The following is a 57,671-nucleotide window of genomic DNA, read 5'->3' on the forward strand; positions in this document are numbered from 1 at the left end:
CGGGACAGGGTGGGGCTATTGTCATCCTGGCATTTGAGACGTCGTGTGATGAGACATCGTGCGCGGTTGTAACCGGCAACGGCACTGTGAGGGCGGCGTCCAATATCATCGCCTCCCAGGTCGAGCTCCACCAGAGATTTGGCGGCGTCGTCCCTGAGATCGCGTCGAGGAGCCATGTCGAAGCGATTATTCCCGTGCTCGACCGCGCCCTCGCAGGCGCCGGCATCGAGCCGCACGAGGTAAACGCCATAGCGGCGACGTTTGGGCCCGGGCTTGTGGGGAGCCTCCTGGTTGGATTATCGGCTGGCAAGGCGGCTTCTTCTGCGCTCGGTGTGCCTCTTATCGGCATCAACCACATCGAGGCGCATATATATGCCAACTTCCTGGAGCACCCGGATCTCTCCCCGCCCCTCGTGTGCCTGACTGTGTCCGGCGGCCACACAGATCTCGTGTATTTCAGAGACCACGGCGATTACGAGGTGATCGGGCGGACCCGGGATGACGCGGCCGGGGAGGCCTTTGACAAGGTAGCCCGAATGCTCGGGTTGGGATACCCTGGCGGGCCGGCCATAGATCGCCTGGCTGCATCGGGCGATCCCCGGGCCATAAACCTCCCGCGCGCGTACCTGGAGGATGAGAGCTATGATTTCAGCTTCAGCGGCATAAAAACGGCCGTCTTGAACTATGTTAATGGGCTGAGGCAGAGGGGTCGAGAGATCCCGGTCCAGGATCTCGCCGCGAGCTTTCAGGCCGCCGTGATCGAGGTGCTGGCCGAAAAGGCTATACGTGCAGCCACTGCATTTAGGGTCAGGCGCCTTGCCCTGTCCGGCGGCGTTGCGGCCAATAGGGCTTTGAGAAGGCTGCTCGAGGAGAGGTGCAGGGATGTGGGGCTCGAGCTCTATTACCCATCGATATCCCTTTGCACCGACAATGCGGCCATGGTTGGATGTGCAGGGTATTATCATTATACCAGGGGCAGGATCGGGGGGGGGCCGGTCAATGCGGTTCCCGGAATCGCCCTGGGCCGGGTGGGATCGTGACCGGATTGCTCAATTATGCGCAGGCCGCAGGCCGGGGGAGGGGCGTATTCTCAGGTTGGGGAAAGGCGCATGTGGATAGTGTGAAAAAGGAGCTGTACATGGCTAAAACCCCGAGGATGGTTGTGGATAACCCTGTGGATAATGTGGATTAAGGTTAATTCTGGGATATGAGGATATCCCCGGTATAGTTATATATGCACTGGTAATGAAGTTTATGACAAGGAGTTTATGGAAGGAAAAAGAGGATAACCTGTCGAATAATGCTAATCATGTTCCCGGCGTGAAGCAGCGGAATCGGAGGGAGAGTTTTTGAGAACGGGGGAATACGACTATCAAACTGGTGTACCCCTCGGCCTGAGGAGGCCGAGGAAAGGAAGGAGAGCCCGGAGGAGGGTCTTTGGCCTGATAGCCCTCACCCTTTGTCTTCTTCTGGCTATAGGGCTCGCTGTCGGGTGGACTATATTCTGCCGGACCGTTGATATCCCAACGGCATTTGGCATTTCGGATAGGCCGGTGAATATCCTTATGCTCGGGAATGATGTTACCTACACAGACAATGGGCGTCCTGTAGAGGCTGCCACCAGGGCCGACACCATTCTATTTTTAAGCATGAATCCAAAGCTTGGATCAGTACACATCGTCTCAATTCCGAGGGATACGCGGGTGCGCATCCCCGGGCATGGGATCGGGAAGATAAATAGCGCACATGCCATCGGCGGCCCGTCCCTGACCATGGAGACCGTTAGTGAGCTTCTCGGGCTCCCTGTGGATCGCTATGTGGAGACGGATTTCAGGGGCTTCTCAGAGCTTATCGATATGATTGGTGGGGTGATCGTGAATGTAGAAAAGGATATGCATTATGTAGATACGTGGGGCAAGTTATCAATCGACTTAAAGCAGGGTAGGCAGAAGCTGGATGGGGACAAGGCCCTCCAGTATGTGAGATTTCGTAATGACGCCCTCGGGGATATCGGGCGTGTGAGGAGACAGCAGGAGCTAGCCAGGGCTCTTGCCCAGCAGGTTCTCCAGCCATCCAACATCGCCAGGGCCCCCCAGCTGGTAGAGACCGCGATGAAATATGTAAAAACCGATATGACCTCGCGGGAGATGCTGGCTACAGGGTGGTTTGTGGGTAAAGTGGCGAGCGGCCACATAGAGACCGCTACGCTGCCGGGCAATTTCGCCCCACGTTACTGGATGCCTGATGAAGATGGTATAAGAGAGCTGGTGAAAGGCATAACTGGGGAGTAGACCCTGAATTTATTTATAGGGGAAGATATAGCTCGATGGGTTGGTAGATATAGGTAGACAGGCAGATAGATACAAGGTTATAGGATATAAGAAGGTAGATATATACAAGATTGTAGATATAAAGTGTTGGCCGAAACTGAGGTGCGGGGGAATAAGGAGGCGTGCCCTGATGAGGGTGGATGTTATTTTTCTACCGCAGGAGCTCGAGACCCGGAGCCTTGACCAGGCAGTTGCTGTCATTATTGATGTCTTGCGGGCGAGCAGCACCATTGTCACAGCTATCGCCAACGGGTGCGAGGAGTTGATCCCAACCCAGACCGTCGAGGAGGCGGTCGAGATAGCCAGGAGCTACGGCAGGGGTGATTTCCTCTTGGGGGGAGAGAGGAAGGGGAATAAGATCGAGGGGTTCGACCTTGGGAATTCTCCTGCGGAATATGTCCCTGACCGGGTAAAGGGGAAGAAAATCATTTTTACTACAACGAATGGGACAGCGGCCATAAAAGCCGCAAGGGGAGCAAGTGCAATCCTCATCGGGTCGTTTTTGAATCTCGAGGCGGTGGCGCATTACGCTCTTGGGCTTGGCAGGGACATTGTCTTCGTCTGCGCTGGCGACGGAAGGAGATTTGCCCTCGAGGACGCAGCCTGCGCCGGCATGATGTGCGACCGTGTCTGCCGTGTGGGCGATAACGTGGTCGAGTCTGACAGCTGCATTGCTGCCCGAAAGATATATGAGGGCTTCCGCGGGAAGGTGGCGGATGCCCTCGCCATGAGCGAACACGGTCGATACCTTGAAGGCATAGGATTGGGGGCTGATCTCGGGCTCTGCGCGCAGACCAACGTTCTCAACGTTGTCCCGTGCATGAGCGAGGGGCATATAGTGAGGAGGGCGCTTCAGGGGTCGTAGCGCAGGGCAAAATAGCGGGAGGGTGAGGCTGCATGGGGAAAAGATCGGGGGTAGCCATCACTCTGTGGGTTGTCATCGCCGCCCTTGTGGTCTTGTCTGCGGCCTTCCTGGCCGGGCGAGCCAGGTTTGTGAGGTTTTTTGAGGCGGCTAGGGAGAAAGAGGCGGCGGCCCGGGTTGAACATGCAATAAAGTCGACACTTGCCCTCACAAGGCTAAGGGTCACGGAGAAATTGTCATTCCCGTCATCAGATAAGCTCCTCAGCACCAGGGATGCGCGAGAGCTTGGAACGGGCCTCTATGAAAGGTCGATAGAGCTCGAGATACCACCAGCGGGCCCGGCAGGTTCAGCGACCCGGGGGATAAGGTTGCACTATAGCTCGGCCTCGGAGGATGCCAGCTTTGAGTCATACCTGGATGGGACCAGGATATTCTTCAGGGCTGGCACTATTGGTGGCCATGCCGGTGAGGCCAAGTGGGTCAAGATTGATGCCGGCGACCTGCCGCGTGTTTCAGGTGCCCTCGACGAGGCGGCGAGGGCGGAGATATCCTGGATGACGTCGGTCAGGGGCGTGGATTCGCTCTTGCCCAGAGGCATCGGAGGGGGAGCCCGCGTCGTTGCCTTACGAAGGGAAAGTGTAGATGGCGTAAGGTATATAGTAGCCGATCTGAGGACGCCGGATCTCGACGCGGAGTTCGCGAAGGGGTCGGGAAAGGGCGGTGCCCAGCCGGAGCCCATGCGCTATGAGGTGCGCGTCTGGGTTCCTGAGGCGGGGGAGGCTTATATAGCCAGGCTCGAGGAGGCTTACGTTTACAGGATGAAGGAACAGGAGACCTATGATTACGTCATAAGTTCCAAGCTTCTTGAGCCTGATGAGAGGCTTGCGATCAAGCTGCCGGAGGATGGGCTTCTGCATTGAATTATCGAGGAATTATCGAGTGAGCTTGCCGGGGACTTATTCATGAGCTTGTCCACGGGGACTTACGGGGTATATAATGTTGCTGTGGCAAAAGTGGTTGTAACTATGTTGTAATATAGTGAGAGGGCCGGAGGGATACCCTTAGAGATGCCCTTTTCCGGCTCGCAGGGGGAAGGGAAGAGGAGCTTTGGAGGGGTTAAATCCGTTGCTTGACGACCTGGAAGGGATCCTGCTTCACGAGGACGAGATAAAAAGGCGTGTAGAGGAACTGGGCGAGCAGATATCTCGCGACTATTGCGGGAAAGAGCTTGTGGTCGTGGGGATTCTAAAAGGGGCGCTTGTATTCATGGCGGACCTTGTGAGACGCCTCTCAATCCCCGTGGTCATAGATTTCGTAGCTATATCGAGCTATGGGGCGGCGACCAAATCGTCGGGGGCGGTGAGGATACTGAAGGACCTGGATGCACCCGTAGAGAACAAGCATGTTTTAATTGTGGAGGACATCATAGACACCGGCCTCACCCTGAGCTACCTGGTGGAGAATCTGAGGGCCAGGAAGCCCCTTTCTGTGAAGATTTGCACGCTCCTTGATAAGCCGGACAGGCGGGAGATCAATATAAGGCCTGACTATAACGGATTCCAGATACCTGATAAGTTTGTTGTCGGCTACGGGCTCGATTACAGCGAGAAATACAGGAACCTCCCCTCTGTTGCGGTTTTGAAGCCCAGGGTCTATCAGGGTCGCAAGGGCGGTTCGCAGGCCAGTGATAGCAACAAAACCGGTTGCTATGGCGCTGGCGGTAAGGGTTAGAAAAGCCCGGCAGGCTATCGCGCACCGGCCCGGGTTGATGGGCTGGGATGGGAAGTAGAGAAGTAGCGAAGTAGAGAAACATTGGTCAGGGAGCGGTAGGAAAGTGGAAGGGCGAGATCAGGCGGTTTTGATTCTGGATTTCGGCTCTCAATATAGCATGCTCATAGCTCGCAAGGTCAGGGAGTGCAATGTCTACTGCGAGATCGTGCGTCATGACATCTCCGCGGGCGAGGTCGCGCGGCTCGCGCCCAGGGGCATTATTCTCTCCGGCGGGCCGTCGAGCGTCTACGGGGATGGGGCACCCGGATGTGATCCTGGCATCTTCTCCCTCGGCATCCCCGTTCTCGGCATTTGCTATGGTATGCAGTTGATGGCCAGGATGCTCGGGGGCAACGTAGGACGGGCTGAGCGGCGCGAGTATGGCAAGGCCGAGCTGGCGATCGATGATGATTCCGATCTTTTTGCGGGGCTCGGCGAATCCACGACGTGCTGGATGAGCCATGGCGACTCTGTCACGGCTGTCCCGCCTGGATTCACAATTATCGCGCATACGCATAATACGCCGGTGGCGGCCATGCGGGACGGGAAGAGGCGCCTCTTTGGGATCCAGTTTCATCCCGAGGTGGCCCACACGCCAAGAGGGAAGGAAATCCTGCAGAATTTCCTCTACAGGGTATGTGGGTGTTCACCATCCTGGACTGCGGCGGCTTTTGTGGAGGAGAGCACCCGGCGCATAAGGGATCAGGTCGGCGGTGAAGGTAGGGCCGTATGCGCCCTGAGCGGCGGGGTGGACTCCTCGACCGCGGCTGTGCTCGTGCACAGGGCTATCGGCCAGAGGCTCACGTGCATCTTCGTGAATAACGGGGTGCTCCGGAAGGGCGAGCCCGAGAGGGTTCTCTCGACATTCAGGGATCACTTCAAGCTCGATGTGATCTATGTGGATGCGAGGGAGCGTTTCCTGGCTACACTGCGTGATGTGCGCGACCCCGAGGAGAAGCGCAAGAGGATAGGCCACGAGTTTATTCGCATATTTGAGGAGGAGGCCAGGAAGCTCGGGAACGTGGAGTTCCTTGTCCAGGGGACGCTTTACCCCGATGTAATTGAAAGCATGGCCTCTGATACCGGCCCTGCCGCGCGTATCAAGAGCCACCACAATGTTGGAGGCCTGCCTGAGGATATGGAGTTAAAGCTGATTGAGCCCCTGCGTTACCTCTTCAAGGACGAGGTGCGCATTGTTGCGCGCGAGCTGGGCCTGCCCGAGGAGATAGTGGGGCGTCACCCGTTCCCGGGGCCCGGGCTTGCCGTGCGCGTCATCGGGGAGGTGACCAGGGAGCGGCTTGATATCCTGCGCGAGGCCGATGCGATTGTTGAGGAGGAGATTCGCAGGGCGGGGCTTTACGATGAGCTGTGGCAGGCTTTCGCGGTATTGCCATCCATCCGGAGCGTGGGGGTGATGGGCGATGAGAGGACTTACGCCTACCCTGTGGCCCTGCGCGCGGTCACGAGCCAGGACGGCATGACGGCGGACTGGGCGAGGCTGCCGTATGATGTGCTCGAACGCATCTCTAACAGGATCATCAATGAGGTGCACGGGGTTAACCGCGTTGTGTATGATATAAGCTCGAAGCCGCCGTCGACGATCGAGTGGGAGTAAAGAGGGGGCCGGCTGGCGGGACAGAGGGCGCGACAACCCACACGTATCATGTGGTGCAGTAGGGTACCCTGTGGGGGATGTAAGCAAGTAAGTCTGCTCGCTCAGGGGGCAATTCGCTCGCAGACTTACTTACTCACCATATCTCGCGTAATGCTGATGCCATCTAATGTTCTTTTATCTTAGCATCATGAACCTGATGATGAAGAGGATCGCCAGGATATACATGGTCAGGCTTATATCCTTCGACTTGCCAGCAAGGAGCTTGATTACCACATAACCGAGCACCCCGAACACTAGGCCCTCAGCTATGCTGTAGGCCAGCGGCATCATGATTATCGTCAGGAACGCCGGTATCGCCTCCGTGAAATCCTCAAATTTGATCTTCACGACCGGCTCCATCATGAAGAGCCCGACCATGATGAGCGCAGGCGCCGTCGCCGCAGTGGGGATCAGCTTCACGAGGGGCGAGAAGAAGAGCGACAGTAAGAAGAGGACCGCAACGACCGCTGCTGTGAGCCCGGTTCGCCCGCCCTCGGCCACGCCGGACGCGCTCTCGATGTAGGTTGTTACCGTGCTTGTCCCAAATACGGCGCCGCCCACCGTGCCGATGGCGTCCGCCATGAGCGCCTGGCCGGACCTGGGGAGCTCGCCGTTCTTATCGAGGAAGCCTGCCTTGGTCGACACGCCGATAAGCGTGCCCACGGTGTCGAACATATCCACAAAGGTAAAGGTGAAGATGACTGTTAGGAGACCTATGTTCAACGCGCCCAGGATATCCATCTGCATGAATGTGGGAGCCAGGCTCGGCGGCATGCTGATAATATCCTTGATCCCGTGCGGGTAGGGCGCGAGGCCGGTGATCATCCCGACGATGCTCGTGATCAGGATGCCCAGCAGGAGGGAGCCCTTAACCCTCCTCGCAAGGAGCAGGCCCATGACCGCGAGGCCAAAGAGCGCGAGGAGGATATTGGGTGATGTGATCTTGCCCAGGGATACCATCGTAGCGTCGTTCTTGACAATGACCCCCGCCTCCTGGAGGCCGATGAAGGCTATGAAGAGCCCGATCCCAACGCCTGTTGCGAGCTTCAGCGTCATCGGGACGCTGTTGACGATCGCCTGCCGCACCTTTGTAAGGGTCAGGAGGAGGAATATCACGCCATCGATGAAGACGGCGCCGAGGGCAACCTTCCAGCTGATCCCCATGCCGAGGACCACGGTGAACGCGAAGAAGGCGTTCAGGCCCATGCCCGGGGCCATGGCAAAGGGGTAATTAGCATAAAGGGCCATAACGAATGTGCCGAGCGCCGTGCCCAGGCACGTGGCAACCATGACGGCCCCGACGTCCATCCCAGCTTTGCCCAGGATGGAAGGGTTGACAATGATGATGTAGGCCATGGTCATGAATGTTGTTACACCTGCAAGGACTTCGGTGCGGACAGTTGTCTTGTTTGCCGATAGTTTAAAGAGATTCTCGAGAAAGCCGGCATCCGCGCTGGCTGCAGCTTTGGTGGCTTGCGACATTCTCAAACCCCCTCAAAGTAAATTTTCTAAGGTTTAACCTTAGCTTCGCCGTCCATCTATATTCGACATCGGATGGTGCGGGACCTTCTCCTATAAGACAAAAAGAAGCACATGCAGATAAAATCTTCATAACGTCAGCACATCAGCAAGTTATAAACCAAACAAGGGAATAAGGGTAGTAAATGCAGTAGATCAGCAAATATGAATAGTGCAAGGGCGGGCGTCAGCCCACCGCGCTATTTACGCAGGGCCTCATGCAGGGCCTCCACCATGAAATCCATGTCCTCCTCGCTCAAGCCGGGATGCACCGGCAGGGAGAGGATGCTGGAGCAAACCCTCTCAGTCACAGGATACTCCTGGGCCGGGGCCGGCCGGGGGCCGAATCTCTCCATAAAGTACGGCTGCGCATACACCGGTACGGGATAGTGGACGGCAGTCTCAATGCCGCGCCGGCTGAGCCGGCAAGCTAGCTCGTCACGGTCGAAGCCCAGCTTTGTTTGATCAACGAGGATTACATACTGGTGGTATGAATGCCTTACATAGCTCGCCTCATACGGCGTCGTGATCCCATCAATGCCCCGGAGCGCCTCGTTGAGCCGCCGGGCATTGTCCCGCCGGCTGCGCGTGAATTCCTCGATCAGTGGGACCTGCTCCCTCCCGATGGCGGCCTGGATTTCAGTCATACGGTAATTGTACCCCAGCATAACGTGGTTATACTTACCACTCTGCCCTATATTGCGCAGCATCCGGAGCTTCTCAGCTATGGAATCCTCGTTGCACGCGATGAACCCACCTTCGCCGCTGTGGAGGTTTTTAGTGCAGTATGTGCTGAAGCAAGTGAGGTTGCCCGTGTTGCCCAGCTTCATGTCATGGTAAACAGCTCCAATGCCCTGCGCCGCATCCTCCACCACCCATAGCCCGTGCCGTCGCGCGATCTCATTGATGGCGTTCATCTCCGCCGGGTGGCCATAAAGATGGACGGTCTCGATCCCAACGGTGCGGGGGGTTATCCTCCCCTCTATGCTGGCAGGATCGATATTGTAGGTTTTCGGATCGATATCCGCGAACACGGGAATTCCACCGCAGTAAAGGATGGCATTTACGCTTGAGGCAAAGGTAAATGGGGTTGTGATGACCTCATCGCCGGGCTTGATGCCGCTGGCGACGATGGCGAGGTGCAAGGCGGCTGTCCCGCTGCTTACCGCCACCACGTGCCTGGCCCCGATGTAGCCCGCAAGCAGCCGCTCAAACTCGGCCACCACGGGGCCGCACACGAGGCGTCCTGAACGCATGACATTTAGGACGGCATCCTCGATCTTTTCGCTATAAAATGGCTTCGCAATGGGGATTCTTCTTACTGGCTGTTCTGGCTGTCGGTTTGCCGATTGGCATGACGAACTTGTTTGCAATTACATAGCTACCCCTTTCTCAGAAAAAATCAGCCTCAATTTCTGAATATACACCTTGGCGCCGCAACTGTGAAGGGGGTATAATTAATCTTGTCCAGCCAGTGCCCCGGTGTGCCCGGGCATGTAAGTATTTTCCAGTCAAGACTTGGGACAGTCAAGGCTTGGGATAGTTGAAATCTGTGATAGTTAAGACCTGAGCCGGTCAAAACCTGAGTCGAAGCAAAACTTGAGTCAAAGCTCGAGACCTTGGGGGTTGAAGATGAGATCTCTGCTTGATGACCTGAATCCGAGGCAGCGCGAGGCGGTGTGCCATACCGAAGGCCCACTCTTGATTCTTGCCGGGGCCGGGAGCGGCAAGACCAGGGTGATAACCTACAGGATAGCCTATCTGATCGGCGAGAAGGACGTCTTCCCCGGTAGCATACTCGCTGTGACTTTCACAAATAAGGCCGCGAATGAGATGCGCGAGAGGGTGGCGGGCCTCGTGGGCCCCTGGGCCCGGAGCGTCCATATAAGCACATTTCATTCATTCTGCGTCCGGGTCTTACGGTGCGACATCGACAGGCTCGGGATGACCAGGGATTTTACCATATTCGATGCATCCGACCAGCAGGCCGCGGTCAAGCAGGCCCTACATGACTTGAATATCAATGACAAGCAGTTTACGCCCGCCGGCGTCCTGGGGACCATCAGCAACGCCAAGAATGAGCTCGTAAGACCGGCCGATTTTGCCGAGGCAGCCACGGGATTCTATGAAAAGACCGTTGCCAGGATATACGGGGCTTACCAGTCTATTTTACAGAAGAACAATGCCCTCGATTTTGATGACCTCCTGATGGAGACGGTGGAGCTTTTCAGGGGGTTCCCCGAGGTGCTCGGGGGCTACCAGGAGAAGTTTAAATATATCATGGTGGATGAATACCAGGATACCAACCGGGCCCAGTACGTCATCGTCAGGCTCCTGGCCGCGAGGCACCGGAACCTGTGCGTGGTGGGCGATGAGGACCAGTCGATATATGGCTGGCGGGGCGCGGATATAAGGAATATCCTCGATTTCGAGGAGGATTACCCCGATGCCAGGGTCATCAAGCTGGAGGAGAACTACCGGTCGACCAGGGCTATCCTGGAGGCCGCGAACGAGGTTATAAAGAACAATCGGGAGAGAAAGGACAAGGCCCTCTGGACCCGGAACCCCGGGGGCGAGTTGATCAGGTGTTTCGCCGCCGCGGATCAACATGAGGAGGCCCGGTTTGTTGCGAATGAGATACTCAGGGAGCGCAGCGAGATGGGGAGGGGCTATAAGGATTTCGTCGTGCTCTACCGGATGAACGCCCAGTCCCGCGTCTTTGAGGATGTGTTCATGAGCCTCGGTATACCCTATAAGATCGTCGGGGGCCTCAGGTTTTATGAGCGCAAGGAGATAAAGGATATCATAGCCTACCTGCGCCTGATCCTGAACCCGGGCGATGGTGTATCCCTCCAGCGGGTGATAAACGTGCCCAAACGGGGGATCGGCGATATCACCATCGAGAGGCTTGCGGCGTTTGCCAGGCAGGAGGATATCGGCATGTTCGAGGCCATGCGGAGGGCCGGCGAGATAGAGGCCATACCGGAGAGGACGAGGACGCAGGTTTCCAGGTTTGCGGGTATGATCGAGGAGCTTGTTGCGAAGCGCGACGAGCTTTCCCCTACAATGCTGGTGAATGAGGTGCTCGAGAGGACCGGGTATTTGAGAGAGCTCGAGGCCGAGCGAACGGTCGAGGCGCTCGCAAGGATCGAGAACATAAAGGAGTTGCTCTCCGTGACCCGGGAATTCGAGGCGCGCCAGTCCGCATCCGGGGGGGAGGGCTCGCTCGCGGCGTTTCTGGAGGAGGTGGCGCTCATATCGGATATCGATACCCTCAAAGAGGACGAGGAAGGCGTCACCCTGATGACGCTGCATTCGGCCAAGGGCCTTGAATTCCCCGTGGTGTTTATCGCCGGGATGGAGGAGGGGCTTTTCCCGCACGCCAGGGCGCTCATGGATGACGGGGAGCTCGAGGAGGAACGGCGCCTCTGTTATGTGGGGATCACCCGCGCTATGGAACAGCTCTACCTCACCCGCGCCCGCAAGCGGATGATTTACGGAGAATCCTCGGATACGCTCCCCTCCAGGTTCCTTGCGGAGATACCCGTTGATCTGGTGGTGGACTGGCCCGGCTCGACGGGCGCGGGTGAGGGCGCGTACGCGCACGTTGATTCCGCCGGTTCTGCTAGCGCTGCTGGCTCTGCCGGTTCCGCGGATTCCATAAATCCCGTCGATCTCAACAGTCCTGCTAGTTCTGCGAGGAGCACCGATGCCCGCAGGGCCTTCCGGTCCGGGGACAAGGTGAGGCATGAGAAGCTGGGGCACGGCACGGTTGTCAGTATAGAGGGGGAGGGGGAGGACGCTATTCTGACGATAGCCTTCCCGGGGCTCGGCGTGAAGAAGTTTATGCTCGGTTACGCCCCGATTCATCACGCAGGCTGAGCCAGCCGCATGAGCTCGAGCTTTGCACCGTTATGGAGTATTTATGGGGTATTTGTGGGACGTCTGCGGGGCGTCTGTGGGGCGTCTTCAGGGTGTTTGCAGGGTGTTTGTGGGGGTGAAGGAGATGGCAGAGGGCAGGAGGCAATTGGAGCTCGATCTCCCCGGCCCCGGCGAGGAGGACGGCGCCAGGAGGCGGGTCGAGGAGCTTCGCAGGATCATTGAGCACCATAACTACCGTTACTACGTCCTGGATGATCCCGAGATATCCGATGCGGAGTTCGATGCCCTGATGAGGGAGCTCGCGGCGCTCGAGGCGCAGCACCCCGAGCTCGTGACGCCGGATTCGCCGACCCAGAGGGTTGGGGGCAAGGCCGTTGAGGGGTTCGCCCCGGTCGTCCACAGGGTGCCCATGCTGAGCCTCGCGAATGCGTATAGTTTTGAGGAGCTTCGCGCATTCGATGCCCGGGTCAGGCGGTTTCTGGGGGCAGCAGCTCACGGCCTCGAGTATGTAACGGAGCTCAAGATCGACGGCCTCGCTGTCTCGTTGCTCTATGAGGATGGGCGGTTCATCCAGGGCGCCACGCGAGGCGATGGGGAGGTCGGTGAGGATGTAACCCACAACCTCAGGACGATCAGGTCCATACCCATGAGGCTGCGGGGCGGTGAGGGGTTGACGCTCGACGTCCGCGGCGAGGTCTACATGGTGAAGCGCGAGTTTGAGAAGCTGAATGAGGAGAGGCGGCGGGCCGGGGAGCCGCTTTTCGCGAATCCGCGCAATGCCGCAGCGGGGTCGCTTCGCCAGCTGGATCCGGGCGTTACGGCTTCGAGGCCCCTCGATATATTCCTCTATGCCGTCGGCCACTCGCCGGACAGGAGGTTCGCCACTCACATGGAGGTCCTCGAGGCATTGAAACGCCTGGGCTTCAGGGTGAATTCTAACATCGAGCTCTGCCGCGATATCAATGAGGTAATAGAATATTGTGAGCGTTGGGGTGAGAGGCGCGGGGAGCTGGACTACGAGATAGACGGGATCGTCGTAAAGGTGAATTCCCTGGAATTGCAGGAGATGCTGGGCGCGACGGCGAAGAGCCCGCGCTGGGCCATAGCGTACAAGTTCCCGGCGAGGCAGGGGACGACGGTGATAAAGGATATAAGGGTCCAGGTCGGCAGGACGGGGGCGCTCACGCCTCTAGCCATCCTGGAGCCTATAGAGCTCGCGGGCTCGGTTGTGAGCCGCGCCACCCTCCATAATGAGGACATGATAAGGAGCAAGGACATACGCATAGGGGACACCGTGATCGTTCAGAAGGCCGGGGATGTGATACCCGAGGTTGTAAGGGTGGTAAAGGAGGGGCGGACCGGGAACGAGCGCGAATTTATCATGCCGTCGAGGTGCCCTGAATGCGGTTCGGACGTTGTAAGGCTCGAGGGAGAGGCCGTTGCCAGGTGCGTGGGTGTGAAGTGCCCCGCCCAGCTGAGGGAGGGGATTCTCCACTTCGCCTCGAGGGACGCAATGGACATAGAGGGGATGGGGCCCGCGATCGTGACGCAGCTTCTCGACAGGGGCCTGGTGAGGGACTTTGCCGATATCTACTACCTGGAGTTCGATGACCTTGCCGGGCTCGAGAGAATGGGGAAGAAGTCGGCGCAGAACCTCCTCGATGCTATAGAGGCTAGCAAGGATCGGGGCCTCGCGCGGGTCGTCTATGCCCTCGGTATACGGCATGTGGGCGAGAATGTCGCGCGGATGCTGGCGGAGAGATTCGGGGATATGGAGAGCCTCATGAAGGCCGGCATCGAGGAGCTCACGGCCGTTCCGGAGATTGGACCGAGGATAGCCGAGAGCGTAGTCGCATTCATGTCCGAGGAGGGGAATCGGGATGTTATCCGGCGGCTCCAGGAGGCTGGGGTGAGGATGACGGAGGACCGGGCGGGGATGGGAGGAGCCGGGGAGCCTGGCGCTGGCGGGCCTGGCCGTGGCACCGTGGATTTTCCTTTGAGCGGCAAGACCTTTGTCCTCACAGGGGGGCTCGAGCGCTTCACGCGCGACGAGGCCGAGGAGATGATCCGGCGGCTCGGCGGCAGGACGAGCGGGAGCGTTTCGCGAAAGACTGATTATGTTGTCGTGGGCAAGGACCCCGGCTCGAAATATGATCGCGCGCGGGAGCTTGGGGTCGCTATACTAGATGAAGAAGGCTTTATGAAGCTCATAGGTGGAAAATGAGGTCTCATTGAATTGGGAACCGGGGGATTGGGAATCGGGTCCTCATTGGATTGGGGATTGGGTCAGGTAGTCTAAACTGGTCAATTGAATCGGATAGAGCATAGGGCATGGTAAGGGGGTTTTATGTATGCCCATAACGAAGCAGGATGTTGAGCATGTAGCGGCGCTCGCCAGGCTCGAGCTGAGCGAGGAGGAGAAGGAATCCCTCACCGACCAGCTCGGCAAGATACTGGAGTATGCGGACAAGTTGAAGGAGCTCGATACGGAGGGTGTCCCTCCGACGGCGCATCCCCTGCCGGTCAAGAACGTTTTCAGGGAGGACAGGGTGCGCCCATCGCTGCCCGTTGACGAGGCGCTGGCCAATGCGCCCGAGCGGGAGGGCGACTTCTTCAAGGTGCCGAGGATCATGGAGGTAGATTGAGCCGGTCCGCAAGCAAGGCTGAGTTGGTCTATAAGCAAAGTTAGGCCAGCCGGTGCCCAGGGCCGCGCGCCGGGTCTTTTCGAACTGCATTTTCGGACTACAATTGAGGTGATTTTTAGAGGATTTCAGACGGGGGTCGCGAATATTATTATTGATGGAGGATTATTATTGTTACAGGATTAACTAGTTGGGATTAACTGGTTACTGATCGGGCGTCTGGTTGCGGAACCGGAGATTTATGGAGAGTTCCGTCTGGCGCGGGTTTACCAGCTTAGTTTGTGCTGGTTTTGCCCCGCTGGCGGAACTCTAATTTTTTCTTAGCACTTATAACCCTTGGGATGGGCGATGCCGGTGGCAGACACTATTCCCGGCGGACGATGCTGGTTTTAAACATCGTGTGGGGCGGACGATGCTGACATTTTAGTCGGTGATTTTCAGGCGAGGTAGCCGGCGGTTTTAAGTGAGGGCTGAAAAGGGGTTGATGAGACATGGGAACGGGGATCAGGAGCGCGGCCTGCGGGATTGCGGATATTGCCATAATAGGCGGCGGGGTGGTTGGATGCTCCATAGCGCGCGAGCTATCCAGGTATGAACTGAATGTGGTGCTTATTGAAAAGGAGGCCGAGGTGGGCTTTGGGACGAGCAAGGCCAATAGCGGCATCGTCCATGCGGGGTTTCACTCGGAGAGGGACACCCTGGAGGCCAGGCTCTGCGTTGAAGGAAACAGGTTGTTCGACGGACTCTGCGGGGAGCTCTCGGTGCCCTTTAGGCGCAATGGCTCGCTCCTCGTCACAAAGACCGCTCGGGATATAGCCGAGCTCGAGCGCCTTCGCGCGCAGGGGATATACAACGGCGTGCCGGGCCTCGAGATCCTAAGCGGCCAGCAGGTCCTAGATCTGGAGCCCGGCCTCTCGCGCGAGGTTGTAGCTGGACTCTACGCCCCGACCGCCGGGGTTGTGTCCCCCTACGAGCTGACCATGGCCCTGGCCGAGAATGCCCAGGCCAACGGGGTGCGTTTCATGACGGGCTGCGAGGTATGGGGCATGATAATTGAGGATGGCGGCAATCTGAGTTCCAATCCGAGTTTGAACCGGAATCTGGGTTTGAAGCGGCTGAGGTCCTCGCGCGGGGACATAATTGTGCGTTATGTAATCAACGCTGCGGGGTTGTTTGGCGACGATGTGGCGGCGCTCGCTGGAGGGGAGCGCCCATTCCGGATCATCCCCCGGAAGGGGGAGGAGTACATCCTCGACCGGCGGGTCGGGGCGCTGGTCACCCGGACGATATTCCCGATGCCGACGCCCAACTCCAAGGGCATACTCGTGATCCCGACCGCGGACGGGAATATCATGATCGGGCCCACCGCCGTGGAGGTGGAATCAAAGCACGATCTCGGGACGACGCGTGCCGGGTTTGATGAGATATTCAGGGCCACGCGCGACCTCGTGCCATCCATCGATTCCAGGGATATCATAGCCTCATTTGCAGGGTTGAGGGCGGCCTCGGACCGGCACTCCTTCATAATAGAGCGTTCGCCGGGCGTGAGGGGCTTCATGAACGTCTGCGGGATAGAGTCGCCCGGCCTCACGGCGTCGCCGGCCATAGCCAGGATGGTCGCCAGCATGATCGGGGAGGAAATGGCCCTGAGGCCCAAGCGTTCCTTCAATCCGGAACGGCGCCCGGCGCCGGGGTTCCGGGAGATGAGCGCTGCGGAGAGAAGGGCAGCTATAGCGAGGGATCCCGCCTACGGCCGGATCGTATGCCGGTGTGAGCTCGTATCCGAGGCCGAGGTCGTGGACACTATAAGGCGCGGGGCGCGCACCCTGGACGGGGTGAAATTCAGGACGCGGGCGGGCATGGGCAGGTGCCAGGGCGGGTTCTGCACGCCGCGGGTGATGAGTATCCTGTCCAGGGAGCTGGGGGTTCCCATGGAGAGGCTCACGAAGCGCGGGGACGAGTCCTTCCTTGTTACAAGACGATATTGAAGGCATGCGAGTAAGGAAAAGTGTCGGTAATCTCGGACTCACACTTGGGTCAGTGAATTATAGAGGGGTGCCGTGATATGAATAATATAGTTGCCAAACCGGATATCGATGTCGCGATAATCGGGGGCGGCCCCGCGGGATTGGCCGCGGCGATCGGGGCATGCAATGCCGGCGTTGATCCCGACCGAGTGCTCATCCTGGAGCGCGGCGAGCGCCTGGGGGGCATACTGCCGCAGTGCATCCACCACGGTTTCGGGCTTCACAGGTTCAAGGAGGAATTGACGGGGCCGGAGTATGCCGATCGCTTCATTAGAAAGGTGGAGCGCCTGGGGGTCAAGGTATTGCTCGACACAATGGTCATCGAGCTGGGCGCGGATCGACACATCACGGCTGTGAGCGACAGGTATGGCCTGGTCAGCCTCGTGCCGGGGGCGGTCATCCTCGCCATGGGTTGCCGCGAGCGCACCAGGGCCCAGATCCGCATACCTGGCACCAGGCCGGCCGGTATATTCACGGCCGGAACCGCCCAGAGGCTGGTGAACATCGAAGGCTACCTGCCGGGCCGGCGCGCCGTCATCGTTGGGTCCGGCGATATCGGTCTCATCATGGCGAGGCGGCTCGCCATCGAGGGGGTCGAGGTCGCGGGCGTATTCGAGATATTGCCCTATCCTGGCGGCCTCGTGCGAAACATCGTGCAATGCCTGGATGATTTCGGTATCCCGCTTTACCTCAGCCATACCGTAATCGAGATTCACGGGAAGGACCGGGTAACCGGCGTGACCGTGGCCGAGGTAGATAATGGCGGAAACCCGGTCCCGGGGAGCGAGCGGTATATCCAGTGTGACACGGTTCTTCTTTCGGTCGGCTTGATCCCCGAAAACGAGCTCTCCCGGATGGCTGGCGTGGAGATCGACCCCCTGACGGGCGGCCCAGCCGTGACGGGGGACTTTCAGACGAGCGTGAGCGGGATATTTGCATGTGGCAATGTCTTGCACGTCAACGAGCTGGTTGACGATGTAAGCGATGAGGGTGAGCGTGCCGGGCGTGAGGCAGGGCTTTATGCTATGGAGGCGACGCATGCCACGGAGGCGACACGCCCGCACTTGGGGGGCCGCCTGGAATTTGGCAGGCCGGGAATTCAGCAGGTCCAGCGCAGGCGCGTGGCTGCTAGGCTGAAGGCCAGGGCGGGGAGCGGTAGCAAGAGTAGTAGCATAGCAAGTAGCAGTAATAGCATAGCAGGTGGCATAGCGAGTAAGGCAGCGCATGGAGATTCCATGCAGGTCATATGCACCATCTGCCCCGTGGGGTGTGAGATAGAGGTCAGGAAGATGGCGACGGCGACGGCGATGCCAACGGCGATGGCAATGGCGACGGCGGCTACAGCGGGGGAGGCGGCTGGCGCGCTGGCTGGCGCTGGCGCTGACGGCGGCGGCGAGACCGAAGGCCTCGAGGTAAAAGGGAATAAATGCAAGCGAGGTGTGGCCTATGCGATGGAGGAATTTACGGCTCCGAAGCGAACCCTAACTACGACGGTGCGGGCGAAGGTTGCGGGCGGCCCCGATGTGTTCATTCCCGTCCGGACGAGCTCGCCCATCCCCAGGGACCTCCTGTTGCCTGCAGCGCGTGAGCTGGCAAGGGTCGAGGTGAGGGAGCCGCTCGAGATCGGCGATATAATCGTCGGGGATATCCTGGGCTCGGGGGTCGATGTGATTGCAACTGCCAGCCTCCATGTTGGTCCTGGTCACGATCATGATGTCGATATCGTTCCCGGCCATGCCGGTTACGATGGCATGGTTCCTGGGCATGAAGGAGCGCTGTGAAATGACATGTTCTGTGGATGAATTCATATCCCGGCTGCGGGCGAACCCTGTCATCGCCGGTGTAAAGAGCTTGAAGGATGTCGATGTGGCCATCCGCTCGGGGCTGGATGTCATATTCCTTCTGACCGGCACGATATTCGACCTCCGGGAGGCTGTGGCGCGCGCCAGAGCCGGGGGCAGGATCATATTCGGCCATGTCGACCTCATAGACGGGATCGGCAAGGATAAGGCCGGGATGCGGTTCCTCGCGGAGGAGATCGGCGTCGACGGCATCTTGACCACCCGCAATGCCCTGGTGAGGGCGGCCATGGCTGAGGGGCTCATCGCCGTGCAGCGGCTGTTCCTCCTTGACTCGGAGTCCCTCAAGACTGGGGTTAATGTGGTGCAGTCGACAAATCCCCACGCTGTTGAGGTGTTGCCCGGGCTCGTGCTGCCAGCCGTGGTTCATAGGCTCCCTGTTCGCGCCCTCCCTCCCTTCATAGGTGGCGGCCTCATCGAGACTCGCGAGGAACTTGATGCCGTCCTGGCCACCGGCGCACTGGGGGTCTCCACAAGCAAGAAAGCCCTCTGGGTGCGGGTGTGAAAGCGGCCCTGATGCTTTGATCCTGACCAGAGAAGCCTCGAGCCCTGAAGCCTGCCACTCTACCGCTCTGTCATCCTGACTCGGAGCTTGACAAGCCCGCGAGTGAGCCGTATCTTGGATATAGTATCAATATAGTGTCAAGGTATAAGTGCCAGGTGATTTTCTGATTTTCGTGCTAGATTCTGGAAAGGGGGCCGGGTTCCTTTTGACATCAAGGCCGTTGAATGAGTTGAATGAATTCACCGCTCATGCCCTGCATGATATGCTCATCAGGGGGGAAATCAGCTCACAGGAGATAGTCCAGTCGGTCTATCGCAGGATAGATGAGGTCGAGCCGGACGTGAGGGCCTTTGTCACGTTGACCCGGGATGAGGCGCTCAACCAGGCGAGAGAGGCCGATGAAAGGATCCGGAGGGGCGAGGATGTGGGGCCCCTCACCGGAATCCCCGTTGCCCTCAAAGATAACCTGTGCACGCGCGGGGTCCGGACGACATGTTCCTCGAAGATACTGAAGGATTTCATTCCGCCATATGACGCCACCGTCGTTGAGCGCCTGAGAAGGTGCGGGGCTATAGCTATAGGGAAGACTAACTTGGACGAGTTTGCCATGGGGTCCTCGACGGAGAATTCCGGGTTCTTCACGACGCGAAACCCCTGGGATCTCTCGAGGGTGCCCGGCGGCTCGAGCGGGGGAAGCGCAGCCGCCGTGGCGGCCGGTGAGACCATCGTGGCGCTGGGTTCGGATACAGGAGGCTCCATCCGGCAGCCCGCATCATACTGCGGCGTTGTCGGCCTCAAACCTACATACGGCGCCGTATCCCGGTATGGCCTTGTCGCGTTCGCGTCGTCCCTCGACCAGATCGGGCCGCTGACAAAGGACGTGAGGGATTGCGCGATCGTCATGAACGCCATCGCCGGGTATGATCCCTGCGATTCCACCTCGGTGGACAGGCAGCACCCGGATTATACGAGTTTCCTGGTGCCCGAGGTCAAGGGCTTGCGCTTCGGCATTCCAAGGGAGTATTTCGGCAAGGGGCTGGACGACGATGTCAGGGCTGCCATCGATAACGCGATAAAGACGTTTGAGGGCCTGGGCGCCATCCCTGTAGAGGTATCGCTCCCGCACTCTGAATATGCCCTTGCCGCGTACTACCTGGTGGCGCCCGCCGAGGCGAGCTCCAACCTCGCCCGCTACGACGGCGTCAAGTACGGCTACAGGGCTCAGGGCCAGCCGGACTCGGTTACCATGACCAGGCGCACGCGGCGCGAGGGATTCGGGGCAGAGGTGAAGCGCCGCGTCATGCTCGGAACTTACGCGCTGAGCTCGGGCTACTACGATGCATACTACCTGAAGGCTTTGAAGGTCCGCACGCTGCTGGTGAGGGATTTCGAGGCGGCCTTTGAAAAGTGCGATTTCATTATCTCGCCTACCTCGCCGACAGTTGCGTTTAAAATTGGAGAAAAAATGGACGACCCGCTGTCTATGTACCTGACTGACATCTACACAATCACGGCCAACCTAGTGGCCGTGCCGGGCCTTTCGATACCGTGTGGTTTTGGCAGCGATGAAATGCCCGTAGGGCTCCAGCTTCTCGGAAAACATTTTGACGAGGGCACCATCATCAGGGCGGCCTACGCCTTTGAGCAGGCAACAGGTGGTGCCGGGATTCTTGCCGGGATTCTGGCGAGGCTCAAGAGGAGACGGCCTGCGGGTGTTGACGAGGGGACCCCGGACAGTGGGATACAGGACAGTAGGATACGGGATAGAGACGAGGATAAGGTCAGGGGCGGCGTAGGAGGTGGAATTCGCCATGAATAGTGGCTTTAATAGCAGCAATAGCAGCGACAGCAGCGACACCGGCAGCGGCACGAACGTGATCGGCAGTGGCATCGGTACGGCCGTAGGATACAGTGGCAATGGAGAGTATGATGGAGAATACGGCGGAGATTATGGCGGAGGAGAGTATGGCGAATATGAAGTGGTAATCGGGCTCGAGGTCCACGCCGAGCTTCAAACAGAGTCGAAGATGTTCTGCGGGTGCAGCACAAAATTCGGCGCGGCCCCCAATTCCCATGTATGCCCCATCTGCCTGGGCATGCCCGGCGTCCTCCCGGTGATCAACCGGAAGGCCGTGGAGTTCGCCATTCGCGCGGGGCTCGCTTTGAACTGCGAGATCGCCGAGTTCAGCAAGTTTGACCGGAAGAACTATTTCTACCCCGATCTTCCTAAGAACTACCAAATATCCCAGTATGACCTCCCCCTATGCCGGAATGGCTATATTGATATTTCTAGCGAGAGGAGAATCAGGATAAGGCGCGTTCACCTCGAGGAGGAGGCGGGGAAATCCATCCATGAGGGGCAGAATATACTCGAGTCCAGCTTCTCGTTGGAGGATTACAATCGCACGGGCATCCCGCTCCTCGAGATAGTGAGCGAGCCCGATATACGATCGCCCAGGGAGGCGTATGTATATCTCAGTACGCTGAGGTCCATCCTGCAGTATATCGGCGTATCAGACTGCAAGATGGAGGAGGGGTCGCTACGCTGTGATGCAAACATTTCGGTGCGGCCTCGAGGCAGCATCCAGTACGGGGCGCAGACCGAGCTGAAGAACCTTAATTCGTTCCGCGCCGTGGAGAGGGGCCTTGAATTCGAGGCGGAGCGCCAGATAAACGCCCTGAGGCGAGGGGAGCGGGTCGTCCGGGAGACGCGGCATTGGGATGAGGCAAGGGGCGTCACCGTCCCGATGCGAAGCAAAGAGGAGGCGCATGACTACCGCTACTTCCCCGAGCCGGACCTCGTACCGATGGTCATTGGGCGCGAATGGGTCGAGCGGGTCCGCGGAGAGCTGCCCGAGCTGCCGGGCGCGCGTAAGGAGCGGTTCATCGTGGAGTACGGCCTCCCGGAGTATGATGCCGACCTCATAACGGAGTCCAGGGCCATGGCCGACTTCTTCGAGGCGTGTGCCAGGAGCTACAGGGATCCCAAGGTCGTAAGCAACTGGATAATGGGCGAGCTATCGCGTCTCATGAATGAGTCCGGCAAGGATATCAGCGAGGTGCTCATAACCCCGGAAGGCCTCGTCGAGATGCTGGAGCTCATTGATGATGGGGTCATCACCGGCAAGATCGCCAAGACCGTGTTCGAGGAGATGTTCAGGACGGGCAAGGCCGCCCGGGAGGTTGTGGAGGAGAAGGGCCTCGTGCAGATAGCCGATGAAAGCCAGCTTCTGGGCGTTATAGACCAGGTTATAGCCGAGAACCCCGGGCCCGTAGCGGATGTCGCGTCAGGCAAGGACAAGGCGATCACCTTTCTGGTCGGCCAGGTTATGCGCAAGACCCGGGGGCGGGCCAACCCCCAAGTCGCGACGAGGCTACTGCGGGAGAGGCTCCAGGGCGGAAGCGGCGACAGCAGCGCGTGATTCGCTATTCGCTGATGGAGTCTGCTATTCGCCAATATGGTGGCGGGTAATAAGAGGATACAGGCAGGCAATGGTGGATACGGGGTACAGAATGTGCGGAGAATATGAATATAGGGAGAGTGTGGATATAGATAGATGATGGATAGATAGATGATAGATTATGCACAGGTAGAGAAGGCAAGGCATGGCAGGGGGGCAGCTAAAGGGGAATGAAAAAGGCCAGGGCATGGGCTGATGCCTCATTACTCATCGTCACATTAATATGGGGCTCGGCTTTTGTCCTGGTTAAAGACATTGTCCGGACTGTGCCGCCAATAGTGCTGGTCGCGACGAGGTTTCTTGCCGCAACCGTGTTATTGGGCGCCGTCATGGCGCCGCGCCTCCGATTCATAAACAGGCGCCTTCTTGCCGCCGGTAGCCTTATAGGGGTGATCCTGTTTAGCGGGTTCATCCTACAGACCGTTGGCATTGAATATACATCGGCTTCAAAGGCCGCCTTCATAACAGCCCTTTCAGTTGTGATGGTCCCGCTCTTCGCCGCTCTCGTGTTGAAGCAGAAGCCTACGGCGTTATCTCTCATAGGGGCCGGCCTCGCCATGCTCGGCCTCGCGCTCCTGACCCTTCACCCCGGCCCGGGAGCGGGGGCCGGCGGCCATGCCGTGGGTGGGCTCCTCGTGAATGCGGGGGATATTATAATCTTCATGGGGGCTATTGCCTTTGCTCTGCACATAGTCTTTGTAGGTAGATACGCCCCCTCCCTGGATGTGCCGCTGCTCGTCCTCATCCAGATGGCTACCGTGGCGATAATAAGCTGGGCCGAGATCGCTATTGAGGCAGTCGTAGCGGCGATCATGTGGGATTCCGTACAGGGCTTGATGAGGGGCTTCGACAGGGGCCTCAACCTCCCTGACTTGCCGTGCAGGCTCGCTGGCTGGTGGGCCATGGACTTCAGGAGTGTCACCCCGAGGACCTGGGTGGCAATATTATTTCTGGGGGTTTTCGGCACAGCCCTGGCGTTTTTTATACAGAACGCCGCCCAGAGGTTCACGACTCCGACGCGCGTGGCAATTATCTTCTCCACTGAGCCTGTATTTACCGCGATTTTCGCCCGTGTCTTCTTCGGAGAGGCGCTCGGGATGAGGGGGGTGCTGGGATCTATCCTCATCCTCGCCGGGACCATTGTGGCAGAGCTGCCGGCGAGGGGGGATGGGTAGATAGACAGATGGATAGATGGTTGGACTAGATGGATAGTGGTGCTTGGCAGGAATCCAGTTTGTGATATAATTTTTTATACTAGAGTTTTCGATAACTTTAGAGGAATCCTGTAAACATTGGTGGGAGGGACGTTTCAAGGTGCGGTTAATAGACATTGTAAGGCAATCCCCGAGGCGTCTTGTCATTCCATTGATGGGCTATCCCGGTGCCCATCTCACAAACTCCACAATAAGACAAAACGAGTTCAACAGCGACCTTCACTACAGATCCGTCTACAAGTTGGTTGAGAGGTTCGACCCTGATGCCATCTTCTTCATGATGGACCTGTCCGTCGAGGCGGGGGCCCTCGGGCTCCAGGTCCGCTACCCGCTAAGCGAGTCGGCAACCGTAGAGCACCACCCTGTAAAAAGCGTCGCTGATCTCGAGCAATACCAGGTTCTCGATCCTTTATTTGACGCGCGAGTGAAATCTTATATCGAGACGATGAAGCTCATGGCGAGGAGCCTCGACCTGCCCAAAGGCGGCTACGTAATCGGCCCGTTTACCCTGGCCGGCCTCTTGATGGGCGCGGTCGAGATCGCCACGGCCACCATTACCGAGCCCGACCTGGTTTTATCGGTGGTGAACTTTGCCGAGAACATCATCGTTCGTTACGCCAAGGAGCTAATCCGGGCTGGAGCGGACATGATCGCGATACTCGAGCCCACGGCAACCTTCCTCTCGCCGAAGGCGTTTTCCAGGTTCTCGGGTGCATCAGTGAGCAGGATCGTGAGGTTCCTTGATGCCATGACTATACTACACATCTGCGGGAATACCACTCACTTGATTGAGGCCATGTGCGATACGGGGGTTCAGGGCTTGAGCCTTGATTCCGTGGTTGATTTCCCTGCAGTGGCCCCAAGGGTGAGGAGCGATGTGGTGTTGATAGGCAATATCGACCCGGTCCGGGTGATGGTGAATGAGAAGCCAGATGGGGTTAAGAAGGCGGTGAATAACCTGCTTGAGGCGATGGAGCCCTATCCCAACTTCATCCTGAGCACAGGGTGCGACCTGCCGCTCGAGACGCCGCTCGAGAACATCCAGGCGTTTATGGAGGCGGGCAAGGCCTGGCGGCTGCGGAGGGCGGATAGCGCCGCGTAGGAGGCGCTACGTGTCTAGGGAGCGCTGCGTAGAATGGGGGCTGCGTAGGATGGGATAGAAGTGCAGGCGGGCGCAGGGCTGATGATAGGTGAGCGGCGGGCTAATCGCCCGCCGCGGAAGAAGCCGGTGATACCTCAGCTGCATACCTCAATATGCGCGCCAGAATCTGTTCTCGCAGCTCCGTGATGCCATCGAAATCCATCGCCGGCGTATAGAAGGATTCCATCCGGTCGTGCTCGGTCTTTGCCTCACCAATGAAGCGGATTGCGCGGTTGAAGAGCCGCTCGAATATCTCGCGATCCTCGACCATTATCGATGAGAATCTGGTGGTTATGGACGGGGACAGGCACTCATTCATGTCGATTATAGTATCTTCAGGCGCAGGGGTGTAAGTATGCGGCTCGATCGATTTGGTCAGGGCAACTCCGAGGTCTGCGATGACGACATGCTCAACCTTCTCGGGGTTGAGTGGGCAGTGGTAGAATTCTACATCATGGCCCCGTTCTATAGCTGCGGTCGCAACCTTATAGAGGAGCGTTGATTTCCCGGTCCCGGGGTCGCCCTCGATAATGTATTTCATCTGGCAGGTGCCGACGATCGTATCCAGGTAATTCATCAGGCCGTCCGGGGTTATGGCGCTGGCGAATAAATGCCTCGCCCGGCCAACTATGGATGACGCAGGCCGGGTGCCGAAGATCTCCCTGATTATCTGCTCGGCCTTTTTATTTGCCTTTCCAAAATCCATCCCCTTGAGGTTGCATGCCTCCCAGTCGTCGTAAACCGCCTTGGCCGCCCTCAGGAACCGGTAGGCATGTTCAAAAAGCCTCGCTATATTCCCATTTGCTTCGAGAATCTCCTCCTTATGCTTGCGGATCTGGGCCTCATCCCAGTAATCGCCCAGGTGGATGATCTCGTCGACGGCACCGGGCGTACGGGGGTCATATACATGTGGAGCTGTGCCATCGATCAGTGCCACGCCGATGACCGGGATAACGACGCCATCGAGCGAGCCGTTGTCTGACGAACAGTGGTGCAACTCGACATCATATCCGCGGTCCACCATTGCTTCCGCTATCTTGCGCATAAATGTGGACTTGCCGACGCCAGGGCCTCCCTTGATGACCAGTATGCGGGTTGCGTTTGGGGTAATGATCTGGTCGTAGAAGGAATAGAACCCCTGGGGTGTATTGCCTCCAGGGAAGACCCTCTTGATGTAGCCCTTTCTTACCATAGGCTGGTGCCAACCTCCTTATCCCACATTGGAGTCCCGATTTAGAGTCCCGATGGGATAGTTCCATAATATGGCTTTGAAGTCTAGGGAGTGCATATGCCAGGCGGGCGTTAACAAAAGTTTAACATCAGGCAGTATAGTATAGTGCGCTGACTAGTTGCCTCTGATTGGTTGTTCCCGGGCTTACGGGATTCATTGGTACATGTTAAGCGTTTGGTAGATGTCAGGCGTGAGGGCCCACGCCTGCAAATGCATACTGCAGGCTGCATATTGCATATCCGCATACCGTTGGTATGGCCGGCCGGTTGCACCGCTGGTTCTACCCGGAGGCGCTTGAGGCGCTCACTGCGGGTCGAGCCCTATACTGCCGGCGTGGGCCCTGAGGTCACCCTGACCCTACCCCCTGGATGGCGCCGGGGCAGGGTTATTTGCTTCATCGCCCGGAGCCAGGAGGAATAGGAAGAAGAGTAATAGGATTAGGAGCAGGAAGAATATCAACTTATTACCCTGTTGAGCCCGGGGCATACCGTGATCCCTCCTCCAGTGCAACATCCAGCGCTGGCCCGGTTGACAGCCAGGCGGCAACAAGTCCAGGCCTTCACCCAGGAAGCCAGATATAGGTAGGCAGCCGCGAGTTAAGGCGATGGTCGATGGCTAAGGCAGCGATTGAGCAAAGTTTCCTAGAAGATCAGGAATAGGAGGAAAATGATGGCAAGTATCCATATCCACCACCAGAAGATCACACCCTTGGTTTCCATTGCCAGGCCCCCTTTACCTCAAGTATTGCCTGTGATCACTATAGTGATCACTACCATACGGTCACTACATAATATGGCCTGGTGACCCAGGAGGTTCCAGGCGTGACGCCTTTATCTTCTCATTCATAATATGTTTATGTAATAACCATAAAAAGGGGGGGCTATCTCATGTGGATGCGGGATACTCAGCAAAGCGTACCCACTGTCAGCCCTGCGTTGACCTACATTTTGGTGGGGGTGGCTGCCCTGTCAGCCTTCGATTCCTTCGTTTTGAGGCTCGGCTCGGGAAAGGAAGGCTCGGGGGGGAAACCGGAACCGGGCCAGCCAGCGGAGGCCGGTGGGTCAATTTCGGCCTCAGGGGGTGTAAAGGATTCTATAGGGGTAAAGGATTCCATAAAGGAAGAGGAACCAGGGAACGGTCCACAGGTTCCGCAGCCGGGGGCGAGCCCGGAATCGTAAGAAAGGACCGGCTCACGTCGATCCGACGAGAGCCGGTCCTTTCTTACCCGCGCACCTGATGGCATCCGGGGCGAAATCTCAAGCTTTATGGCTCCTTCGCCGTCTCGAGCGGGAAGAGGAAGAAGAAAAAGAAGAGAAAGAATATCACCAAGATGATAATCCAGAACCACCAATCAGGAGACATTGCCTTCATCTACGGGGCCTCCCTTCGTAAGCTTTTCGCCTGGTAGCTTTGTGCCCAGGTCAATACATAATATGGTGATGCTCGCTGAAGTGTGAGTTGCGTGATCTCCCGAATATAAATGGAGATAATCATTGCATCATGCCTGTGCGTGCCTGTGCGGTATGGTTTTACCGATGTTTTGAACGCTGCCGGGGCAACGTGGAAGGTACATAGAAGGTACATAAGATGGGGGGCGTGAATATACTCTAATGAACGGCCTAAAGGAGGGAGAGATAACCCTATGAGTCAGGACTTGAGCAATCTTTTCTCGGGGATTCAGAAGATGCACGAGAACGCCTCCCAGCTCCAGAAGGATCTCCAGGCGAAGACAGTTGAGGTAGTAAGCGATGGTGGGGATGTCAGGGTCGTGGTAAACGCTTGCCAGGAGGTGGTTAGCATCGAGCTGAATCCTTCGATGCTTCGTACCAGGAGCGCGGCGGATATCCAGAAGCTGCTGGTGCATACGATCAACGAGGCCTTCATGAAGTCGCGAGTACTGATAGCCAACGAGGTGGGTAAGCTCTTTATAGGGAATGAAGTAGGGAAGCTCTTCTCAGGAAGCCCGGAATAAGGCCAGGGGAACAGGGTTAGAGTCATGCAGTGAGGGGGACGGATGATGCCGGATGAGAATAACCGGAGCCTGATGGATATTCTTATGAGCCTTATGAATTCTCAAGCTCAAGGCACTCTGGATTCCGAGGTCCTGATAGGGGTCCTTGCCCTGCTCAACCTGCTGAGCATTGTGAGCTTTCTCAACACCGGGGCCCCGATGCGCAGCCAGGGCGCAGGGATAGATGCAGGTGCATGGACAGGTGCAGGGGCTGGGACTGGCCCCGCGGCTGCGGCGGTCCCCGGCTCCGTTGCTGCTGACAGTAAGCTACCGACCGACTTGAAGGCCCTGGGGGAGCTTATAGGGAATCTCGCGGGACGCGCCGGCCAGAGCCAGACACAGAGCCAGGCGCCTGATATGAGCGCTCTTATGAATATGCTTGCAAGCCAGCTCGGATCGAAGATAAATCCCAGCATGCTACCCGCGCTTATAAACCTTCTTTCCGCGTATATGAAACAAAAAGGCGCAGCAGGCTCCGGGCAGGGCCAGACGGCGGGTCAGGCGGCGCAGAAGGACCAGAAGGATTCGGGGGGAGAGGGGTAAGCGGCGATGGACAGTTCGGAACTATTGATGGCGCTCGAGATGCTCAAGAAGCTTGAGCAGGAGAGGGTTGATACGGGCCAGCTGCTGGTGACCCTGGGCCTCTTTGACTTGCTGGCAACAATGAGCATGCTCAGTGCACGTCTTGCGAAGGCTAGGGCATCCGCAGCCGCAGCGAAATCCGGAGCCACCGGGGCCGAGCAACTGTCCACGCGACGCGCACCGCAGCCGCAACTGCTGGAGATGCCGCGAGCGCGAGCAGCCGGTTATGAGCCTGAGGATGCCAGGCGTGTAAAAGAGCTGCCCCTGGATGCAGGCGGGCGCGAAGGGCGCTCGGTTGAAGGTGATGGGGTCGATGAGGGAGCGGGTGCGCTGGAGGGCACCCTGGAGAAGAAAGAGAGGCCGGCAGGCATCGGAGGGATAGCAGGCGAGGGTGACGGCGGGAAGAAGCTTGCGCGAAAGTCCCTTGACTGGCGGCGGCAATGGAAGCAGAGCGCGGGCTAACTCGATCTGGCCTATTCGATTGGTGTCAGAGAAGGCCCGGTGGATTCTTATAGATTAGTATGGAGACCAGTCTGGAGGGGGGATGCTTGATGGCCCAGGCGATGAGTTCGGAAGAACTGGCGTTGGTGTCTGCTCTAAAACCCTTCGCAACCCCGCATGGCCAGGCTCTCATTGATATGTTCCTAAGCCTGGTCGAGAAGCCTTCCGTAGCCTCAGAGCGCGGGACACTGGACGTGGCGGCGATGCGAGCCGAGGTCAACCAGCTTGTATCGCGCCAGGTAGAGAACCTGTTTGTCTTGTTTGTGCTATTCGCCCTATTATTCCTTCCACCTGGTCCGGTGGGCAAATAAATTCACAAAGGGAATGCGCCAAGGGGAAATGGAAGAATAGCAGTAGTCTGGAGTCGGCAATGATAATATTGCCGGCTCCAGTTTTTATGAATATCGGGGCGGGACGCTCGACGGATGATCCCAAGGGGCTGGCACCCCGGAGCAGGAATTGAAGTTAAGTGCGGAGGCTTCATTGATGGGAATTTGGGGTGGATTGAAGAAGTTAAGGAATAGGTTACCAGGTGGCGCGGGCAGGGGCGGGGGCAGACCGCCGGGTCAGACAGGAAAGCGGGCAGCACAGAGCGCTGTTAAGAGCGCTGCTATGTCCAGCAAGCACCAGGGGCCTCCACGGCCGCCTGAAAAGCTCACGGGAAATCTTGATAGGGACCTCCAGATGATCAAGGGCACGCTCGGCCGAAGCGATGATATCATAATACGCGTCCTGAATGTGGCGGGCCGCAAGGATGCAAGGGTTGCGGTGATCTCCGTTGACGGCATGACGGACCGGGCTGCCATGGACCGCGATATCCTCGAGTCCCTGATGTACCGCGCGCGGGATGACAAGATCGCCAATGTGCCGAAGGAGGATATCCCCAAGGCGATTATGGATTACATCCTCCAGCTCTCCGAGGTCATGGAGCTCGAGTCCGTGAAGGATATCTTCGGAGATATACTCTCAGGGAACGCGGCCCTCATATTCGACGGCTACTCGAAGGCCGTGAGCGTTAACCTCAAAGGCTGGCAGCAACGCTCCGTCCAGCAGCCCATATCCGAGCCAGCGGTGCGCGGCCCGAGGGACGGCTTCGTCGAGAATATACGCACAAATACCGCCCTGATCAGGCGGAGAATCAACGATCCCAATCTCATAATCCGCTCACTCAAGATCGGGTCGCTCAACCCTACGCATATCGCCCTGGTCTATATCGATGGGGTTGCAGACTCAAATATTGTGTCCATGCTCGAGGAGAAGATCAAGGGAATCAAGGCCGACCAGGTCTTCGGGACCGGCTCCCTGGAGGAGCTCCTTACCAAGGGCTCCATGTCGCTCTTCCCCAAGGCGCTCTCCACCGAGCGGCCTGACAGGGTGGCGGGGGGGCTCCTGCAGGGGCAGATCTCCATCGTCATCGATAATTCGCCGTTTGTCCTGGTGGTGCCGGCCGTCCTGACGACATTCTTCCAGGCATCGGATGACTACTACCACCGCTCACCGATAGCGACATATATAAGGATCATACGGCTGGTAGGCTGGGCCCTCGGCCTCTTCCTGCCAGGCCTGTATGTAGCCCTCGCGGCGGTGAACCCCGACGTGATCCCGCTTGGAATGGCCATGGCCATCTCTGCGTCGCGCGAGGGGATACCTTACCCGGCGTTTGTTGAGGTGCTGATAATGGATATCGCCATGGAGCTGCTCTCGGAGGCGAGCACCAGGCTGCCAACATACATCGGCGCGTCCGCAACGGTCGTCGGTGGCCTTATCATCGGCACCGCGGCAGCCCAGGCGAGGATCATAAGCAATATCATGATAATCGTAGTCGCCGCGACAGCTATAGGGATCTTCGTAACGCCAAATTACGAGCTTGCGCTCGCGTGGAGGATATCAAAGTTCCTTTTTACATTCTTCGCGGCCGTATTCGGTCTCTACGGGTTGAGTGCAGCCTTTATCTTCCTGCTGCTTTTTCTGGTGGCTCAAGATTCGTTTGGAGTGCCATATCTTACGCCACTTGGCCCATTTAAGCCAGCCGATTTCATCAGGGACGTGTTCATACGCGCCCCATGGTGGAGCATCATCTCACGGCGGCCTCGGACGTTTCTTGCCCAGACTGAGGAGGTCCAGGCCCGTAATCGCCCAGGGGCGGCCGGCGCACCGGAGGCGGGACGAAAAGGCAAGAGTTGAAGAATAAGGTGAGGCTCGGGGAATTGGGGACAATGTGTAATATGTAAGGAGGGTGAGGTAGAGGTGGATGGAGAGCGGCCAAGTAAAGGACAGCTGACCAGCTGGCAGGTGTTCTGGCTCTTCACTATCGCAACGACATCCACGGTGGTGTTCGTCGCCCCTTCCGATACTTACCAGATACTAGGTTACGGCGGGTGGCAGCTCATCTTGGCCAGCTTCATAATCTCTGTTGCTGCCACGTTTCTGGCTGTGAGGCTAGGGAGGCGGTTTGGAGGCAGTACATATGTGGGGTGTAGCCGCCAGGCGCTGGGCCCGGCCCTCGGTTTTGTCGCCTCAGGCCTGCTAGCCTCCTGGTACACGCTCGCGGCGGCGACCGACAGCTTTCTCCTGGCGAGGGCTATGAAGGTCTCGCTTTTGACCGAAACGCCGTCTGAAGCTATATTCGCCGTTGGCGCCCTGAGCGTTATCTACGCGGTGTGGATCGGCGTTGAGAGGTTTGCGATGTTTGCGGAGATCTCCCTTCTAGTCCTCATCCCTCTTGTAATCTTCCTGGTGGTCGCACCGCTCGGTTGGGTTGAGGTTGGGAACCTTGCGCCGGTATTCACCTTTCCCATCAAAGCGTACGGGTCCCCCGCTTTCTGGCTTGCCGCTTTCATGCTGCGGGTGCACGCCTTCCTATACATTCTCTATCCATCATTTGTTAATGAGGAAAAGGCGAAAGTCATATCCCTGGGCGCAGTAACGCTTGCGGGGACCTTTTTCGCGATCACCTTCGCGTATCCCGTTATGATCTTCGGGATGCCGGTTGCAAAGGTGCTGCTCTGGCCTTTCTGGGCTACGGTCCGGGTGGCCCGTTTCTCAGGGTTTCCCGTGGAGAAGCTCCTTTATTTCGCCACAGTGGCGTGGCAGCTCATGGGCACCATCAGCACCTCGCTCCTGGTTTACTGCGCGTCGGTATGCGTGGCCGAGATGTTTCACCTCAAGGATTACAGGGTTCCGCTTATCGCGCTCATCCCAATTATTATAATACTCGCCGTAGCTCCGAGGTCATATACGGATTTCCATTTTTATTGGGTCCGGGTCTATTATCTCCTTGGATGGATAGCCACCATAATAGTGCCCGCGATCACCCTGCTGGTGGCCGTGGTATCTGGCAAGAGGGGGAATCGCGGTGCATAGGGTAGCAGCACGCAGGGTGCGCCTCCTGGGGCTCTGCAGTCTCCTGGTCTTGCTGCTGGTCACTCTCTCGGGGTGCTGGGACGTGGTGGAGATCGATCACAGGGCGTTCGTAACAAGCCTCGGGGTTGACATGACCGATGATGGCAAGATTGAGATCATAGCACACTCACCTATCCCAAGGGGTATCGCGGGAGGCGGCACCATGGGCGGGGGTGGAGGAGGAGGGCCGGCCTTTGCGCTCTATTCGGCCAAAGGTTCGACCGTTGCTCAGGCTATAGGGGCGCTGGGGGAGACAACTGATAAGAACGTAGACCTGGGCCATCTCCGCGAGATCGTGCTCGGAGAGGGTCTTGCCCGGAGGGGGGTCGGCCAGGTGCTGGACGATATGTTTAGGACCAGTCTGGCGGATGTCACTGCCATTATCCTGGTTTCAAAGGGCAAGGCCAGGGATCTCATGGGGGTAAACCCGCCGTTGGAGATTTTCCCAGTTGTTTATGTGGAACGATATCTGTACAAGGATGGGCTTGATTTGACCACCTCAGCGAGGGTCGAACTCTGGGATGCTTATAGCATGGCCTGGAATCCAAGCAGGGAGCTCTTCCTGCCGCGTATTATCGGCGTCAAGGGCAAGCCCCCCAAGGGTGGCCAGGGCGGGGGCGGCGGCCAGGGGGGTGGAGATTGGGGTAGCAAGGGGCCCCAGAGCCCCGAGAGCCAGGATAGATTCATAATATCCGGGTTCGGCATCTTTAGGAACGATAAGCTCGTAGGCTGGCTGGAGCGAAGCGATGCAACGGCATTTATCTGGACCATGGGCCTCGGCAAGGGAGGCTATATCGTCGTCGACATATCAGACGAAATCCCCGGGAAGAAGGCTACAATAATGATGACCTATGTCAAGGTCGCGAAGAAGGTCTGGAAGGAGGGCGGTAATTACAGAATCCGTCTCACATTCAAGGTGGTTGGCAATCTCCAGGGGACGGAGGGGATTCACCTCGTAGTCAATGGCCGTCGTGGGTATGAGATCCACGAGTTGATAAAAGAGCGAACTGAGAAGAAAATTAAGCTCATGGTCGAATCCATGATTCACAAGCTTCAGAGGGAGCTCAAATCCGATGCGGTAAGTTTCGGCGAGCTGGTCCGGCGAACCTACCCGCGCGAGTGGTCGCCCAGGACATGGGATGAAATATTTCCCGGCGTCGAGGTGGATGTCAGGGTGTCGGCGCAGGTTACCGAGCTGAACGTCCTGCACTGAGCCGCTCAGCCATCTCCAGCCGTCGCGATCGCGGGGGGTACCTGGCTGGAAATGAATCAGGTCTACAGGTCTACCCGGCTTGTAATAGAGGTGTGCCACCTCGCGTATATTTTTACTGGCGGTCCAACGTCCAACCACGCCAACTATCGCCAACCATCAACGACGTAACCGCCGCATGCCCGGATGAAGGGGGAGGGACCGTGAGATTCTGGAGGTTCTTCCGGAATACCCTCGTGGCGCTTGCTATATTCTGGGCCCTCGGCTACATCAATACAATAAACACCCCTGTTGCGCAGCGGGTCAGGGGATATGTGGTTTATGCCCTCACGGCGGAGGTGGATTTCAAGGCGTCGCTGGACACCCTGCGGGACCTGGCAATGAGGTTCCTAGGATCACCAGGATCCAACGGGATCGGGCAGACGAGATAACCCGGGCAGATAGGGCGATGGTGCTCGCTAAGGCCTTCGGCGTCCGCATCATCCTGAATAATTTCTTCCTGCTGCTTCTAGTTACCTATGGCTTCCTCGGCCTCCTCCCCGAGACTATTATACTCTTCTCGCTAGTCCTCTTCCATGAGATAACCCATGTCATAGTCGCAGCCGGACTCGGGCTGAAAGTTAGGGAGATTGAGCTTCTTCCCGTGGGCGGCGTCGCCAGGTTTGAAGATTTAATTGAGCTCGACCCCGCCATCGAGGCCAGGGTGGCCGTCGCAGGCCCCGCCAATAACCTTATTCTTGCCATGATCGTGTCCATTTTAGGACGCGATGGGGAGCTCGACCCGGGCCTCGCGTCCTTCATCATCCAGGGAAACCTGGCCATGGGCATCTTCAACCTGCTGCCGGTGCTCCCCCTCGACGGCGGGAGGATTTTTCGCGCCATCCTCGTCAGGCGAATGGGCTACAAGGGTGCGACCGATTTTACTATCACCCTTGGCAGGACGCTCGCGCTTCTCATGGCCGCCGGCGGAGCGGTGGGCGCCTACCTCGGTCGCTGTAACATAATCGTGGCGGTGCTCGCGGTCTTCCTTTATCTCTCGGCCGCAAGGGAGAAAGCGACTGTGGCCTATGTAATCATGCGCCAGCTTGCCCGGAGGAAGTCGGATCTCAGGTCAAGGGGGGTGATGCCTGTTCATGACCTGGTCGCCGTGGGGGATGTGCCGCTGAAGGATATCATGAGACATTTCCTGCCCGGGAAGTACCACCGTGTTGTTGTGCTAGATGAGAGATGGGGCGCTGTGGGGACGCTTACGGAAGATGACATAATAGATGGACTGGTAGAGTATGGGATTGATGCCCCCGTCAGCACCCTGCTCAGGGTGAAGAAATAGCGGTCTAGGGGCGGTCAGGGGCATTGTATATTGGACGTTAAATGCCTATACTACTAATTAGGGTGAATGCCGCGTCCCCGCGCCACCCAATGTGCACCTTCCTGCCTGGCGGGATAGAGGTGACCCGCCCGTCAGGCCGGCGTACGATAAGGAGAGGACGTGCTATCTAAGTGCTCGACCAGGAGATGGGCGCTGGGATCCCAGAAACCGGGATTCCGGCATGCAGTAATATCGCATGTAGTAATATCTCAGGCGTCAGGATCAATGCCGCACCAGGTACCAGTGGAGCCAGTAAAGCAAGCACACCGCTTGATGCCTCAGCATTACGTGGGATCCTGAATCGTGTTGTCAGGCCGGCGCGCTACCTTGATAACGAGCTGAATGCCGTGCATAAGGACCACAGGGGCGGGTTTGTCAAGGTCCTTCTGGCGTTTCCCGATGTTTATGATATCGGCATGTCTCACCTGGGCTTGAGGATTCTCTATCACATCCTGAACAGGCGCGATGACACCCTGGCCGAGAGGGTCTTTGCTCCCTGGGTGGACATGGAGCGGGAGATGAGGGAGAGAGGACTCCCGCTCTATGCCCTGGAATCCCTTGTACCTGCCCGGGAGTTCGATATAATCGGGTTTACCCTCCAGTATGAGATGAGCTATACAAATATCCTGAATATGCTCGACCTCTCGGGCCTGCCGATCAAGGCCTCCGGGAGGCGCGACGGCGACCCGCTCATCATAGCGGGCGGGCCCTGCGCCTATAACCCCGAGCCCCTGGCCGATATATTTGACTTCTTTGTGATAGGCGAGGGGGAAGAGGTCATCGGCGAGATCATCGACGCCTACAAGGAAGGCAGGAGCAGGGGCAGGAACCGCCGCGATTTGATCCGGGCTATGGCGGATATACCCGGGGTTTATGTTCCATCCCTCTATGAGGTAACATATCATGCAAATGGAACAGTTGCAAAGGTGGAGCCCAGGGTCCGGGGTATACCACCGGTTGTGCAAAAACGCGTTGTAAAGGATCTGGACCTGGCCGCCTTCCCCGGGGAGCTCGTGGTTCCTTTCCTGGAAACCGTCCATGACCGGATCTCGCTCGAGGTGTTCAGGGGCTGCACGCGCGGGTGCCGCTTCTGCCAGGCTGGCATGATCTACAGGCCGGTGAGGGAGCGGAGCCCCGAGAGGCTGCGGGAGCTTGCAGACAGGCTGGTGGAAAGCACTGGTTACGACGAGATATCGCTCATGTCCCTGAGCACGATGGACTATTCCATGATCGCTGAGCTCCTGCGGGACCTTGACGAACGCTACCACAACCGGGGGGTGAGCGTTTCCCTCCCCTCGCTGCGCGTTGACTCGTTCTCGGTCGACCTGGCCAGGGATGCAGGCAGGGACAGGGTGCGCAAGTCGAGCATCACCTTTGCGCCGGAGGCGGGCACCCAGAGGCTGCGCGACGTGATCAATAAGGGCGTCACCGAGGAAGACCTCATCAATGCAGTAACCGCGGCATTCAGGTCCGGCTGGTCCTCAGTCAAGCTTTACTTCATGGTCGGCCTGCCCACGGAGACGGAGGAGGACCTCGACGGCATAGTAGATATCTCAAAAAAGGTCCTGTATATAGGGAGAGATGTGCTCAAGGAGCGCAGGGAGGGCCGCCCGGTGAAGGTGAGCGTGAGCGCCTCCTCGTTTGTTCCCAAGGTCCACACGCCATTCCAGTGGCATGGCCAGCCGGCGATCGAGGAACTGGAGGAGAAGCAGGACTACCTGAAGCGCAACCTGAGGGGCAGGGGGTTGTCCTTCAGCTGGCATGATGCGCGCACGAGCTTCCTCGAGGCTGTGTTTTCCCGGGGCGACAGGCGCCTGGGCGAGGTCCTGGTGCGGGCCTGGGAACTCGGGTGCAGGCTTGATGGCTGGTCCGAGGAGTTCAGGTTCGATCTGTGGCTCCAGGCCTTCCGCGAAGCCGGCCTGGACCCGGCTTTCTACGCTAACAGGGAGCGACCCTATGATGAGGTCCTCCCATGGGATCATATCAGCACAGGGGTGAGCAAGGGATTTCTTATTCGGGAGAATGAGAGGGCCAGGGCGGGCATAACGACGCCGGACTGCAGGGTGGGCCGGTGCGAGGATTGTGGCGTGTGCCCTGATCTCTGCGTTGCGCGGCGCATAGCAGGAAGGCGCATGGCAGGAACATATTAGTAAGGCGCATGGCAGGAAGGCAAAAAGAGCGGGAGGGTGAGGCCTCAGTGGGAGCGAGGGAGCGGATCAGGGCGAGGCTCGAGAAGGGGGATTCTATTCGGTATATCTCCCATCTCGATTATATCAGGGCGATCGACCGCGCCGTGAGGAGGGCGAAGATTCCTATCGCTTATTCGGAGGGCTTTCACCCGCACGCGAGGATATCCTTCGGGCCGGCCCTGGCGGTCGGCATAGCAAGCGTGGCGGAATTTGCGGATTTTGAGCTCCTGGACTGCCTGGGCGCTGGGGAGTTCCTGTCGAGGATGAATTCGGCTTTGCCTGCAGGGCTTTCGATCCTCGAATCTCGCAGTATCCCGGCGGATTGGAGGCCCCTTTCTGTGGCGATTGTGGCGGCATCTTATAGGCTGCTCCTCGGGGCAGGTAGCATCGTCGCCACGGAGCGCGGGCCTGGGGCGCTGGAGCGCGCCATCAAGGAGATTCTCGGGGCGCGCAGCTTGATCGTTCGCAGGTCGGGGGAGCGCGGCCCGGAGCGTCCGAGGCGACTGGAGCCCCTGGAGCACCTAGAGGGGTCGGTGGAGGCGGAAGGCCTGGGAGGGCCAGGAAGGCCGGGAGGGCGCGAAGTCGGAGTGAAGGAGCATGACGTTGATATACGCCCGTCCCTCCTTGGCTTGCGGGTCGCCAGGGTTGCCGGCGGCGCGGCCGGGGATAGCGGTATCACGCCGGAGGAGAGGGACGGTATCGCACCGGGCGGCGGCATCGCGCTGGATATGCTCGTGAGGATTGGGGGCGGAGGCGGGGCTGCGGCGCGGCCGGATGAGATTCTATCTGTTATAGCCATGTACGGTGGGATCGCCCGGGGGATGGAGCCGGCCTCCATCATACGCACGGGGCTTTATGTGTCTAAGGATGGGCGCCTTTTCTCGCCCATGGAATGCGAGGGTGATATGTCTTCCCCACAGGGGACTTATTGGGAGGAATGATAATGTGCATAGTGTGTCGAAGGAAATCATTGTAAACGTTGAAAACGCCGAGACTCGCGCCGCTGTGCTCGAAAACGGCAAGCTCGTGGAGATTCAGATAGAAAGGCCAAATAACCAGAGATATGTCGGGAATATATACAAGGGGCGCGTTGAGAATGTCTTACCTGGAATGCAAGCCGCCTTTGTGAATATAGGGCTCGAGCGAAACGCATTTCTCTACGTGGAGGATGCGGTATCTGTTCGCAATGGCAAGGATGCTGACCTGGAGGATCTCCCTCCCCTGCGCGGGCGGTCAATCGAGGATGTCGTGAGGGAGAACCAGGAGATAATAGTCCAGATAACCAAGGAGCCAATAGGCACGAAAGGGGCGAGAGTGGTCACGCAGGTAACCCTCCCCGGCAGGTATGTGGTATTGATGCCGACTGTTGAGTGGGTCGGGGTGTCGCGCCGTATAGAGAGCGAGGAGGAGAGGGCGCGCCTGAAACGGATAGCCCAGGCTGTCAGGCCGCGCGGGATGGGTCTGATCATCCGGACTGTCGCAGAGGGCAGGGACGAAAAGGACCTGGCCCAGGAAGTCGGGTTCCTGGTGAAACTGTGGAGGAAGATACAGGCCCGGGCTCGAAGGCTCAGGGCTCCAGTGCTCCTTCACCAGGATTACGACCTCATATACAGGTTCATACGCGATCTTTTTACAGAGGATGTCGATCACTTCGTCATAGATGACGTCGATGAGTACAACAAGGCGATAGAGCTCTTGAATCTCATCTCACCTCACCTCATTGATCGCGTTGAGCTCTTCAAGAAGAGGGAGGAGGTTTTCGATTACTACGGGATCGAGGAAGAGATCGAGAAGGCCTTGAGGCGTAAGGTATGGCTCGACTGCGGCGGCTATCTCATATTCGACCAGACTGAGGCTCTTACCAGCATCGATGTGAATACCGGGCGCTTCATCGGGAGCACTAATCTTGCTGATACAGTCCTCAAGACCAATCTCGACGCCGCGGCTGAGATAGCCCACCAGCTCAGGCTGAGGAATATAGGCGGGATAATAGTCATCGACTTTATAGATATGGAGTCCGAGAGCGACAGGCAAAAGGTCATCCAGCGTCTCGAGGATGAGCTGAAGAAGGATAAGACGAAGGCCACGGTCCTGGGATTCACCCACCTCGGGCTTGTTGAGATGACCCGCAAGAAGACGAAACAGGGCCTCATAGACCTCCTGCAGCGTTCATGCCCTTACTGCGACGGCAGGGGGCGGATTCTCTCCGAGGAGACGCTTGCGCTCAAGGTCGAGCGAGAGATAAAGAGGATCGGGCGGGAGACGGATGCGGAGGCCATGCTCATCGCCGTCCACCCATCGGTGGCCTCCCTGGTTATCGGGATCGGGGGCAGCAATCTCGCGAGGATCGAAGAAGAGACGGGGAAATCCATATTTGTGAAGGGGAGCCTGGATCTCCATACGGAGGAGATTGATGTAATCGCCTTGGGGACGCGGGGTGAGATAGAGCGGAAGGCGCTTCCTGTGAGCGCCGGCGACGTGATCGATGTGGAGGTGGAGGAGCCGCATGCCACCAATGCCAACGACGGCATAGCCCGCATTGAGGGGTATATAATAGACATAGATGGCGGTGGCAAGATGGTTGGTAAGCGCATAAGGGTTGAGATTACGAAGGTCTTCAGGACTTACGCCAGGGCGCGGCTTTGCGCCACGGAGCCGGCGACACCGTCAGCGTCGCAAGCATCGCAAGCGCCGCAGGCGTCGCCGGCGTCTTGACAGCCCGGGGATGCCTGTGTTAAAATATGGAGCGTGCAGGCGGCCCGCGAGCTTCAATCTCCCGGGGCCTGCCTGCTTGCCGCACGGTGAGGGCTCCACTTCGAGAGAAACGCACCAATATGTGCGTGCCCTTCTCCGGCGAGTCTGAGATTCAGGGGGCACCCTATCATGTATGCAGTAATCGAGACGGGTGGAAAGCAGTACAGAGTCCAGGAGGGCGATATCATCAGGGTAGAAAAGCTCGACGCCCCTGTCGGCGAGTCAATTGAGCTGGATAAAGTCCTCCTTGTAAGCGATCAGGGCGACAATGGCGAGGCGAGGGTTATGGTCGGAAAGCCGGTCCTTGAAAACGCGAAGGTCGCCGCCAGGGTCCTGGATCACGGCCGGGCAAAGAAGATCCTGGTATTCAAGTATAAGGCGAAGAAGAACTATCGCAGGCGCTATGGACACAGGCAGCCTTTTACGGAGCTGCGCATCGAGAAGATCGAGGGCCCGGCCTGATGGTAACTGGGTAGATCCAGCTGGCTAGATCGAGAGGAACCAGAAGCCGATCAAGAGGAACCAGAAGCCATAGAAGCCATGACAAAGCGCACAGAAATCCTGTAATAAGGCGAAGAAATCATAGAATCAGAGGGAATTCATCGAATTCATCAAGGATAAGGTGGTGACATCCATGGCTCATAAAAAGGGAGTGGGAAGCTCCAGGAACGGGCGAGATAGCCGGTCGAAGCGCCTTGGGGTAAAGAGGTATGGCGGCCAGTTTGTAACGGCCGGGAGCATACTGGTGCGCCAGCGCGGCACGAAGATCCAGCCAGGAATGAATGTCGGGCTCGGCAAGGACGATACCTTGTTTTCCAGGATAGATGGCTACGTCAGATTTGAGAGAAGCGGCAGGGACTCAAAAAAGGTGAGTGTCTACCCCAGCGAAACGGTTGTTGCGTGATTTCGCGATCTCTCCTGCCCCCGGACATCACCCTGGCGGGCATTGCATTACCCGGACACCAGCGCACCAACAGTCCCCTCGATCCCCCGTTCGCGATGGGTCTGCGGCGGCGGTCGCGGGGATGTTTTTATATTGAGGCATACTATAGCCTATAGTCTGTAGCCTATAGCCGCATACTATAGCAGAATACTATAGCCGTATACCTATACCGTATGGCCGGAGTGGTATGATTATGTTTATCGATACCGCTAAGATCTATGTCAAGGCGGGCGATGGCGGCCCGGGGTGCGTGAGTTTCAGGCGTGAGAAGCATGTTCCGCGAGGTGGACCTGACGGTGGCGATGGAGGTGCCGGGGGAGATGTTATCCTCCTTGTCGACCCGGGGCTCGCGACGTTGATGGACTTCAAATATAAGCGCCATTACAAGGCAGAGCGGGGCCAGCGCGGGATGGGGTCCAGGATGAGCGGCCGGGATGGAGACGATCTTGTCATTAAGATCCCGCCGGGCACGGTTATCCGGGATGCCGGGACGGGCGAGGTGCTGGCCGACCTCGTCGCAGCGGGCGATAGCGCCGTCGTGGCCCGGGGAGGGCGCGGCGGGAGGGGCAATGCCAGGTTTGTCACGTCTACCCGCAGAGCTCCTAGGATGGCCGAGGAAGGGGAGCCGGGCGAGGAGAGATGGTTCTTCTTGGAGTTGAAGCTCCTTGCCGATGTAGGCCTTGTTGGATTGCCGAATGCCGGGAAGTCCACCATCATTTCCAGGATCTCCGCCGCCAGGCCCAAGATAGCTGATTACCCCTTTACAACGCTCGTGCCCAATCTCGGTGTCGTGGCGCTTGAGGATGGGAGAAGCTTTGTCGTCGCGGATATGCCCGGACTGATCAGCGGCGCGCATAAAGGGGCGGGCCTCGGACATGAGTTCTTGCGGCATGTTGAGCGCACCAGGGTCCTCGCTCATGTGCTTGACCTTTCGTGCCCATCCGGTCGCGACCCGGTAGAGGATTTCAATGTTGTAAATAACGAGCTCGTGCTGCACGACCCCGAGCTGCTCAAGCGGCCGATGGTGGTCGTGGGAAACAAGCTTGATATGCCCGGGGCGGCCGAAGCCTTTGAGAGAGTGAGGGGGTATTGTACCGGCAGGGGATTTGAGGTTTACGGGGTTTCAGCTCTCACGGGGGAGGGCTTGAGGGACTTTCTTTACGGTGTGGCCAGGCTGCTGGAGGCCGGACGCCAGGAGCCGGATGAAGGGAAGCCAGTTGATGCGACGGGTAATAAGATTGAAGAGGTGATGCGGGGTAAATGAGTGGTGGGGGAGAAGACAAGGGGAAGGGAGATACGAGCGTCGGCATCATGGGGGGCACATTTGATCCGATCCACTACGGGCACCTTGTGACGGCTGAGGCTGCCAGGTGCGAATTCAAGCTTGATGTGGTCGTCTTCGTCCCATCCGGCCAGCCGCCGCACAAGAAGGGGTATGAGGTTTCCTTGCCGAGGGATAGGTATATCATGACCTCGCTCGCTGTGGCGACAAACCCCTATTTCGAGGTCTCATCGATTGAGATCGAACGGGAAGGGCCTTCGTATACGATCGATACGGTGCGGGCCTTCAGGGGGAAATATGGGGAGGATGCCAGGCTTTTCTTCATCACCGGGGCCGATGCCACCCTCGAGATACTTACCTGGAAGGATGCGAATGAGCTTCTCAAACTCTGTAGCTTTATAGCTGCCACCAGGCCCGGCTATGGGTTATCCAGGATACAGGCAGGGGTGCGCGAGCTCCAAAGCCGGTCCCCCAACAGGGTTTATACACTTGAGGTGCCGGCTCTGGCCATCTCGTCGACGGATATAAGGAGGCGGGTGAAGGAGGGTCGCCCCATCCGCTATCTCCTCCCAGAGAGTGTAGAAAACTATATCATGAAGATGAGGTTGTATAAAAGGGTGTAAATGCTGGGAATGAAGCCAAAGTTGCCCTTTTTTGAACTTTCAATATACCAGTTATTATGATATAATTACTATGCGATTATAATTATGAGTATTGCGCTAGGCGCGGGAGAGTTATATTATTGGAGAGTTATATGGAGAATAGAAGCCCGGTGTCTTACATAAACTAGCATTACCCGGGTGACGACTCTACATATACATAAATGTATCAATACCTCACAGCCGTGCCGGGTCTTATCTTATGTTAGGAAATATCATGGCCAGAGCTATAATGGCCGGGCTAGGTTATACGGCTTTTGTGTTATACGCTCTTGTAAGGTCTGCGTTTCCTTGGATTCCGTGGTTCTACTGCGTTGCGTCCTGTTCAAGTCGGGGATACCCACACTGTTCACTTCCTGACCTGCAGTTCGAACCGGATAATGTGCGGAAGAGCCAGGATTCGAGGTTCCCGCCAGGACCTCGAATTTTCATTCTTTGGCTGAGAAAGGGGGGGAGCCAGTGACAAAGACTCTTTATGTTGGCAATCTACCATGGAAGGTTACCGATGACGACTTGGCAAGGGCCTTTTCCGCCCACGCCGAGGTTATCAACAGCAGGGTGATCGTCGACAGGGAGACGGGACGCTCCAGGGGATTTGGGTTTGTCGAAGTTGATGACCTGGATGCCGAGAAGGTCATCCGGGAGATGAACGGGTCTCAGATCGACGGCAGGACGATAGTTGTCAACGAGGCGAGACCGCGCCAGGCCAGGATTTAACAACCCGGTTCTGGATGGGTCCTGGCGAGGGCTTCGCGTTATGACAGGTGATAGAGGGCAACCTCCCTTACTTGCCGGGGGCGCACCCCGCTGGGGTTGACGGTTGGCTGGGACATCTTGGGGGCCCCGGGGCGGGGAGGCCCGGGCTGGCCGGTAATGGTAATGGGAGGTTGTCATCCCTTTAAAAGATGTGAGAGGTGTGCCTGGTTGCTTTCGGAAGATGAGATAAAACGGCGCCTCGAGAAGATGATATCGAGGCGCAGGTTGATACATTGCCTTGGTGTCCAGACTACAGCGGTTAAACTTGCGAGGCTCCACGGGTCCGACAGGCAAAAGGCCAGTATTGCCGGGCTGGTGCATGATTGTGCCCGGGACTTATCTCATGATACCCTTATTGAAATGGTTGAGAGATTTCGTATAGTTGCAGATGAGATCGAGCTTGGAGAGCCGGCTCTGCTGCATGCGCCGGTGGGCGCAGAACTGGCGAGGGTGGAGTTTGGCATCGATGACGAGGAAATCCTGAGTGCGATCCGGCTTCATACCACGGGGGATAGTGGGATGTCCTTGCTGGATAAGATAATCTACCTTGCGGACTATATCGAGCCCGGGCGCTCATACGCAGGCGCCGGAAAGCTCAGGCGTCTTGCCATGGAGGATTTTGGCCGGGCCCTTATTGTGGCTACTAACCAGACGATCGCGTATGTCATCCGGAGGGGGGGTCTTATTCATCCTCGCACTGTAGATGCCCGCAATTTCTTCATAACCGAAATGAGGGGCAGGGCCGGGGAGCTGACCAGTATTTTCGAATGATCTTATAGGTGGGTAACCCGGATGGCTCCGGTGATTAATATAGCTAATTCATCTAATACATCAGGTAATAGTAATAGGTGGTGATAAGTCGGATGGGGAAAGACCCCTTACAGGTTGCCAGTCTGGCTGCCATGGCCGCAAACGATAAGAAGGCATACAACCCCGTTATCCTCGACGTCCAGGGGTTGACCCAGGTGGCAGACTACTTCGTTATAGTGAGCGGCACGTCCTCTGTTCACCTCAATGCCATAGCCGAAGCTATAGTTGAGGAGCTCGAAGAGAGCGGCGCTAGATTGCTGCACAGGGAGGGTTTAGCCGAGGCCGGGTGGATTTTGCTCGACTACGGCCACACCGTCGTCCATGTTTTTCGTCAAGAAGAGAGGGAATTCTACGACCTCGAGCGACTGTGGAGAGGGGCAAAGGCGGTAGGCCTGGATACATGACGCAATCTCGGCTGGCGTGGCTTGACGTACATTCTATATGGACGTAAAATGGTGATAGCAGATTTGGTATTTGATAGTAAATAAAGATGCTTTAAGTAAAGGCGCTTTGAGCTTTTGGGTCTCTTGGGAGGCAGGTTTATTTATGTCTTTAACAAGACGCCGGAAGGAGTTTCTCCTAGAGGTAAAGAAGGTCTATGATGAAACCCGCGAACCTGTCCACTATGCTATGCTTGCCAGGGCCCTCGGTGTCAGCAAGTGGACAGCCTACGATATGTTGAAGGAGCTCGAGAAACAGGGTTACGTTAGGGCAGAATACGTAGTCAACTCCTATGAGCGGGCCCCCGGCCGGTCGATGGTGGTTTTTGTTCCAACGAAAAAGGCCCGGATTTTTGTGGAGACGAATTCAACGCCTGATGCCGGCAAGCTTGATGATGATTGGGGTCATATAAAAGAAACCGTCTTGAGGCTCCTGGATGACCTCCGCAGGTCAGGACCTGCGAAGGCTATAGATAGATTGGGCGAGGATCTGGCGAAGATGGAGCTAGATCTGCCCCTGATGTTTTGCGCGCACATCATCGGCATGCTTGTTGTATGCATCAAGGTTGTGAGCGTAGGCGATGTCGGCACTGTAGCCAAACTCTTATCCATGGCCCAGGAGCCCGAGCTCGGGTTGAGCTTGCTTGCTGGCACGGTCCTCGGGATAACCGCATTGAAGGCAACAGGTAACCTCGATCTGGCAAGGCGCTTGAGCCCGTACCTTGGGAGGTATCAGAGGTACGTCTCCCAGATCAGCTCCGAGGAACGCAAGCTCTTGCTTGATTTCGCCAGGGAGGCGCTTGGTGCTAGTTAGTCTTGCAGCAGTGATAGCGTTGAGTAGTTAATGATGCTGATAATGCTGGCAGTGAAGATAGCTCATAGTATTCACAATAATAATGACTGAAATAATGACTGATAAAAGGAGGTGCCTTATGTGGACGACCCCGTCAATAAGGTTTTGAATCTAGGTATCGGAGTTTGCCTTGCGGCAAAAGAGGCCTGTGAGAAGCTGGTAGACGATCTGATGAAGCACGGGGATAGCTCTTGCGCCGGTGCCAAGCGTATCGTGGATGACCTCATAAGAAAGGGGGAGGAAGGGCGAAGAGATATTCGGAAGGCGGTGTTCAACGGCGTCGACCGGCTGGCCGACATGGCAGGCCTGGCCACAAAGAAGGATATTGAACAGCTCGAGCGGAAACTCAATGCCACGCGAGAGGGAGCGTAAGGCTATTGCACTTCTACCTTCTCAGGAGCGCGAGACATCTTGGCCGGGCGAGGCAGATAGCCAACGTCCTTGTGAAACACGGCTTTGGCTTTGTGGTGGACCGGCTGGGTGGGGTGGTCATCTTCTCTATCCCTAGAAGGGCTCTCAGGCGAAAGGCCCTCGAGAGGGAAGGAGGAGCGGGAGGCCCCGGCGCTGGCGAAAAGGCCGGGTGGGAGAGGGTAAGGCTCGTTGCCGAGGATCTCGGTCCCACGTTCATCAAGCTCGGCCAGCTTCTCAGCACGCGACCCGATGTGGTCCCCAGGAGCCTCGTGACCGAGCTGATGAAACTGCAGGACGAGGTTTCACCTATCAGCTATGCTGAAATCGCTACCGTGATCGCAAGCGAGCTCGGGTCAAAGGTTGAAGACCTGTTTACGTTCTTTGACCCGGAACCAATAGCAGCCGCCTCCATAGGCCAGGTTCACAGGGCCATTTTGACGACCGGCGAGGAGGTCGCCATCAAGGTCCAGAGGCCGGGCATTGAGAGAACAGTGCAGTTGGACCTGGAGATATTAGAGGACATCGCCCAGCTGGCTGAGGGGCGTTTCGCGTGGGCCGAATTGTACAAGCCCTCTATCATTGTGAGGGAATTTGCTGATACGCTTCGAAGGGAGCTGGATTACACCACCGAGGCACATAACGCTGACGTGTTCGCACGAAACTTCGCCAATGACCCGTCTGTTCGCATCCCGAGGGTTTTCTGGGAGTTTACGAGCCGGAGAGTGCTCACCCTCGAGTATATACGCGGAATCAAGGTCAACGACCTGCAGGGGATCGATGTAAGGGGCTGGGATAGGCGTAAAATAGCCGAGAATCTGGCACGGTCCATGTTTAAGCAGATCATCATTGATGGGTTCTTTCATGCGGATCCTCACCCCGGAAATATCACCGTGGTCGGCGATGGGACGCTTGCATTCGTGGACTTCGGCATGGTTGGGCGCCTCGACGAGGAGACCAGGGATAAGGCGATTAACTTCTTGCTCGCTATCGTTGGCCGGAGGGCTTCAGACGTTGTCAGGGCTATGCTTGACCTCGGCGCCGTCAGCCCCGGCATCGACGTGAAGCAGCTCGAGCTGGAAATCCAGGATATCCTGCAGAAGTATTATGATACGCCGCTCAATAAGATCAACGTCGGAGAGGTTATTGAATCCACTATGGATTTAGCCTTCAGGTACAGGATCAGGATGCCGAGCAATCTCGCCCTCCTGGTGAAATGCCTTGTGACCCTTGAAGGGATCGTCGACCAGCTCGACCCCTCTGTATCGCCGATGGAGATAGCCGAGCCCCTGGGGAGGCAGCTCCTCCGCGAGAAGTATGCGCCCGAGGCGCTCGCGAAATCCTTTGTCCGTGGTCTCGTGGGTTATCTCGGTGACCTTAGGATATTGCCGGAGAAAATCATTAGCGTGCTTAGTTTGATGCAAGAAGGAGAATTGAAGCTAAAGCACGAATACAGGGAATTGGAACGAGCTATATCGAAGTTGACCAGTGCTTTCAACCGCTTGTCCTTCAGCATAGTAGTTGCCGGGATCCTGGTCGGTTCGGCGCTGGTCGCCCAGCGGTCGACGGGTACAGGTTCGATCATCGGCAAGCTCCCCCTGGCCGAGCTGGGGCTGGGGATTGCCGCAGCACTGGGTATGTGGCTTCTTATTTCAATAATCCGTTCTGGACGACTCTAGAGGGGAATATATCTATTTTGAAACGTGGATTTGCCATGAACTTATCTCCCCGCGAAATTGGTTTATATCCGTGCCTATGAGAAGTTGAAATAAATAAATAGAATAATCTTTTGGGTCTTTTGGGGCATCATGCCCGGTAAAGAGCCCTCATGCTGGAGGTGAGGGAAGTAGAGAGGCTCATCGAGTTAGCTCTGGTGAAACCTGAACGTCGGCCTTTTGTCTTCTATATTTCACGTTATTTCATGTTTCGCTTATGATTCGCCCAGGATGAAAGAAGACCGGGAGGGAGACTTGAATGGGTACATACAACCTCATGAAGAAGTATCTTGCAACGCAGATTATGGAGCAGATGCTGAACCTCATTGCTCATAACCCTGAGAAGAATCTTGTTACGTTGTTTCGCATAGGCGAGAAGATCGCCTTTACCGATAGCTACAGGAGACAGGCAGCGGGCATCAGAAGGGTCCTCGAGAACCCGTCCCACCCGACCACCCAGATGGTTGTCAGGGCGCTGCGAGAGATGCACCCCAACTGCCGGAACAAGGGCATTGTCAACTTCTTTATAAATGCCTTGCTCCTGGGGCAGAAGGAACGAATGGACTTCCAAGCCAGGGAGAACGTGCACGTCCCATTCCTGGTGGTCATCAGCCCGACGATGAGATGCAACCTGCGCTGCATCGGATGCTATGCAGGAAACTATGAAAAGCAGGAGGGCCTGGATTTCGAGACGATAGACCGCATAATCACCGAGGCCAAGAAGATGGGCATCCACTTCATCACAGTAAGCGGCGGGGAGCCCTTCATTAGAGAGGACCTCTTTGATATATACAAGAAACATGATGACGTTGTATTCATGATCTACACGAATGGGACACTGATAGATAAAGCGGTTGCCAAGAAGATAGTAGAGCTTGGCAATGTGACTCCAGCCATAAGCGTCGAGGGGTTCGAGGCGGAGACGGATGCGCGTAGGGGGAAGGGCGTTTTCGCTCGCATCATGGAGGCTATGGACAACCTGAGGTCCGAGGGGGCCGTCTTCGCGTTCTCGGTGACGGCGACGCGCAACAACATTGACACGATAACGAGCGATGAATTCATGGATATGCTCATATCGAAGGGAGCGGTCTATGGTTGGTACTTCACGTTCGTGCCGGTGGGCAAGGATGCGGATCCCGAGCTCATGCCAACCCCTGAGCAGCGCAACAGGCTCAGGGAGAGGGTCAATTATTTCCGGACCTATAAACCAGTATTTGTGGCCGACTTCTGGAATGACGGGCCGTTTGTCGGTGGGTGCATCGCCGGCGGCAGGTCATACCTCCATATCAACTCGAATGGGGATATAGAACCCTGCGTATTCACGCATTTCGCCGTGGACAACATCAAGGACAAGACGCTCCTTGACGCGCTAAGGTCGCCGTTCTTTGCGGCGATTCAAAAGAGGCAGCCCTTCAACAAGAATCACCTCCGCCCGTGCATGATCATTGACAACCCGCACATATTGAGGGAGGTTGTGCGGGAGACCGGGGCGCACCCGACGCACGAGGGGGCAGACACGGTGGTGACGAAGCTGGCGGATGCCCTCGACAACTACGCCGAGGCTTACGGGCGGGTGGCCGACCCCGTGTGGGCGGCGGAATACCCCGAGGGCCGGGAACAGGCGCGTGCGGCCCAGCAGGCGCTGCAGGCGAGCGCTGGTAAGTAGAAGGCGGCAGGGTGGCCAAGAGATGGTAAAGCGGCGAAGCGGCGAAGCGGCGAATAAATGAGTTGACATCGACCTATTAATCTTCTATAATAGACATCGTGATGGCGAAAGCCTCATATAGCAGACAAAAAAAGACTGTCAGGGTTGGGGACGTAGCTCAGTTGGGAGAGCGCTTGAATGGCATTCAAGAGGTCGTGGGTTCGACTCCCATCGTCTCCACCATTTTTTCTTTCTCCTTTAACTAACTTCTTTATAGTTCACTTAACCGACGTTCCTCCCCCTTACTGCGGAAAATTAATTTAGTCGGAAAAGCTATAAACACCATAGCACTCGGGCCTCTCCTCTGATGAAACCCTCGTAAGAATTCATCATCCGTGCCTCCGAATGGATCATTCCGATGGGTAATAAAGGCCTTCGCACCCTATGAACCCCTAATAAGCGTTGGATCGAACTCTTCTGCAGCCGCGCTGGCATCTGGTCTACACGCAAATTCCTTCGCCTGTATCTCCTTAGCTGCTATGGTCAGATTCTCTTGTAGCTGTTCAATCTCACAGGAGACCCCAGAAAATGTCCCCCTACACCCCTGAGGGGTGCGAAATGTACGCTGTGAAATGAAAACCCCGGGTCGCTCCGGGGTCTGCACTTGTTTATGGTGCAATATCAAGATAGGTACTGGTCGAGGTCTTCCAGCTTCTCGATCTCGAATATGTTCTCGGCGATCGTTTCAAGGGTGAGCACATCCTGAGATTTGATTTTCTCAAGGTATTCGGGTGGGAGTTTTTTGAATTTCCTACGGAGTTGCCGCAAGGTCATCTCAGAAAGGGCTTCCCTTTTACCTTTCTCTATACCTTTCTCTATACCTTTCTCTATGCCTTTCTCTATGCCTTCTTGAATGCATTCCTCTCTGATTAACTGATATCCCGTAGACTGCTTGATATCAAACATGTTTCCGACCTCCCTGAAGATTTTCTGGATAATTGTCCTCCCAAATGCGAGACCCGCGAATATCTCCGCCCGTACAAGGGTTTCCTGCCTTTCTTGAAGGCTCATAAGAGGGCTATTTACGATATCGTTTACGCATTCCCTCAAAAACCTGTCGGGTTCTTTTTTGCGGCTTTCCCTCTCGGCAAGAGGTAAAAGCGCATATAATTCAGGTATTCCTGATGCCTTAAGGGAATTTCGCGTTAATGAACCGATATCCAGTAATTTGTACTGATAATCGAGCCTGCCGAGTTCACCCCTGTGATATGACAAGCTGTTCTTCATGCGGGGTGGGGAAGACCCAAGGTAGAGTAAAACCTGATACGGGAAATCCCCGTATAAGTCACATATTTCGGTCGCATAACGTAGCATTCTTAAATGCATCTTCGAGTCATCCGTTGTCTGGAACTCTATGTGGCAAATAACCGGCCCTGTTACTGTTGACCCCCTTACCACCAGGTCAGATGACCTTGCTTCAAGGCGTTTGAATTCTACATTAAGGGGTTCGGCATCCTCTAAGGCTATGCCGCTGAAATATTCTATTAATGCCTCCTCGCTGCCTGAGAATAAATCCTTGATGGTTACATCGTATTTCTGTCCTGTCTGCTCCGGCAAATTAAACCCTCCCGACCTGGTTCTAGTTTTAGTCTACCACATTTATGCAGAAGTCTCAATCTGCTCCGAATGGCCTGAAGCATTGAAAGTAGCTGGGAAAAGACGCGGGGGCGGTGCACGGAGGTGAGATGAAGACAGTGATCGGGGCGGTCGGGTAGTCTTTTTTCGCCATGGCGGGGGGCTGGAGTTGTTCTGATGGCTATGAGAGATAGCTAGGGCGGTTCTGAGGGGGAAGGAGAATAGACCTGCCGAAGCGGGATTGCATTGTGCAATCTTGCAGTCAAGTAACTATCATGGAGGCCGTTGACTTTTCCCACTAGCTACCAGATATTCTGGCTGGCAATGGTTATAACGGAACTATTTACATGTAGACTGCGCCTATAAACTCTACCTATCATAAGACAAGATAAGCCATATCTCCATAAAAACCTCTATTCTAGGAGTGGATATCTGGTGATCGGACTGCGGAGTATCACGATGTCAGCATATGAGAAACTGCTTACTACCTTCGGTATAGTCAAGAAGGATAGCTTGTTCTATGCCTTCAGGGAGCTCATCCTCCCTCTTGTAAAAGACGGGGATTTTAGCTCATTCTATAACCTGAACAAGGGCCGCGATAGTGTATCTCCGGCGCTTCTCAGCCTTGCTCTGATTCTGCAAAGGATTCTGGGCTATTCTGACCGGGAGATGGCCCGCGCGATCAGGGTAGACCTCGAGGTCAATGGAGATATGGCTTATCTTGTCTTATGATAGGTAGAGTTTATAGGCGCAGTCTACATGTAAATAGTTCCGTTATAACCATTGCCAGCCAGAATATCTGGTAGCTAGTGGGAAAAGTCAACGGCCTCAAGTACATGGCACTTACATTATACTACAGAATTTTGAAAAATACCTACCCTTTAAGCCCTGAAACCCGCAATATTAAGGGGTCGCCACCCTGGGATTTGCCTCAAAACTGTTCAAAACCAGCCCAAGGGAAACGGTGAGGGGGATTAGATTAGCCCGAGCGATGAAAAATTACAATTCTCCCCGGTGAAAAAGTGCATTTTCTGCCGGTGAAAAATAGCATTTTCTGGGCGGTGATTAATTACATTTCCCGAGCGGCGTTGACAGTGGCTGCCAGTATCTTGACCAACCTTAGATTTGTTGAGGTTATCTACGTATGCACTGCATCTACTATAAAGCAGGGTAAGCTGTTCTGCGATCACAGAAAACGGCCTATGTCAGGCGGCGCAAGCAGGAAATTCTTCGATTTACAGATTTCCGCGCCCCTGCTCTAGAGGGTCCACTCGGCATTCTGGATTAATGAAGGGTTTATATACAATCTAGCGAACCGGACCATGATATGCCCAGCAAGACGAGTAAGACTAAGTGGTATAGGCTGACCGGGAGATCACGGTTTTCGAGTTCACAGGTAGGATATGCAAGCTCTACTCGAGGACCAATGGGCACATAGACAATAACGACGGGTGACCGCATCCTTTAGTTTGTATAACAAGGAGTATCAGGAATCGACAAACGTATTGATATAGCAAGAGTCATATAGGATAATGTAGGTGGAGCAGGGAACAGATTCGGAGGCGAACGCAATGCGCGTAGCAGCATACCTGCGGGTGAGCACGGAGGAGCAGGCGAAGGGCTTCGGCCTTGAGGAGCAGCGGGACAAGCTTTTGGCCTACTGCCAGTTTCGGGGCTGGACTAAAGTAACGTGGTATGAAGACCCGGGATATTCAGGAGGCGACACGGATCGGCCTGGCTTAACCGCTTTGTTGGAAGCTGTCAGAGCGGGAGCAGTGGACGCAGTCCTCACCTACAAGGCTGACCGCCTTTCCCGCAAGCTTAAAGACCTTCTGGTGCTGATAGAAGACGAACTGACCCCCCGCGGTGTTGCTTTCGTGAGTGCGACCGAGGACTTCAACACCAGCACGGCCAGCGGCAAGGCTTTTCTTTCCATGCTGGGCACCTTCGCCGAGTTCGAGCGAAACACGATTCGCGAGCGCACTATGGGGGGAATGAAACAGAAGGCGCGGCAAGGCGGTTACGCGGTCGGGGAGCCACCGCTAGGGTACAGGGCAAGAGAGGGGCATTTGGAGGTAGACCCGACGCAGGCGTAGATTGTGGCGAAAATCTTTGCCATGAGGGAGGCCGGGGCGACCCTGGAAGAAATAGCGGCTGAGCTGAACAAAGAAGGCGTGCCCACCAAACGGGGAGGAAGGTGGTATGCTGCTACAGTCCGGTATATCCTTCAGAACCCGAAATACCGGGGGATCCTGCGGCAAAGCTTTCAAGGCGAAACATTTGAGGCAGAGTCCCCGGCCCTGCGGATAGCCTGAGGGGGGAGACACATGAAGAAGAAGGCGCTGTCGCCCGAAGAGGTCGCCGAGCTTTTGGGAGTGAGTCGGACGACCATATACAGGGAAATGAGCCGGGGGAGGCTATCGAGCATGAAGGTCGGAGCGCGCAGGCTTATCATGCTGCCTGATCTGGAAGCCTACCTGGGGAAGGAACGGGCCAGAGTATTGGTCAGCGATGACGCTTTAGATTAATAGATTGAAGGCGGGAGCCTGGAGGATCTCCTACAAGACCCCGCCTTCAACCGCGCCGTCAAACTCTCTTTGCCAGCCTCCGAAGAGGGGGATGAATTCCAAAAAAGAGGAGGTGAAGGAGAAGCTCTACGCAGAGACAGGGGGTCAGCCTGGGCTGGTCAATGAGGTATGCAAGCCCCTGGTCGAGCGCTTCAACTGGGTCGACGGGGTGATCGACTATAAGGAAGACCCCGAATCCCACCAACTCTACGTCAGATTTGCCTGCCCCATCTATTAGAGGAAGTTATATGCCTACTTTAGGCCTGACCTCGGCCCGGAGCAGAAAAACTACCTCTTGTGAATCCATTGAGAAGGAATTCTACAATAGATGTCGAAATAATAACTTATGTAGCTTTAGTCATACCATAATATCTTAGTATTAAATGGCTCATCTTGGCACGGGCAAGAGACCGTGCGAAAGGAAGAGAGTCTATGAGGGTCTATCTTCATAAGGATTTTCACGGTGCTTTGAGTTGTGGTTTCCAGTATCTCAAGGACCAATATGGGATGGATGCCCTCAAGAGTTACTGGAAGCAGGTCGCAAGAAATTGTTATTTCGGGCTTTCCAGGGCGCTCCGGGAGGAGGGTCTTCTTGCGCTTGAGGAACACTGGCGGAGGATCTTTGGCATTGAAGGGGCGGACTTTGAGCTCTCCTACCAGGGGGAAACTCTCGTCCTCGAGGTAAAGCGCTGCCCTGCAATCTCCCATATGAAGGACAACGGCTACCCCATCGCCGAGGATTTCTGTGAACACACGCGCGTGATAAACGAGGAGGTCTGCCACAGGGCAGGTTATAAGGCCTCCTGCTCCTATAATCAGGAGGCCGGAAGCTGTGTCCAAAGATTCTGGAAGCAGGAGGAATAAGTCCCGTTTAAGCTTCCCTCCAATGTTTGAGGACAGGTACCTTGGTATGTGAATGGTGGTGTATGAGATATGATTTCGTGTACGGAGTTCATTCTCGCCTACAACGAGATCTTTAAGTTCCTCAAGGAACTGGGCGGCCAGCCGGCATTGGATGACTTCTGGCGTAACATTTCCCAGAAATACCTTCTAAACCTCGAGGAACTCGTTTCCCGTGATGGGATAAGGGGGATGGAGGCCTACTGGAGGCATACCCTCGAGGAGGAAGCGGCTGATTATGAGATGACTGTCACGGATGATACCTTCCTCATCGATATGAAACAATGTCCTTCCGTGGACCTTCTGAACAGAAGCGGCGTTGAGAAGTGCGACTCCTACTGCGCCCACTGCGAGGCCCTCTATGAGCCCATAATCGAGAGATATGGTTACAGCTTCAGGATGGAGCTCCTAGACCCAGATAAGGGCGTCTGCAGGCTCATAGTCAGACGTAACAGGAGTTAGGGCTTTCTTTCATAGACACGTCATGGCAGAGGTGAAGAAAGATGCTTAAACTTGGGGGTGTAATCCCGCCCATGGTGACCCCCCTGGACCGTAATGGGAAGGTGGACGAGGCTTCTACCAGGAGGCTTGTGGATTTCATTCTGAACGCCGGGGCGGACGGGTTATTTCTTCTAGGGACCATGGGAGAGGGTATGGCACTCCAGAACTCGGAGAAGACCCGGCTTGTGGAGATTGTCCTGGATGAGGTGAGGGGGAGGTGCCCTGTGCTCGCCGGGGCGGGGGATATCTCATTCCCGAGGGCTCTCGAGAATAGCTTCAAGTTACAGGAACTTGGGGTTGACGCTGTAGTCCCGATGCAACCCTCGTTTTTCAGAGGGCTTTCCGGGGCGGAGATTGAAGGCTACTTCGTGGGGATCGCTGAAAGGCTTGATATCCCGGTGGTCATCTACAACAATCCTGGACTTGCCGGGAATACGATACCCCTTGAGACCCTGGCGCGGCTTTGCTCCCATCCGAAGATCATAGGGACCAAGGACTCCACGGGAGACTTCGCGTATTTCGTCGAAAGCCTTTTGATTAAGGCCCGTTGTAACAAGCCCTTCAGCGTGCTTCAGGGAAACGAGTGGAGCATAGCTCCTTCAGTCCTATGTGGAGCCGATGGGGTCGTCCCGGGGATAGGGTCGCTTGCTGGGAAGCTCGTGAAGCGGATCTACGAGGAAGCCAGGCTCGGGCATCCCAATGAGGCGATGGAATTGCAATTCACCTTAATGGAGCTCTTTCACGGAATCTATGGGAGTGACAGGAGCGACTGGCTCCGGGGCCATAAGGAAGCCCTCGCATACCTCGGGATAATAAGCAGCCCGACCACCCTCCCCTTCAGGCCCATGAGCGAAGAGGGAAAGGCACGGGTGAGGAGTTGCGTGGATAGGCTGAAGGACTATCTTCTTTAACAGGCATTGATTCTTGAGATCTCAGGTGGTGGCTGGGGATGCTCAGGCGTTTAAGGAAGGATAACCTCTACGAGCGTGTGGCTGAGGAGATAAAGACATATATCATAAACAATAACCTCAACCCAGGTGACCGCCTGCCTCCGGAGCGGGAACTCGCGGAGATCCTGGGCGTAAGTCGTACCTCGATCCGGGAAGGGATAAAGCTCCTTCAGACCTTTCAACTAGTACGCGTGAGGCCCAAGGAAGGGATAACGGTAAAGCGGCTGGAGTTAGGGCCCCTGATTGAACAGGTTTCCTTTCGCCTGTTGCAGGATAAACCGAAGTTCCGCGAGCTTGTGGAGGCCCGTAGGATCATCGAGATGGACATCTTGAAGCTTGCTGTGGAGCGTGCGACCGCTGATGACCTTGCTGCCATGGCCCGAAGCACGGAGCGGATGAAGAAGAAGGCAAAAAGGCTCGAAAGTTACCTCGATGAGGAGCTCGCCTTCCATGAGGCTATCTTAAGGGCGGCGAAGAATCAGGTCCTCGTGGGCTTTAGGGGGGTACTCTCCGAATTCTTCAAAGCCCTGCCTGAGCTAGACCTTGATTTCGGTGACAGGTTTGAGCTCACGCTTGAGGAGCACCTCGAGATCTACCAGGCGATATGCGAGAGGGACCAGGCCAGGGCGCTTAGAGTCATGGAAAGACACCTTGCGCGTTACGGGGGGATATTGGGACGTCTGCCAGAGGCGGGTGGAGAATCCGTTTTGCTGGGGGGTGGGAGTTCCAAGGACATAAAGGCTTAGTGCCACGGAATCTAATGGATACCTGGGTAGCTGAGATGTAGCTAAAAGGGAGGCGGTTCATGATGATGGGTTTCAAAAGGTCCTCTATGGCCATCATTCTAGCCATCGGTCTGATTTTCGCGTTGACCCCGAGCACGGCCCTTGCAGGCCAGGGCTACCGTGAGGCCCCGATGCTTTCAGAGCTCGTAAAGCAGGGGAAGCTTCCTCCGGTGGAGAAGCGACTTCCGGAGAAACCCGCGGTTGTAAAACCTGTTGAAGAGGTCGGCCAGTATGGCGGCGTCTGGCGGAGATACCACATTGGCGCAGGCATCGGGACGATAGTCTTTAATATGCTGGTCTATGACCCCATTGTCCGCTGGGGGTTAGACGGCGTGAGCGTCGAACCTAACTTGGCCGAAAGCTGGGAGTTCTCACGAGACGCGAAGAGCCTTGTGCTTAGGCTCCGTAAGGGGGTGAAATGGTCGGATGGCCAGCCCTTTACTGCCGACGATATAGCCTTCTGGTACAGGGATATAATCCTGAACAAGGAGATTACCCCTCAGATCCCCTCCTGGATGATCTTAGGCGGTGAGGTCATGAAGATCGAAAAGCTGAATGATTATGCGGTGAAGCTCGAATTCGCCAAGCCGTATCCTCTAATCCTGGAGAACCTCGCAACCTACGGAGTGATCTTCGCCCCCAAGCACTACCTGAAGCAGTTCCACCCGAATTACGTTTCGGTTGAGAAGCTCTCAGAGAAGGCCAAAG

55 protein-coding genes and 1 tRNA gene (1 of these 56 running past the window's edge) are annotated in these 57,671 nt (G+C 56.6%); 52 read left to right on the plus strand and 4 right to left on the minus strand.

Features of this window, described 5'->3' with window-relative positions; genetic code table 11:
- Window positions 1–17 precede the first annotated feature (17 nt).
- The 7 genes from tsaD to guaA all read left to right on the plus strand — a co-directional run bounded on the left by tsaD (window position 18) and on the right by guaA (window position 6,577).
- On the plus strand, window positions 18–1,040 hold the full coding sequence (gene tsaD, locus HPY71_15135) for a tRNA (adenosine(37)-N6)-threonylcarbamoyltransferase complex transferase subunit TsaD (protein ID NPV54824.1): 1,023 nt from the start codon (window positions 18–20) through the stop codon (window positions 1,038–1,040).
- Window positions 1,037–1,192, plus strand: coding sequence for a hypothetical protein (locus tag HPY71_15140; protein NPV54825.1), 156 nt, complete (start codon window positions 1,037–1,039; stop codon window positions 1,190–1,192). The genes tsaD and HPY71_15140 overlap by 4 nt, the downstream gene beginning before the upstream one ends.
- Before the next feature lie 157 nt (window positions 1,193–1,349).
- Window positions 1,350–2,291 carry an LCP family protein gene (locus tag HPY71_15145; GenBank protein NPV54826.1) on the plus strand — a complete coding sequence of 314 codons (942 nt, stop codon included), beginning with the start codon at window positions 1,350–1,352 and terminating at the stop codon, window positions 2,289–2,291.
- 169 nt (window positions 2,292–2,460) lie between these two features.
- Window positions 2,461–3,195: a 2-phosphosulfolactate phosphatase gene (locus tag HPY71_15150; protein NPV54827.1), complete on the plus strand. Its 735-nt coding sequence runs from the start codon at window positions 2,461–2,463 to the stop codon at window positions 3,193–3,195.
- A 32-nt stretch (window positions 3,196–3,227) separates the two neighbouring features.
- Window positions 3,228–4,112 carry a hypothetical protein gene (locus tag HPY71_15155; protein ID NPV54828.1) on the plus strand — a complete coding sequence of 295 codons (885 nt, stop codon included), beginning with the start codon at window positions 3,228–3,230 and terminating at the stop codon, window positions 4,110–4,112.
- Between the two features lie 205 nt (window positions 4,113–4,317).
- Window positions 4,318–4,923: a hypoxanthine phosphoribosyltransferase gene (gene hpt, locus HPY71_15160; protein NPV54829.1), complete on the plus strand. Its 606-nt coding sequence runs from the start codon at window positions 4,318–4,320 to the stop codon at window positions 4,921–4,923.
- Between the two features lie 157 nt (window positions 4,924–5,080).
- A complete protein-coding gene (gene guaA, locus HPY71_15165; GenBank protein ID NPV54830.1) occupies window positions 5,081–6,577 on the plus strand; it encodes a glutamine-hydrolyzing GMP synthase in 1,497 nt (498 codons plus the stop codon).
- A gap of 174 nt (window positions 6,578–6,751) precedes the next feature.
- Here guaA and HPY71_15170 read toward each other — a convergent pair whose 3' ends face one another.
- Window positions 6,752–8,098 (minus strand): NCS2 family permease, encoded by a 1,347-nt coding sequence (locus HPY71_15170; GenBank protein NPV54831.1) that lies wholly within the window; start codon window positions 8,096–8,098, stop codon window positions 6,752–6,754.
- 236 nt (window positions 8,099–8,334) lie between these two features.
- Complete coding sequence (locus HPY71_15175; protein NPV54832.1) at window positions 8,335–9,390, minus strand: DegT/DnrJ/EryC1/StrS family aminotransferase; 1,056 nt, start codon at window positions 9,388–9,390, stop codon at window positions 8,335–8,337.
- Between the two features lie 376 nt (window positions 9,391–9,766).
- Here HPY71_15175 and pcrA point away from each other — a divergent pair, with 376 nt between their 5' ends.
- The 10 genes from pcrA (at window position 9,767) to HPY71_15225 (ending at window position 24,826) form a co-directional block, all read left to right on the plus strand.
- Window positions 9,767–12,016 (plus strand): DNA helicase PcrA, encoded by a 2,250-nt coding sequence (gene pcrA / locus HPY71_15180; protein NPV54833.1) that lies wholly within the window; start codon window positions 9,767–9,769, stop codon window positions 12,014–12,016.
- A 124-nt stretch (window positions 12,017–12,140) separates the two neighbouring features.
- Window positions 12,141–14,240, plus strand: a complete 2,100-nt coding sequence (gene ligA / locus HPY71_15185) for an NAD-dependent DNA ligase LigA (protein NPV54834.1) — start codon at window positions 12,141–12,143, stop codon at window positions 14,238–14,240.
- Between the two features lie 127 nt (window positions 14,241–14,367).
- Window positions 14,368–14,661: an Asp-tRNA(Asn)/Glu-tRNA(Gln) amidotransferase subunit GatC gene (gatC, locus tag HPY71_15190; protein ID NPV54835.1), complete on the plus strand. Its 294-nt coding sequence runs from the start codon at window positions 14,368–14,370 to the stop codon at window positions 14,659–14,661.
- A gap of 488 nt (window positions 14,662–15,149) precedes the next feature.
- A complete protein-coding gene (locus HPY71_15195; protein NPV54836.1) occupies window positions 15,150–16,646 on the plus strand; it encodes an NAD(P)/FAD-dependent oxidoreductase in 1,497 nt (498 codons plus the stop codon).
- A 77-nt stretch (window positions 16,647–16,723) separates the two neighbouring features.
- Window positions 16,724–18,466 (plus strand): FAD-dependent oxidoreductase, encoded by a 1,743-nt coding sequence (locus HPY71_15200; GenBank protein NPV54837.1) that lies wholly within the window; start codon window positions 16,724–16,726, stop codon window positions 18,464–18,466.
- Window position 18,467: 1 nt separating this feature from the next.
- Window positions 18,468–19,049 (plus strand): glycerol-3-phosphate responsive antiterminator, encoded by a 582-nt coding sequence (locus tag HPY71_15205; protein ID NPV54838.1) that lies wholly within the window; start codon window positions 18,468–18,470, stop codon window positions 19,047–19,049.
- 262 nt (window positions 19,050–19,311) lie between these two features.
- Window positions 19,312–20,868 (plus strand): Asp-tRNA(Asn)/Glu-tRNA(Gln) amidotransferase subunit GatA, encoded by a 1,557-nt coding sequence (gene gatA, locus HPY71_15210; protein NPV54839.1) that lies wholly within the window; start codon window positions 19,312–19,314, stop codon window positions 20,866–20,868.
- Window positions 20,861–22,471: an Asp-tRNA(Asn)/Glu-tRNA(Gln) amidotransferase subunit GatB gene (gatB, locus tag HPY71_15215; GenBank protein NPV54840.1), complete on the plus strand. Its 1,611-nt coding sequence runs from the start codon at window positions 20,861–20,863 to the stop codon at window positions 22,469–22,471. Before gatA ends, gatB begins: the two co-directional genes overlap by 8 nt.
- 209 nt (window positions 22,472–22,680) lie before the next feature.
- On the plus strand, window positions 22,681–23,685 hold the full coding sequence (locus tag HPY71_15220; protein ID NPV54841.1) for a DMT family transporter: 1,005 nt from the start codon (window positions 22,681–22,683) through the stop codon (window positions 23,683–23,685).
- 193 nt (window positions 23,686–23,878) lie between these two features.
- On the plus strand, window positions 23,879–24,826 hold the full coding sequence (locus HPY71_15225; protein NPV54842.1) for a hypothetical protein: 948 nt from the start codon (window positions 23,879–23,881) through the stop codon (window positions 24,824–24,826).
- Between the two features lie 100 nt (window positions 24,827–24,926).
- Here the strand turns inward: HPY71_15225 and HPY71_15230 are convergent, their stop codons facing one another.
- On the minus strand, window positions 24,927–26,057 hold the full coding sequence (locus HPY71_15230; protein ID NPV54843.1) for a hypothetical protein: 1,131 nt from the start codon (window positions 26,055–26,057) through the stop codon (window positions 24,927–24,929).
- A 932-nt stretch (window positions 26,058–26,989) separates the two neighbouring features.
- Between HPY71_15230 and HPY71_15235 the strand changes: the two genes are divergently transcribed.
- The 25 genes from HPY71_15235 (at window position 26,990) to HPY71_15355 (ending at window position 49,868) form a co-directional block, all read left to right on the plus strand.
- Complete coding sequence (locus tag HPY71_15235; GenBank protein NPV54844.1) at window positions 26,990–27,274, plus strand: hypothetical protein; 285 nt, start codon at window positions 26,990–26,992, stop codon at window positions 27,272–27,274.
- A gap of 464 nt (window positions 27,275–27,738) precedes the next feature.
- On the plus strand, window positions 27,739–28,068 hold the full coding sequence (locus HPY71_15240; GenBank protein ID NPV54845.1) for a YbaB/EbfC family nucleoid-associated protein: 330 nt from the start codon (window positions 27,739–27,741) through the stop codon (window positions 28,066–28,068).
- Window positions 28,069–28,113: 45 nt separating this feature from the next.
- A complete protein-coding gene (locus HPY71_15245) occupies window positions 28,114–28,650 on the plus strand; it encodes a hypothetical protein (GenBank protein NPV54846.1) in 537 nt (178 codons plus the stop codon).
- A gap of 6 nt (window positions 28,651–28,656) precedes the next feature.
- Complete coding sequence (locus HPY71_15250; GenBank protein ID NPV54847.1) at window positions 28,657–29,151, plus strand: hypothetical protein; 495 nt, start codon at window positions 28,657–28,659, stop codon at window positions 29,149–29,151.
- 89 nt (window positions 29,152–29,240) lie between these two features.
- The gene (locus tag HPY71_15255; protein NPV54848.1) at window positions 29,241–29,501 is read left to right on the plus strand and encodes a hypothetical protein; all 261 of its coding nucleotides are present in this window, start codon (window positions 29,241–29,243) and stop codon (window positions 29,499–29,501) included.
- Between the two features lie 175 nt (window positions 29,502–29,676).
- Window positions 29,677–31,374: a spore germination protein gene (locus HPY71_15260; GenBank protein NPV54849.1), complete on the plus strand. Its 1,698-nt coding sequence runs from the start codon at window positions 29,677–29,679 to the stop codon at window positions 31,372–31,374.
- 63 nt (window positions 31,375–31,437) lie between these two features.
- Window positions 31,438–32,553, plus strand: coding sequence for a GerAB/ArcD/ProY family transporter (locus HPY71_15265; protein NPV54850.1), 1,116 nt, complete (start codon window positions 31,438–31,440; stop codon window positions 32,551–32,553).
- The gene (locus HPY71_15270; protein ID NPV54851.1) at window positions 32,546–33,805 is read left to right on the plus strand and encodes a Ger(x)C family spore germination protein; all 1,260 of its coding nucleotides are present in this window, start codon (window positions 32,546–32,548) and stop codon (window positions 33,803–33,805) included. The genes HPY71_15265 and HPY71_15270 overlap by 8 nt, the downstream gene beginning before the upstream one ends.
- Window positions 33,806–34,005: 200 nt before the next feature.
- Complete coding sequence (locus HPY71_15275; GenBank protein ID NPV54852.1) at window positions 34,006–34,233, plus strand: hypothetical protein; 228 nt, start codon at window positions 34,006–34,008, stop codon at window positions 34,231–34,233.
- A gap of 17 nt (window positions 34,234–34,250) precedes the next feature.
- Window positions 34,251–35,132: a peptidase M50 gene (locus HPY71_15280; protein ID NPV54853.1), complete on the plus strand. Its 882-nt coding sequence runs from the start codon at window positions 34,251–34,253 to the stop codon at window positions 35,130–35,132.
- Between the two features lie 185 nt (window positions 35,133–35,317).
- A complete protein-coding gene (locus HPY71_15285; GenBank protein ID NPV54854.1) occupies window positions 35,318–37,321 on the plus strand; it encodes a TIGR03960 family B12-binding radical SAM protein in 2,004 nt (667 codons plus the stop codon).
- Window positions 37,322–37,368: 47 nt separating this feature from the next.
- Window positions 37,369–38,301, plus strand: a complete 933-nt coding sequence (locus HPY71_15290; GenBank protein ID NPV54855.1) for a DUF2344 domain-containing protein — start codon at window positions 37,369–37,371, stop codon at window positions 38,299–38,301.
- A gap of 13 nt (window positions 38,302–38,314) precedes the next feature.
- Entirely contained in the window at window positions 38,315–40,075 is a 1,761-nt protein-coding gene (locus tag HPY71_15295; GenBank protein NPV54856.1) for an Rne/Rng family ribonuclease, read from the plus strand.
- 168 nt (window positions 40,076–40,243) lie between these two features.
- Window positions 40,244–40,576, plus strand: coding sequence for a 50S ribosomal protein L21 (rplU, locus tag HPY71_15300; GenBank protein ID NPV54857.1), 333 nt, complete (start codon window positions 40,244–40,246; stop codon window positions 40,574–40,576).
- Between the two features lie 172 nt (window positions 40,577–40,748).
- Window positions 40,749–41,018: a 50S ribosomal protein L27 gene (gene rpmA / locus HPY71_15305; GenBank protein ID NPV54858.1), complete on the plus strand. Its 270-nt coding sequence runs from the start codon at window positions 40,749–40,751 to the stop codon at window positions 41,016–41,018.
- 232 nt (window positions 41,019–41,250) lie between these two features.
- Window positions 41,251–42,321, plus strand: coding sequence for a GTPase ObgE (obgE, locus tag HPY71_15310; protein ID NPV54859.1), 1,071 nt, complete (start codon window positions 41,251–41,253; stop codon window positions 42,319–42,321).
- Window positions 42,318–42,962 carry a nicotinate-nucleotide adenylyltransferase gene (locus HPY71_15315; protein NPV54860.1) on the plus strand — a complete coding sequence of 215 codons (645 nt, stop codon included), beginning with the start codon at window positions 42,318–42,320 and terminating at the stop codon, window positions 42,960–42,962. Before obgE ends, HPY71_15315 begins: the two co-directional genes overlap by 4 nt.
- Window positions 42,963–43,457: 495 nt before the next feature.
- Entirely contained in the window at window positions 43,458–43,715 is a 258-nt protein-coding gene (locus HPY71_15320) for an RNA-binding protein (GenBank protein NPV54861.1), read from the plus strand.
- 162 nt (window positions 43,716–43,877) lie between these two features.
- The gene (locus HPY71_15325; protein NPV54862.1) at window positions 43,878–44,525 is read left to right on the plus strand and encodes an HD domain-containing protein; all 648 of its coding nucleotides are present in this window, start codon (window positions 43,878–43,880) and stop codon (window positions 44,523–44,525) included.
- 92 nt (window positions 44,526–44,617) lie between these two features.
- On the plus strand, window positions 44,618–44,968 hold the full coding sequence (gene rsfS / locus HPY71_15330) for a ribosome silencing factor (GenBank protein NPV54863.1): 351 nt from the start codon (window positions 44,618–44,620) through the stop codon (window positions 44,966–44,968).
- Between the two features lie 142 nt (window positions 44,969–45,110).
- Complete coding sequence (locus HPY71_15335; protein ID NPV54864.1) at window positions 45,111–45,818, plus strand: hypothetical protein; 708 nt, start codon at window positions 45,111–45,113, stop codon at window positions 45,816–45,818.
- 120 nt (window positions 45,819–45,938) lie between these two features.
- The gene (locus HPY71_15340; GenBank protein NPV54865.1) at window positions 45,939–46,229 is read left to right on the plus strand and encodes a hypothetical protein; all 291 of its coding nucleotides are present in this window, start codon (window positions 45,939–45,941) and stop codon (window positions 46,227–46,229) included.
- A 5-nt stretch (window positions 46,230–46,234) separates the two neighbouring features.
- Window positions 46,235–47,944 (plus strand): AarF/ABC1/UbiB kinase family protein, encoded by a 1,710-nt coding sequence (locus HPY71_15345; protein NPV54866.1) that lies wholly within the window; start codon window positions 46,235–46,237, stop codon window positions 47,942–47,944.
- Window positions 47,945–48,239: 295 nt separating this feature from the next.
- On the plus strand, window positions 48,240–49,646 hold the full coding sequence (locus HPY71_15350) for a radical SAM protein (GenBank protein ID NPV54867.1): 1,407 nt from the start codon (window positions 48,240–48,242) through the stop codon (window positions 49,644–49,646).
- Between the two features lie 146 nt (window positions 49,647–49,792).
- Window positions 49,793–49,868 (plus strand) — tRNA-Ala (locus HPY71_15355).
- A 438-nt stretch (window positions 49,869–50,306) separates the two neighbouring features.
- Here the strand turns inward: HPY71_15355 and HPY71_15360 are convergent.
- Window positions 50,307–51,242 carry a DUF4351 domain-containing protein gene (locus tag HPY71_15360; protein ID NPV54868.1) on the minus strand — a complete coding sequence of 312 codons (936 nt, stop codon included), beginning with the start codon at window positions 51,240–51,242 and terminating at the stop codon, window positions 50,307–50,309.
- A 453-nt stretch (window positions 51,243–51,695) separates the two neighbouring features.
- On the opposite strand from HPY71_15360, the gene HPY71_15365 reads away from it, so the two are divergent.
- The 10 genes from HPY71_15365 to HPY71_15410 all read left to right on the plus strand — a co-directional run.
- Window positions 51,696–51,992 (plus strand): hypothetical protein, encoded by a 297-nt coding sequence (locus HPY71_15365; GenBank protein ID NPV54869.1) that lies wholly within the window; start codon window positions 51,696–51,698, stop codon window positions 51,990–51,992.
- Window positions 51,993–52,831: 839 nt separating this feature from the next.
- On the plus strand, window positions 52,832–53,356 hold the full coding sequence (locus tag HPY71_15370; protein NPV54870.1) for a recombinase family protein: 525 nt from the start codon (window positions 52,832–52,834) through the stop codon (window positions 53,354–53,356).
- Between the two features lie 3 nt (window positions 53,357–53,359).
- Window positions 53,360–53,575 (plus strand): hypothetical protein, encoded by a 216-nt coding sequence (locus tag HPY71_15375; protein NPV54871.1) that lies wholly within the window; start codon window positions 53,360–53,362, stop codon window positions 53,573–53,575.
- A gap of 12 nt (window positions 53,576–53,587) precedes the next feature.
- Entirely contained in the window at window positions 53,588–53,788 is a 201-nt protein-coding gene (locus HPY71_15380) for a helix-turn-helix domain-containing protein (protein ID NPV54872.1), read from the plus strand.
- Window positions 53,789–53,879: 91 nt separating this feature from the next.
- Entirely contained in the window at window positions 53,880–54,065 is a 186-nt protein-coding gene (locus tag HPY71_15385; GenBank protein ID NPV54873.1) for a hypothetical protein, read from the plus strand.
- A 194-nt stretch (window positions 54,066–54,259) separates the two neighbouring features.
- On the plus strand, window positions 54,260–54,691 hold the full coding sequence (locus tag HPY71_15390) for a hypothetical protein (protein ID NPV54874.1): 432 nt from the start codon (window positions 54,260–54,262) through the stop codon (window positions 54,689–54,691).
- Window positions 54,692–54,760: 69 nt separating this feature from the next.
- Entirely contained in the window at window positions 54,761–55,189 is a 429-nt protein-coding gene (locus tag HPY71_15395; GenBank protein NPV54875.1) for a hypothetical protein, read from the plus strand.
- 41 nt (window positions 55,190–55,230) lie between these two features.
- Window positions 55,231–56,139 carry a dihydrodipicolinate synthase family protein gene (locus tag HPY71_15400; protein ID NPV54876.1) on the plus strand — a complete coding sequence of 303 codons (909 nt, stop codon included), beginning with the start codon at window positions 55,231–55,233 and terminating at the stop codon, window positions 56,137–56,139.
- 38 nt (window positions 56,140–56,177) lie between these two features.
- Window positions 56,178–56,924, plus strand: a complete 747-nt coding sequence (locus HPY71_15405) for a FadR family transcriptional regulator (protein NPV54877.1) — start codon at window positions 56,178–56,180, stop codon at window positions 56,922–56,924.
- Window positions 56,925–56,986: 62 nt separating this feature from the next.
- Window positions 56,987–57,671: the 5' portion of an ABC transporter substrate-binding protein gene (locus HPY71_15410; protein NPV54878.1), read on the plus strand. Its footprint extends 1,205 nt past the window's final position; only the first 685 of its 1,890 coding nucleotides appear in the window; the start codon lies at window positions 56,987–56,989; the stop codon falls past the right edge of the window.

It is taken from the genome of Bacillota bacterium (assembly GCA_013178125.1).
In the GTDB taxonomy this organism is placed as follows: domain Bacteria; phylum Bacillota; class SHA-98; order Ch115; family JABLXJ01; genus JABLXL01.

Coding starts and splice junctions, on each gene's coding strand:
- HPY71_15150 (NPV54827.1), top strand. CDS start 2,461: ATGAGGGTGGATGTTATTTTTCTACCGCAGGAGCTCGAGACCCGGAGC.
- HPY71_15155 (NPV54828.1), top strand. CDS start 3,228: ATGGGGAAAAGATCGGGGGTAGCCATCACTCTGTGGGTTGTCATCGCC.
- guaA (NPV54830.1), top strand. CDS start 5,081: ATGCTCATAGCTCGCAAGGTCAGGGAGTGCAATGTCTACTGCGAGATC.
- HPY71_15170 (NPV54831.1), bottom strand. CDS start 8,098: ATGTCGCAAGCCACCAAAGCTGCAGCCAGCGCGGATGCCGGCTTTCTC.
- HPY71_15175 (NPV54832.1), bottom strand. CDS start 9,390: ATGCGTTCAGGACGCCTCGTGTGCGGCCCCGTGGTGGCCGAGTTTGAG.
- pcrA (NPV54833.1), top strand. CDS start 9,767: ATGAGATCTCTGCTTGATGACCTGAATCCGAGGCAGCGCGAGGCGGTG.
- ligA (NPV54834.1), top strand. CDS start 12,141: ATGGCAGAGGGCAGGAGGCAATTGGAGCTCGATCTCCCCGGCCCCGGC.
- gatC (NPV54835.1), top strand. CDS start 14,368: ATGCCCATAACGAAGCAGGATGTTGAGCATGTAGCGGCGCTCGCCAGG.
- HPY71_15195 (NPV54836.1), top strand. CDS start 15,150: ATGGGAACGGGGATCAGGAGCGCGGCCTGCGGGATTGCGGATATTGCC.
- HPY71_15200 (NPV54837.1), top strand. CDS start 16,724: ATGAATAATATAGTTGCCAAACCGGATATCGATGTCGCGATAATCGGG.
- HPY71_15205 (NPV54838.1), top strand. CDS start 18,468: ATGACATGTTCTGTGGATGAATTCATATCCCGGCTGCGGGCGAACCCT.
- gatA (NPV54839.1), top strand. CDS start 19,312: ATGCTCATCAGGGGGGAAATCAGCTCACAGGAGATAGTCCAGTCGGTC.
- gatB (NPV54840.1), top strand. CDS start 20,861: ATGAATAGTGGCTTTAATAGCAGCAATAGCAGCGACAGCAGCGACACC.
- HPY71_15220 (NPV54841.1), top strand. CDS start 22,681: ATGAAAAAGGCCAGGGCATGGGCTGATGCCTCATTACTCATCGTCACA.
- HPY71_15225 (NPV54842.1), top strand. CDS start 23,879: ATGGGCTATCCCGGTGCCCATCTCACAAACTCCACAATAAGACAAAAC.
- HPY71_15230 (NPV54843.1), bottom strand. CDS start 26,057: ATGGTAAGAAAGGGCTACATCAAGAGGGTCTTCCCTGGAGGCAATACA.
- HPY71_15235 (NPV54844.1), top strand. CDS start 26,990: ATGCGGGATACTCAGCAAAGCGTACCCACTGTCAGCCCTGCGTTGACC.
- HPY71_15240 (NPV54845.1), top strand. CDS start 27,739: ATGAGTCAGGACTTGAGCAATCTTTTCTCGGGGATTCAGAAGATGCAC.
- HPY71_15245 (NPV54846.1), top strand. CDS start 28,114: ATGCCGGATGAGAATAACCGGAGCCTGATGGATATTCTTATGAGCCTT.
- HPY71_15250 (NPV54847.1), top strand. CDS start 28,657: ATGGACAGTTCGGAACTATTGATGGCGCTCGAGATGCTCAAGAAGCTT.
- HPY71_15255 (NPV54848.1), top strand. CDS start 29,241: ATGGCCCAGGCGATGAGTTCGGAAGAACTGGCGTTGGTGTCTGCTCTA.
- HPY71_15260 (NPV54849.1), top strand. CDS start 29,677: ATGGGAATTTGGGGTGGATTGAAGAAGTTAAGGAATAGGTTACCAGGT.
- HPY71_15280 (NPV54853.1), top strand. CDS start 34,251: ATGGTGCTCGCTAAGGCCTTCGGCGTCCGCATCATCCTGAATAATTTC.
- HPY71_15285 (NPV54854.1), top strand. CDS start 35,318: ATGGGCGCTGGGATCCCAGAAACCGGGATTCCGGCATGCAGTAATATC.
- rplU (NPV54857.1), top strand. CDS start 40,244: ATGTATGCAGTAATCGAGACGGGTGGAAAGCAGTACAGAGTCCAGGAG.
- rpmA (NPV54858.1), top strand. CDS start 40,749: ATGGCTCATAAAAAGGGAGTGGGAAGCTCCAGGAACGGGCGAGATAGC.
- obgE (NPV54859.1), top strand. CDS start 41,251: ATGTTTATCGATACCGCTAAGATCTATGTCAAGGCGGGCGATGGCGGC.
- HPY71_15315 (NPV54860.1), top strand. CDS start 42,318: ATGAGTGGTGGGGGAGAAGACAAGGGGAAGGGAGATACGAGCGTCGGC.
- HPY71_15325 (NPV54862.1), top strand. CDS start 43,878: ATGGGAGGTTGTCATCCCTTTAAAAGATGTGAGAGGTGTGCCTGGTTG.
- rsfS (NPV54863.1), top strand. CDS start 44,618: ATGGGGAAAGACCCCTTACAGGTTGCCAGTCTGGCTGCCATGGCCGCA.
- HPY71_15335 (NPV54864.1), top strand. CDS start 45,111: ATGTCTTTAACAAGACGCCGGAAGGAGTTTCTCCTAGAGGTAAAGAAG.
- HPY71_15350 (NPV54867.1), top strand. CDS start 48,240: ATGGGTACATACAACCTCATGAAGAAGTATCTTGCAACGCAGATTATG.
- HPY71_15370 (NPV54870.1), top strand. CDS start 52,832: ATGCGCGTAGCAGCATACCTGCGGGTGAGCACGGAGGAGCAGGCGAAG.
- HPY71_15380 (NPV54872.1), top strand. CDS start 53,588: ATGAAGAAGAAGGCGCTGTCGCCCGAAGAGGTCGCCGAGCTTTTGGGA.
- HPY71_15385 (NPV54873.1), top strand. CDS start 53,880: ATGAATTCCAAAAAAGAGGAGGTGAAGGAGAAGCTCTACGCAGAGACA.
- HPY71_15390 (NPV54874.1), top strand. CDS start 54,260: ATGAGGGTCTATCTTCATAAGGATTTTCACGGTGCTTTGAGTTGTGGT.
- HPY71_15395 (NPV54875.1), top strand. CDS start 54,761: ATGATTTCGTGTACGGAGTTCATTCTCGCCTACAACGAGATCTTTAAG.
- HPY71_15400 (NPV54876.1), top strand. CDS start 55,231: ATGCTTAAACTTGGGGGTGTAATCCCGCCCATGGTGACCCCCCTGGAC.
- HPY71_15405 (NPV54877.1), top strand. CDS start 56,178: ATGCTCAGGCGTTTAAGGAAGGATAACCTCTACGAGCGTGTGGCTGAG.